At 74.2% G+C, this 53,219-nt stretch carries 64 protein-coding genes (2 of these 64 cut by a window edge); 40 read left to right on the top strand and 24 right to left on the bottom strand.

All coding sequences use genetic code 11. The annotated features are described in order from the left end of the window. A protein-coding gene (locus ACFVU3_RS07735) for an ATP-binding protein (protein WP_390064603.1) crosses the window boundary here: on the bottom strand, positions 1-561 show its start. It extends 711 nt beyond the left edge of the window; only the first 561 of its 1,272 coding nucleotides appear in the window; its start codon is at positions 559-561; its stop codon lies off the left edge, out of view. Positions 562-639: 78 nt separating this feature from the next. Then, positions 640-1,317, bottom strand: a complete 678-nt coding sequence (locus ACFVU3_RS07740) for a response regulator transcription factor (protein WP_051788141.1) — start codon at positions 1,315-1,317, stop codon at positions 640-642. Between the two features lie 430 nt (positions 1,318-1,747). Here ACFVU3_RS07740 and ACFVU3_RS07745 point away from each other — a divergent pair, with 430 nt between their 5' ends. After that, positions 1,748-3,253, top strand: a complete 1,506-nt coding sequence (locus ACFVU3_RS07745; RefSeq protein WP_390064604.1) for a peptide MFS transporter — start codon at positions 1,748-1,750, stop codon at positions 3,251-3,253. A 74-nt stretch (positions 3,254-3,327) separates the two neighbouring features. Here ACFVU3_RS07745 and ACFVU3_RS07750 read toward each other — a convergent pair whose 3' ends face one another. From ACFVU3_RS07750 to ACFVU3_RS07775, 6 genes are all read right to left on the bottom strand, one after another. Then, a complete protein-coding gene (locus tag ACFVU3_RS07750) occupies positions 3,328-4,641 on the bottom strand; it encodes a hypothetical protein (RefSeq protein WP_390064905.1) in 1,314 nt (437 codons plus the stop codon). A 38-nt stretch (positions 4,642-4,679) separates the two neighbouring features. Beyond that, positions 4,680-5,690, bottom strand: coding sequence for a hypothetical protein (locus ACFVU3_RS07755; protein WP_390064606.1), 1,011 nt, complete (start codon positions 5,688-5,690; stop codon positions 4,680-4,682). Further along, a complete protein-coding gene (locus tag ACFVU3_RS07760; RefSeq protein ID WP_390064607.1) occupies positions 5,687-6,496 on the bottom strand; it encodes a hypothetical protein in 810 nt (269 codons plus the stop codon). Before ACFVU3_RS07760 ends, ACFVU3_RS07755 begins: the two co-directional genes overlap by 4 nt. Further along, positions 6,493-7,176 carry a peptidase gene (locus tag ACFVU3_RS07765; protein WP_390064609.1) on the bottom strand — a complete coding sequence of 228 codons (684 nt, stop codon included), beginning with the start codon at positions 7,174-7,176 and terminating at the stop codon, positions 6,493-6,495. The genes ACFVU3_RS07760 and ACFVU3_RS07765 overlap by 4 nt, the downstream gene beginning before the upstream one ends. A 166-nt stretch (positions 7,177-7,342) precedes the next feature. Then, a complete protein-coding gene (locus ACFVU3_RS07770; protein WP_390064611.1) occupies positions 7,343-7,762 on the bottom strand; it encodes an ATP-binding protein in 420 nt (139 codons plus the stop codon). 78 nt (positions 7,763-7,840) lie between these two features. Then, entirely contained in the window at positions 7,841-8,218 is a 378-nt protein-coding gene (locus ACFVU3_RS07775) for an STAS domain-containing protein (protein ID WP_390064612.1), read from the bottom strand. 208 nt (positions 8,219-8,426) lie between these two features. On the opposite strand from ACFVU3_RS07775, the gene ACFVU3_RS07780 reads away from it, so the two are divergent. From ACFVU3_RS07780 to ACFVU3_RS07790, 3 genes are all read left to right on the top strand, one after another. After that, positions 8,427-9,320 (top strand): RNA polymerase sigma factor SigF, encoded by an 894-nt coding sequence (locus ACFVU3_RS07780; protein ID WP_390064613.1) that lies wholly within the window; start codon positions 8,427-8,429, stop codon positions 9,318-9,320. A 189-nt stretch (positions 9,321-9,509) separates the two neighbouring features. Further along, positions 9,510-10,709, top strand: coding sequence for a DegT/DnrJ/EryC1/StrS family aminotransferase (locus tag ACFVU3_RS07785; RefSeq protein WP_390064615.1), 1,200 nt, complete (start codon positions 9,510-9,512; stop codon positions 10,707-10,709). Continuing rightward, positions 10,706-12,793: a lipopolysaccharide biosynthesis protein gene (locus ACFVU3_RS07790; protein ID WP_390064617.1), complete on the top strand. Its 2,088-nt coding sequence runs from the start codon at positions 10,706-10,708 to the stop codon at positions 12,791-12,793. Before ACFVU3_RS07785 ends, ACFVU3_RS07790 begins: the two co-directional genes overlap by 4 nt. Positions 12,794-12,799: 6 nt before the next feature. Here ACFVU3_RS07790 and ACFVU3_RS07795 read toward each other — a convergent pair whose 3' ends face one another. From ACFVU3_RS07795 to ACFVU3_RS07820, 6 genes are all read right to left on the bottom strand, one after another. Then, positions 12,800-13,861: a glycoside hydrolase family 26 protein gene (locus ACFVU3_RS07795; protein ID WP_390064618.1), complete on the bottom strand. Its 1,062-nt coding sequence runs from the start codon at positions 13,859-13,861 to the stop codon at positions 12,800-12,802. Further along, on the bottom strand, positions 13,858-14,322 hold the full coding sequence (locus ACFVU3_RS07800; protein ID WP_390064619.1) for a hypothetical protein: 465 nt from the start codon (positions 14,320-14,322) through the stop codon (positions 13,858-13,860). Before ACFVU3_RS07800 ends, ACFVU3_RS07795 begins: the two co-directional genes overlap by 4 nt. Then, positions 14,319-16,244: a hypothetical protein gene (locus ACFVU3_RS07805; protein WP_390064621.1), complete on the bottom strand. Its 1,926-nt coding sequence runs from the start codon at positions 16,242-16,244 to the stop codon at positions 14,319-14,321. The genes ACFVU3_RS07800 and ACFVU3_RS07805 overlap by 4 nt, the downstream gene beginning before the upstream one ends. Positions 16,245-16,381: 137 nt before the next feature. Next, positions 16,382-17,191, bottom strand: a complete 810-nt coding sequence (locus ACFVU3_RS07810; protein ID WP_390064622.1) for a polysaccharide deacetylase family protein — start codon at positions 17,189-17,191, stop codon at positions 16,382-16,384. Then, the gene (locus tag ACFVU3_RS07815) at positions 17,188-18,459 is read right to left on the bottom strand and encodes a glycosyltransferase (RefSeq protein WP_390064623.1); all 1,272 of its coding nucleotides are present in this window, start codon (positions 18,457-18,459) and stop codon (positions 17,188-17,190) included. Before ACFVU3_RS07815 ends, ACFVU3_RS07810 begins: the two co-directional genes overlap by 4 nt. Before the next feature lie 42 nt (positions 18,460-18,501). After that, complete coding sequence (locus tag ACFVU3_RS07820; RefSeq protein ID WP_390064625.1) at positions 18,502-19,593, bottom strand: GNAT family N-acetyltransferase; 1,092 nt, start codon at positions 19,591-19,593, stop codon at positions 18,502-18,504. 110 nt (positions 19,594-19,703) lie between these two features. Between ACFVU3_RS07820 and ACFVU3_RS07825 the strand changes: the two genes are divergently transcribed. Beyond that, positions 19,704-20,339 (top strand): phosphotransferase, encoded by a 636-nt coding sequence (locus ACFVU3_RS07825; RefSeq protein WP_390064627.1) that lies wholly within the window; start codon positions 19,704-19,706, stop codon positions 20,337-20,339. 3 nt (positions 20,340-20,342) lie between these two features. On the opposite strand, the gene ACFVU3_RS07830 is transcribed toward ACFVU3_RS07825, so the two are convergent. The 5 genes from ACFVU3_RS07830 to hutU all read right to left on the bottom strand — a co-directional run bounded on the left by ACFVU3_RS07830 (position 20,343) and on the right by hutU (position 26,639). Further along, positions 20,343-21,074, bottom strand: a complete 732-nt coding sequence (locus ACFVU3_RS07830) for a hypothetical protein (RefSeq protein ID WP_390064629.1) — start codon at positions 21,072-21,074, stop codon at positions 20,343-20,345. An 84-nt stretch (positions 21,075-21,158) separates the two neighbouring features. Next, positions 21,159-22,328 carry an imidazolonepropionase gene (hutI, locus tag ACFVU3_RS07835; protein ID WP_390064631.1) on the bottom strand — a complete coding sequence of 390 codons (1,170 nt, stop codon included), beginning with the start codon at positions 22,326-22,328 and terminating at the stop codon, positions 21,159-21,161. Positions 22,329-22,414: 86 nt separating this feature from the next. Then, positions 22,415-23,776 (bottom strand): formimidoylglutamate deiminase, encoded by a 1,362-nt coding sequence (locus tag ACFVU3_RS07840; protein WP_390064633.1) that lies wholly within the window; start codon positions 23,774-23,776, stop codon positions 22,415-22,417. Then, positions 23,767-24,957 carry an allantoate amidohydrolase gene (locus tag ACFVU3_RS07845; protein ID WP_390064907.1) on the bottom strand — a complete coding sequence of 397 codons (1,191 nt, stop codon included), beginning with the start codon at positions 24,955-24,957 and terminating at the stop codon, positions 23,767-23,769. Before ACFVU3_RS07845 ends, ACFVU3_RS07840 begins: the two co-directional genes overlap by 10 nt. A gap of 17 nt (positions 24,958-24,974) precedes the next feature. After that, the gene (gene hutU, locus ACFVU3_RS07850) at positions 24,975-26,639 is read right to left on the bottom strand and encodes a urocanate hydratase (protein ID WP_390064635.1); all 1,665 of its coding nucleotides are present in this window, start codon (positions 26,637-26,639) and stop codon (positions 24,975-24,977) included. 184 nt (positions 26,640-26,823) lie between these two features. Here hutU and ACFVU3_RS07855 point away from each other — a divergent pair, with 184 nt between their 5' ends. From ACFVU3_RS07855 to ACFVU3_RS07880, 6 genes are all read left to right on the top strand, one after another. Beyond that, positions 26,824-28,149, top strand: coding sequence for a diaminopimelate decarboxylase (locus ACFVU3_RS07855; RefSeq protein WP_390064636.1), 1,326 nt, complete (start codon positions 26,824-26,826; stop codon positions 28,147-28,149). Positions 28,150-28,181: 32 nt separating this feature from the next. Next, complete coding sequence (locus ACFVU3_RS07860; protein WP_390064638.1) at positions 28,182-28,649, top strand: SRPBCC family protein; 468 nt, start codon at positions 28,182-28,184, stop codon at positions 28,647-28,649. 309 nt (positions 28,650-28,958) lie between these two features. Then, positions 28,959-29,369 (top strand): hypothetical protein, encoded by a 411-nt coding sequence (locus tag ACFVU3_RS07865; RefSeq protein WP_390064640.1) that lies wholly within the window; start codon positions 28,959-28,961, stop codon positions 29,367-29,369. Next, positions 29,366-30,133: a transcriptional regulator gene (locus tag ACFVU3_RS07870; protein ID WP_390064641.1), complete on the top strand. Its 768-nt coding sequence runs from the start codon at positions 29,366-29,368 to the stop codon at positions 30,131-30,133. Before ACFVU3_RS07865 ends, ACFVU3_RS07870 begins: the two co-directional genes overlap by 4 nt. Further along, positions 30,133-30,567 carry a roadblock/LC7 domain-containing protein gene (locus tag ACFVU3_RS07875; protein WP_390064643.1) on the top strand — a complete coding sequence of 145 codons (435 nt, stop codon included), beginning with the start codon at positions 30,133-30,135 and terminating at the stop codon, positions 30,565-30,567. The genes ACFVU3_RS07870 and ACFVU3_RS07875 overlap by 1 nt, the downstream gene beginning before the upstream one ends. 46 nt (positions 30,568-30,613) lie before the next feature. Next, the gene (locus ACFVU3_RS07880) at positions 30,614-30,985 is read left to right on the top strand and encodes a hypothetical protein (protein WP_390064645.1); all 372 of its coding nucleotides are present in this window, start codon (positions 30,614-30,616) and stop codon (positions 30,983-30,985) included. A 118-nt stretch (positions 30,986-31,103) separates the two neighbouring features. Here ACFVU3_RS07880 and ACFVU3_RS07885 read toward each other — a convergent pair whose 3' ends face one another. After that, positions 31,104-31,949: a MurR/RpiR family transcriptional regulator gene (locus tag ACFVU3_RS07885; protein WP_390064647.1), complete on the bottom strand. Its 846-nt coding sequence runs from the start codon at positions 31,947-31,949 to the stop codon at positions 31,104-31,106. Positions 31,950-32,186: 237 nt separating this feature from the next. Between ACFVU3_RS07885 and ACFVU3_RS07890 the strand changes: the two genes are divergently transcribed. After that, positions 32,187-32,939 (top strand): DUF4232 domain-containing protein, encoded by a 753-nt coding sequence (locus tag ACFVU3_RS07890; protein WP_390064648.1) that lies wholly within the window; start codon positions 32,187-32,189, stop codon positions 32,937-32,939. A gap of 267 nt (positions 32,940-33,206) precedes the next feature. Here ACFVU3_RS07890 and ACFVU3_RS07895 read toward each other — a convergent pair whose 3' ends face one another. After that, the gene (locus tag ACFVU3_RS07895; RefSeq protein ID WP_390064650.1) at positions 33,207-34,592 is read right to left on the bottom strand and encodes a cystathionine beta-synthase; all 1,386 of its coding nucleotides are present in this window, start codon (positions 34,590-34,592) and stop codon (positions 33,207-33,209) included. A gap of 122 nt (positions 34,593-34,714) precedes the next feature. Here ACFVU3_RS07895 and ACFVU3_RS07900 point away from each other — a divergent pair, with 122 nt between their 5' ends. The 3 genes from ACFVU3_RS07900 to ACFVU3_RS07910 all read left to right on the top strand — a co-directional run bounded on the left by ACFVU3_RS07900 (position 34,715) and on the right by ACFVU3_RS07910 (position 38,457). Next, positions 34,715-35,782 carry an SGNH/GDSL hydrolase family protein gene (locus ACFVU3_RS07900; RefSeq protein ID WP_390064909.1) on the top strand — a complete coding sequence of 356 codons (1,068 nt, stop codon included), beginning with the start codon at positions 34,715-34,717 and terminating at the stop codon, positions 35,780-35,782. 155 nt (positions 35,783-35,937) lie between these two features. Continuing rightward, complete coding sequence (locus ACFVU3_RS07905; RefSeq protein WP_390064652.1) at positions 35,938-37,158, top strand: acetyl-CoA C-acetyltransferase; 1,221 nt, start codon at positions 35,938-35,940, stop codon at positions 37,156-37,158. 471 nt (positions 37,159-37,629) lie between these two features. Further along, positions 37,630-38,457 (top strand): hypothetical protein, encoded by an 828-nt coding sequence (locus tag ACFVU3_RS07910; RefSeq protein WP_390064911.1) that lies wholly within the window; start codon positions 37,630-37,632, stop codon positions 38,455-38,457. A 215-nt stretch (positions 38,458-38,672) separates the two neighbouring features. Here the strand turns inward: ACFVU3_RS07910 and ACFVU3_RS07915 are convergent, their stop codons facing one another. From ACFVU3_RS07915 to ACFVU3_RS07925, 3 genes are all read right to left on the bottom strand, one after another. Then, a complete protein-coding gene (locus tag ACFVU3_RS07915) occupies positions 38,673-39,002 on the bottom strand; it encodes a hypothetical protein (RefSeq protein ID WP_390064653.1) in 330 nt (109 codons plus the stop codon). A gap of 91 nt (positions 39,003-39,093) precedes the next feature. After that, positions 39,094-39,996 (bottom strand): Bax inhibitor-1/YccA family protein, encoded by a 903-nt coding sequence (locus ACFVU3_RS07920; protein WP_390064655.1) that lies wholly within the window; start codon positions 39,994-39,996, stop codon positions 39,094-39,096. Positions 39,997-40,435: 439 nt separating this feature from the next. Continuing rightward, positions 40,436-40,837, bottom strand: coding sequence for a hypothetical protein (locus ACFVU3_RS07925; RefSeq protein WP_390064657.1), 402 nt, complete (start codon positions 40,835-40,837; stop codon positions 40,436-40,438). Between the two features lie 182 nt (positions 40,838-41,019). Between ACFVU3_RS07925 and ACFVU3_RS07930 the strand changes: the two genes are divergently transcribed. The 25 genes from ACFVU3_RS07930 to ACFVU3_RS08050 form a co-directional block, all read left to right on the top strand. Further along, the gene (locus ACFVU3_RS07930; protein ID WP_390064659.1) at positions 41,020-41,235 is read left to right on the top strand and encodes a helix-turn-helix domain-containing protein; all 216 of its coding nucleotides are present in this window, start codon (positions 41,020-41,022) and stop codon (positions 41,233-41,235) included. Beyond that, on the top strand, positions 41,232-41,480 hold the full coding sequence (locus ACFVU3_RS07935; protein WP_390064660.1) for a hypothetical protein: 249 nt from the start codon (positions 41,232-41,234) through the stop codon (positions 41,478-41,480). Before ACFVU3_RS07930 ends, ACFVU3_RS07935 begins: the two co-directional genes overlap by 4 nt. A gap of 118 nt (positions 41,481-41,598) precedes the next feature. Then, positions 41,599-41,775 carry a hypothetical protein gene (locus ACFVU3_RS07940; protein WP_390064661.1) on the top strand — a complete coding sequence of 59 codons (177 nt, stop codon included), beginning with the start codon at positions 41,599-41,601 and terminating at the stop codon, positions 41,773-41,775. 106 nt (positions 41,776-41,881) lie between these two features. Further along, positions 41,882-42,352, top strand: coding sequence for a hypothetical protein (locus ACFVU3_RS07945; RefSeq protein ID WP_390064663.1), 471 nt, complete (start codon positions 41,882-41,884; stop codon positions 42,350-42,352). Then, entirely contained in the window at positions 42,349-42,801 is a 453-nt protein-coding gene (locus tag ACFVU3_RS07950; RefSeq protein WP_390064665.1) for a hypothetical protein, read from the top strand. The genes ACFVU3_RS07945 and ACFVU3_RS07950 overlap by 4 nt, the downstream gene beginning before the upstream one ends. Then, positions 42,798-43,205 carry a hypothetical protein gene (locus ACFVU3_RS07955; protein WP_390064666.1) on the top strand — a complete coding sequence of 136 codons (408 nt, stop codon included), beginning with the start codon at positions 42,798-42,800 and terminating at the stop codon, positions 43,203-43,205. Before ACFVU3_RS07950 ends, ACFVU3_RS07955 begins: the two co-directional genes overlap by 4 nt. Continuing rightward, on the top strand, positions 43,189-43,503 hold the full coding sequence (locus ACFVU3_RS07960; RefSeq protein ID WP_390064667.1) for a hypothetical protein: 315 nt from the start codon (positions 43,189-43,191) through the stop codon (positions 43,501-43,503). The genes ACFVU3_RS07955 and ACFVU3_RS07960 overlap by 17 nt, the downstream gene beginning before the upstream one ends. Positions 43,504-43,714: 211 nt before the next feature. After that, positions 43,715-44,116: a MarR family transcriptional regulator gene (locus tag ACFVU3_RS07965; RefSeq protein WP_390064669.1), complete on the top strand. Its 402-nt coding sequence runs from the start codon at positions 43,715-43,717 to the stop codon at positions 44,114-44,116. A 70-nt stretch (positions 44,117-44,186) separates the two neighbouring features. Continuing rightward, the gene (locus tag ACFVU3_RS07970; protein ID WP_390064671.1) at positions 44,187-45,251 is read left to right on the top strand and encodes a hypothetical protein; all 1,065 of its coding nucleotides are present in this window, start codon (positions 44,187-44,189) and stop codon (positions 45,249-45,251) included. A 29-nt stretch (positions 45,252-45,280) separates the two neighbouring features. Beyond that, positions 45,281-45,595, top strand: a complete 315-nt coding sequence (locus tag ACFVU3_RS07975; RefSeq protein ID WP_390064673.1) for a hypothetical protein — start codon at positions 45,281-45,283, stop codon at positions 45,593-45,595. Further along, positions 45,592-46,248, top strand: a complete 657-nt coding sequence (locus tag ACFVU3_RS07980) for a LuxR C-terminal-related transcriptional regulator (protein ID WP_390064674.1) — start codon at positions 45,592-45,594, stop codon at positions 46,246-46,248. Before ACFVU3_RS07975 ends, ACFVU3_RS07980 begins: the two co-directional genes overlap by 4 nt. Then, positions 46,248-46,457, top strand: a complete 210-nt coding sequence (locus ACFVU3_RS07985) for a hypothetical protein (RefSeq protein WP_390064676.1) — start codon at positions 46,248-46,250, stop codon at positions 46,455-46,457. The genes ACFVU3_RS07980 and ACFVU3_RS07985 overlap by 1 nt, the downstream gene beginning before the upstream one ends. Positions 46,458-46,473: 16 nt before the next feature. Further along, positions 46,474-47,136, top strand: coding sequence for a hypothetical protein (locus ACFVU3_RS07990; RefSeq protein ID WP_390064677.1), 663 nt, complete (start codon positions 46,474-46,476; stop codon positions 47,134-47,136). Beyond that, complete coding sequence (locus ACFVU3_RS07995) at positions 47,133-47,783, top strand: hypothetical protein (protein WP_390064679.1); 651 nt, start codon at positions 47,133-47,135, stop codon at positions 47,781-47,783. Before ACFVU3_RS07990 ends, ACFVU3_RS07995 begins: the two co-directional genes overlap by 4 nt. Then, on the top strand, positions 47,780-48,535 hold the full coding sequence (locus tag ACFVU3_RS08000; RefSeq protein ID WP_390064680.1) for a hypothetical protein: 756 nt from the start codon (positions 47,780-47,782) through the stop codon (positions 48,533-48,535). The genes ACFVU3_RS07995 and ACFVU3_RS08000 overlap by 4 nt, the downstream gene beginning before the upstream one ends. Beyond that, a complete protein-coding gene (locus ACFVU3_RS08005; RefSeq protein WP_390064681.1) occupies positions 48,532-49,083 on the top strand; it encodes a hypothetical protein in 552 nt (183 codons plus the stop codon). Before ACFVU3_RS08000 ends, ACFVU3_RS08005 begins: the two co-directional genes overlap by 4 nt. A gap of 128 nt (positions 49,084-49,211) precedes the next feature. Beyond that, a complete protein-coding gene (locus ACFVU3_RS08010; protein WP_390064683.1) occupies positions 49,212-49,460 on the top strand; it encodes a MerR family transcriptional regulator in 249 nt (82 codons plus the stop codon). Between the two features lie 56 nt (positions 49,461-49,516). Beyond that, the gene (locus tag ACFVU3_RS08015; RefSeq protein ID WP_390064684.1) at positions 49,517-49,939 is read left to right on the top strand and encodes a hypothetical protein; all 423 of its coding nucleotides are present in this window, start codon (positions 49,517-49,519) and stop codon (positions 49,937-49,939) included. 73 nt (positions 49,940-50,012) lie between these two features. After that, positions 50,013-50,168 carry a hypothetical protein gene (locus ACFVU3_RS08020; protein ID WP_390064686.1) on the top strand — a complete coding sequence of 52 codons (156 nt, stop codon included), beginning with the start codon at positions 50,013-50,015 and terminating at the stop codon, positions 50,166-50,168. Positions 50,169-50,173: 5 nt separating this feature from the next. Then, a complete protein-coding gene (locus ACFVU3_RS08025) occupies positions 50,174-50,341 on the top strand; it encodes a hypothetical protein (RefSeq protein WP_390064687.1) in 168 nt (55 codons plus the stop codon). Next, positions 50,338-50,583 (top strand): hypothetical protein, encoded by a 246-nt coding sequence (locus ACFVU3_RS08030; protein ID WP_390064688.1) that lies wholly within the window; start codon positions 50,338-50,340, stop codon positions 50,581-50,583. Before ACFVU3_RS08025 ends, ACFVU3_RS08030 begins: the two co-directional genes overlap by 4 nt. A gap of 272 nt (positions 50,584-50,855) precedes the next feature. Continuing rightward, positions 50,856-51,041 carry a hypothetical protein gene (locus ACFVU3_RS08035; protein WP_390064689.1) on the top strand — a complete coding sequence of 62 codons (186 nt, stop codon included), beginning with the start codon at positions 50,856-50,858 and terminating at the stop codon, positions 51,039-51,041. A gap of 62 nt (positions 51,042-51,103) precedes the next feature. Continuing rightward, positions 51,104-51,421 carry a holin gene (locus ACFVU3_RS08040; protein WP_390064690.1) on the top strand — a complete coding sequence of 106 codons (318 nt, stop codon included), beginning with the start codon at positions 51,104-51,106 and terminating at the stop codon, positions 51,419-51,421. A gap of 149 nt (positions 51,422-51,570) precedes the next feature. Then, positions 51,571-52,053, top strand: a complete 483-nt coding sequence (locus tag ACFVU3_RS08045; protein ID WP_390064692.1) for a phage terminase small subunit P27 family — start codon at positions 51,571-51,573, stop codon at positions 52,051-52,053. Positions 52,054-52,071: 18 nt separating this feature from the next. Beyond that, positions 52,072-53,219: the 5' portion of a terminase large subunit gene (locus tag ACFVU3_RS08050; RefSeq protein WP_390064694.1), read on the top strand. It continues 661 nt past the right edge of the window; only the first 1,148 of its 1,809 coding nucleotides appear in the window; the start codon lies at positions 52,072-52,074; its stop codon lies off the right edge, out of view.

Here is a 53,219-nt window from a genome sequence, read left to right on the forward strand (position 1 = left end):
GTCCGCGACCCGGTCCAGCTCGGGGACCCCGTACCGCTTGTGCCGGGGCCGGGGGTCGCCGGAACCGAGCCGTTCGGCGGTCTCGGCGAGGTCGGTGAGCGGGGACGCCAGCCGGTTCGCCTGGCGTACGGCGAGGAGGACCGCGGCGATGACGGCGAGCCCGGCGACGGCGACGATGATCAGGGCCGTGCTGCCGACCTCGGAGGTGACGGCGGAGCGGGACTCCTCGACGACGACCGTCTCCCCGCGCTCGCCCTCCGCGTAGCCGCGGATGACGCTGCCGGTGGGGCGGGCGCCGATCTCGATGGAGGGCCGGCCGGGGATGGTGACCAGCGCGTACCGCTTGGCGCCGCTCTGCTCGGCCAGGATGTCCGGATTGACCGGCTCGCCGCCGATCAGCCGGCTGTCGACGATCGAGACGATGCGCAGGGCCTCGGCGTCGACGCTCTCCTGGGCGCTGCTCGTGATCGTCCGCGTCTCCACCAGCACGAGGGAGACGCCGAAGACGGCGATGACGACGAGGACGACGGCGAGGGTGGAGGTGATGAGGCGGCGGCGCACTTGCCCTCCCGGGCGGGGGTACGGGGACGTGGGGCCCGGGATGCGGGGCGGCCCCGGGTGCGGGGCCCTGAGGTGCCGTCAGCTCTTCTCGAAGCGGAAGCCGACGCCGCGGACCGTGGCGATGTAGCGGGGGTTGGCCGCGTCGTCGCCGAGCTTCTTGCGGAGCCAGGAGATGTGCATGTCGAGGGTCTTGGTGGAGGACCACCAGGTGGTGTCCCAGACCTCGCGCATCAGCTGGTCGCGGGTGACGACCCGGCCGGCGTCCCGGACCAGGACCCGCAGCAGGTCGAACTCCTTCGCCGTGAGCTGGAGCTCCTCGTCGCCCATCCAGGCCCGGTGCGACTCGACGTCGATGCGGACGCCGTGGGTGGCGGGGGCGGGGGCGGGCTCGGTGGCGCCGCGCCGGAGGAGGGCCCGGACCCGGGCGAGGAGCTCGGCGAGGCGGAAGGGCTTGGTGACGTAGTCGTCGGCGCCGGCGTCGAGCCCGACGACGGTGTCGACCTCGTCCGCGCGGGCGGTGAGGACCAGGATCGGGACCGTGTGGCCATCGGCGCGCAGCCGCCGGGCGACCTCCAGGCCGTCCATGCCGGGCAGGCCCAGATCGAGCACGACGAGGTCGACGCCGCCCTGGAGTCCGGTGTCGAGCGCGGACGGCCCGTCCTCGCGGACCTCGACCTCGTACCCCTCTCTCCGCAGGGCGCGGGCCAGCGGTTCCGAGATGGATGCGTCGTCCTCGGCGAGCAGTACACGGGTCATGGGGTGATGGTAGTCCGCACGGGTGCCGGGCCGGGGCGGGATCGCCAGGCATCGGCGGTCACCTCCGAAGCTGGGTGCGTAACCTTGAGATCACCTTGGAATGGCGCCTGTTGGTTCCTTGGTCACCTGTGATCCATCTCTCAAGTCCTTCCATATCCGGCACTGTCGTGTCGTATGGTGGCGAGACGTCTGTAGCGGTAATCGGGGACCTTTGGACTGCTTCGTCAGCCAAGGTCCTCTTTTCTGCTCCGGGCCGGCTCCGCCGGCCCGGCAGACGGTGAACGACCTGTGGGCCGGGTCCCGCGGCGCGACGACGCGCGGCGGGGCGTGGATCCCGGGCGGGGCTCGGACGTCCCGGCCGGTGCCGGCCACCCCCCACCGGGCGCATCACGCTCACGAGGCGTCGCGTCCCGACAGAGCAAGGATCGACATGGCGGCAACGACCGTTTCCGCGGGTTCGGAGAAGACCTTCTTCGGGCATCCCCGCGGCCTCGCCACCCTCTTCATGACCGAGATGTGGGAGCGTTTCTCCTACTACGGCATGCGGGCGCTTCTCGTCCTGTACCTGGTCTCCGGCGGTGCCGACGCGGCGACCGGCAGCCAGGGTGGCGGACTGGCCATGACGGCCGCGACGGCCACGGCGATCTACTCCGTGTACGTGTCGATGGTCTACCTGATGGCCATGCCCGGCGGCTGGTTCGGCGACCGCGTCTGGGGCGCGCGCAAGACCGTCGCGATCGCCGGTTTCGTGATCATGGCGGGTCACCTGTCGCTGGCGCTGCCGGGCCAGGCCATGTTCTTCGTCGGTCTGGCGCTCGTCGCCGCCGGCTCCGGTCTGCTCAAGGCCAACATCTCGACGATGGTCGGCCACCTCTACGACGGCCCGGACGACCCGCGCCGTGACGGTGGCTTCACCCTCTTCTACATCGGCATCAACCTCGGTGCCTTCGTCGCCCCGTTCGTCGTCGGCACCGTCGGCGAGAAGGTCAACTGGCACCTCGGCTTCGCGCTCGCCGCGGTCGGCATGGGCCTGGGCCTGGTCCAGTTCCTCATCGGCACGAAGAACCTGAGCCCGAAGAGCAACGTCGTCCCGAACCCGCTGAGCCCGGCCGAGCGCAAGAGCGTCCTGGTCAAGGTCGCCACGGTGCTGGTCGTCGCCGCCGTCTTCTACGGCGTCGTCGTCGCGATGGGCATGTACACCCTGAACTGGGCGATCGTCCCGATCACCCTCGCCGGCCTGATCATCCCGGTCGCCGTCCTCGTCCGCATCAAGCGCGACAAGGACCTGTCGAAGACCGAGCAGTCGAAGATGACCGGCTACATCTGGTTCTTCGTCGCCGCCGCCGTCTTCTGGATGATCTACGACCAGGGCGGCTCGACCCTGTCGCTCTTCGCCGACGGCAAGACCGCCGACACCGTGCTCGGCTTCGGCTTCCCGGCCACCTGGTACCAGTCCCTGAACCCGCTCTTCGTCATGGCGCTGGCCCCGGTCTTCGCCTGGCTGTGGCTGTGGCTGGCCCGCAAGAACCAGGAGCCGAACACCATCGTGAAGTTCGCGATGGGCCTGGTCCTGGTCGGCGCGTCCTTCTTCGTCTTCATCGTCCCGATGAACATGGCGGGCGACGGCACCAAGGTCTCCCCGATGTGGCTGGTCTCGATCTACATGATCCAGACCATCGGTGAGCTGTGCCTCTCCCCGGTCGGCCTCTCCGTGACCACGAAGATGGCGCCGCAGAAGTACGCCTCCCAGATGATGGGCGTCTGGTTCCTCGCCGTCACCGCCGGTGACTGCACCACGGGTCTGCTCTCGCTGGCCGGTGTGGACCTGAACGGCACGGGGGTGATCGCCATGGAGGCGTCCCTGGCGGTCGTCGCGGGCATCGCGATCTACATGTACCGCAAGAAGGTCCAGACCCTCATGGGCGACGTGCACTGACGCACGGCAGGACGCACGGGAAGGCCCCGGGACACCGCACGGTGTCCCGGGGCCTTCCCGCTTCTCGCGGTGCCCTATCGGGTGCGGCGGGCCAGGCGCCGCCACGGGGTGAAGGTGAAGACGGCGCCGCCGAGGAGGATCGCCGTGCCGGCCACCAGGCCGAGGGCGCGCAGCGCGCCGTCCTCCTCGGCGCCGGTCTGGGCGAGGCCGTCGCCGCCGCCGGAGCCGTTCCCGGAGCCCGAGCCGTTGCCCGCGCCGCCGGAGCCGTTGCCGCTGCCGCCGTCGTCCGAGCCTCCGTTGTCGCCGGAGCCGTTGGTGCCTCCGGACTGCTTGGCGGTGTCGAGGGTGAGGGACGCGGCCGTGGAGCCCTTCACCGTGCACGGGATCTTGATCGGCTCGGCGCCCGGTGCGAGGACCACGGTGATGGTGAGGGTGCTCGGGGTGAGCGTGGCCTTGCCGGTGGCACCGGGCCGGTAGGTGCCCTTCATGTCGGTGAGGCTGACCATCTCGTCCTGCTTGAGCGCGGTGGGGTTCGGCGCGCCGGTGACCTTGACGGTGCCGCTGTCGTCCCCGCCGATCTTGATGTCCATGCTGGGCGTGAGGGCCTTCGCGGGCAGCGGGGCCGGGGTCGGCATGACGCCCTTGGCGGTCTTGACCGTCAGGTCGTACGCGCCTCCGTTCTTCTTGGCGCTGACGGACACCTTGGTGGTGATGGAGGGCGGCGCGCCGGGGCCGGTACAGGCGAAGGCCACGTCGACCTCCTTGCCCGGGAAGTCGGTCTGTCCGCCGCCCGAGCCGCCGCTGTCCGAGCCGCCGCCGCTGTCGGTGCCCCCTCCGCTGTCCGAACCACCGCCGCTGCCGGAGCCGCCGCCCGGGCCGCCTCCGCCGTCGGTCACCTTGATGGTGGCGCCGACGGGGACCTGCTCCTTCGGCGTGCACGTGGTGTTCGTCGACATCGGCTTGGACACGTTGATCGTGTACGCGTCGGGCGTCAGCGTGACGTCGCCCGCCTTGGTCAGTTTCAGGGTGCCCTTCATCTCGGGCAGGACCATGTCGGTGTTCTTGGGGATCGGCGGGTTCTGCCGGGGGCCCTCCATGGCGACCGTGCCGCTCTGGGCGCCGGCGACCTTCATGGTGCCGGTCGGCTTCACGGTGTTCGCGTCCAGATTCAGCATGTCGGGGTTCTTGGAGGCCGGTTTCACCGTCTTCCAGACGACCTCGACGGTGTCGCCCACCTTGGCGGTGGCGGGCGCGGAGACCAGCACCGTGGTGGTGCCCTGGACCGGCGGGAGGCCGGAGATCGACGGCGGGATGCACTCCGTCTTGAACGAGATCTGGGCGGCCTGCGCGGGACCGGCGGAGAGCAGGATCCCCGCGCCGCCGACCATCAGCGCGATCCCGGCCGCGATCGTCCTCCGTTGCGTGCTCACGAATGTCCCTTCGTCGTCGGACTGTTCTCGGACGGTGCGGAGTCGGGGAGGAACCACGGCAGGACCGCGGCCGTCCCGGGGCCGTCCGCGTCCGCCGGTACGGGGACGGGGACGGAGTGGCGGTTCCGGCCGCCGGCCCGGTCGACGAGGACCATGCCGATCCGGAAGAGGGCGGCGGGCACGACCACGGCGAGCAGGGCCCAGAAGAGGACGACGCCCCAGGGGCGGCCCACCTTCCAGGGGCGTTCGGCCAGGACCTTCCCGCCGTAGGAGACGGAGACCCGGTAGTCGCCGTGGGCGCCGGCGGAGAGCTCGACGTCGAGCTCGATCTGCGCCTTCTGCCCGGGCTTGATGGTGCCGCGCCACTGGTGTTCCTCGTCGCTCGGGGCGAGGACGCCGCGCGCGGTGCCGACGAGGAAGACGGGGTCGCGGACGGGGGCGGTGCCGAGGTTCCCGACGGTGAGGACGAGGGTGCGGCCGGGCGGCGCCCCGAACCAGGCCAGGATCCCGCTCGACCCGTCGAGGCGGGCGGCGGTGAGGACGGCGAGGCGTCCGTCGCCGGCGGCGTCGGGGAGCGGGGCCGCGGGGTGTCCGGCGACGGTGAAGCCGGCGTCGACGACGTCCTGCTGGCCGGTGACGCCGGAGACGTGGACGACGCAGGGGCAGGGCCTGGGCGGGGCGACGACCGGCAGTTTGACGCTGAAGGCGCCGCGCGGGTCGACGGTGGCGGCCCGGCCGTCGGTGTTGGCACAGGAGTTGGTGCCGCCGACGACGCCCTTCTCGGGGGTGCCCTGTCCGCAGAGCAGCACCATGAGCAGCGCGCCGGCCTTCCAGCCGGTGCCGCTGACGGTGATCTCGCCGCCCTTGGCCGCCTGGTTCTGCGAGACGGCCACGGCGGGGTCGCCGGGGGCGGGCGCGGCGGGCGCGGGCGCGGCCGGGAGCAGGGCGAGGGCGAGGGCCGTGAGCAGCGCGGCCAGGGCCGTACGGGCGCGGGCGGCCGGTCTCATGCGGGTGCTCCCTTCGTGCGGGCCCGGTGCCGGCGGCGTGCCGCGCGGGCCGTGCCGCCGGCCGCCGCGAGCAGCAGGGCGGCGGTGCCGGCGAGGGCGGGCCCGGAGGCGAAGACGGTGTCGGCGGTGGCGGTGGCGGGGGTGGCTCCGGGCGCGGTGGCGGTGAGCCGGACGGTGACGGAGTCGAGGGCGGGCGGGTCGGGCCAGGGTTCGGTGCGGGCGGCGCGCTCGCCGGGGCGGAGGCTGAGCGGCAGGGCGCGGCCGGGGCGGTCGAGGACGGGGCCGAGGAGGCCGTCGGCGCGGACGGCGAGGCGGGGCCGGTCGAGGACGGTGCTGCCGCGGTTGACGAGGGTGTAGTGGAGGGTGCCGGTGGCGCGGTCGACGCGGGCGTCCTCGACGGTGAGGGCGGCGAGTTCGGGGCCGCTGACCTTCAGGCGCAGGTCGACGGTGGTGCGCCGGTCGCCGGCCGCGGCCCGTACGGTGCCGCGGTGTTCGCCGGGCGGGGTGCCGGCGGCGACGGTGACGGCGAAGGGCACGTCGGCGCGGGTGCGGGCGGGCACGGTGACGGTGCGGGCGGCGAAGGCGACGGCGGCGGGCCCGTCGCCCGTGAGGGTGACGGTGAGCGGCCGGGCCCCCGGGTTCGTGACGGAGAGGGTGTCCTCCAGGACGCTGCCGGCCGGTCCTTCGAGATAGGCGTACGGCCGGCCGGCCGCCGGAGCGGCGGTCCAGGCGGGGGCGGCGGGGGGCGCGGCGCCGAGCGTGCCGAGGACGGCGGCGGCGAGGAGCGCGTACCGGGTCCTGGTCATGGGCGGGCCGGGCGGGGGCGGCGGGTGAGCCAGAGGAGTCCGCCGGCGCCGCCGAGGAGGACGGTGCCGCCGAGGGTGCCGAGGGCGGTGGTGGTGGAGAGGCCGCCGGTCCTGGGCAGTTCGCCGCCGGGCAGTCCGTCCGCCTCGTCCTCCTCGGTGGACCCGGCCGGGGGCGGGGCGTCCTTCCCGGGGAGGCCGGTGACGGTGAGGGTGAGGGAGGGGCCGGGCTTGTTCGAGGCGGTGCAGACGGCGGCGTCCATGCCGAGGGCGTGGACGGTGAGCCGTCCGGCGGTGAGGGTGACCGTGCCGTCGGCCCGGGGCGTGTAGGTGCCGGTGAGGGTGCCGATCCTGATGGGGGTGAAGGCGGGGATCGCGGCGGCGTTGGGGACGCCCTTCACCTGGACGGTGCCCTGGTCGTCGCCGCCGAGGACGAGGTCGGCGCGGGGGGTCATGACGCCCTTGGGGAGTTCGACGGGGCTGTCGGAGACGCCCTTGTCGAAGGTCATGGTGATCGCGTAGGCGTCGCCCTTCCGCTCGGCCGTGATGTCCACGGGCGAGACGGCGCTGCGGTCGCCGATCTCGGTTCTGCACTGGTACGCCACGTCGACGACCTCGGCGTGGGCGGCGGGCGCGGCGGCCAGGCCGGCCGGCGTCCAGACCGCGACGGCGGCCGTGAGCACGGCGGCCGCCCTCCTCCGGTTCGGCTTCCTGTCCACCCGCGACCCCTCACCGCATTTTCCTGACGTCCCATCAGATTGGGCGTCAAGGTACGCCTGGGGCCGTACGGAGGGAAGAAGAGCGACGGTGAAAGTCCTGCGGCGGCCCGATACCGGGCGCGGGCAACCGTCAGGCGGGAGCGGCCAGTTCGGCCCAGACCGTCTTGCCGGGGGCGCCCGGGACGCGCTGGATGCCCCAGTCCAGGCAGAGCCGCTGGACGATGAACATGCCGTGTCCGCCGGGGCGTCCGGCCCGGTGCGGGGTGCGGGGCGCGGGGTGGCCGGCACCCCGGTCGGTGACCTCCAGGCGGACGGTCCCGGTGAGGCGGACCACCCGGAGCCGCTCGGGGCCCTCGGCGTGCAGGCAGGCGTTGGTGACGAGTTCGGAGACGACGAGCAGGACGTCCTCGGCGGCGGCCCGGCGGTCGGCGCTGGCGGCGGGCAGCCAGCCCCACTCGGTCAGCGCGGTGCGGGTGAAGTCACGGGCGAGCGGGACGGTGCCGCTGGTCTCCCCGAGCGCGAGCGTACGCACGTCGGAAGCCTGGTCCATCAGCGCTTCACCTCACCGGTCGACGAGACAACAGGGGCAGGGACGAGAAAGGGGGCGGTGCGACGGGTCCGGCGGGAGTCAGCCGGAGCCGGGCAGGGCGGTGGCGAGGGTGTCGTGCACCGTGAAGACCGCCTCCGCGCCGGTGATCCGGAAGACCCGGGACACGGCGGGCCGCATGGCCACCAGATGGACCGCGCCGCCGGCGGCCTCGGCCCGCAGCCGCGCCCCGAGGAGCACGTTGAGACCGGTCGAGTCGCAGAAGGCGAGCCCCGCGCAGTCGACGACGAGCCGGACGCGGCCGGCGTCGAGGGCCGCGTCGAGCGGGGCGCGCAGCAGTTCGGCCGTGTGGTGATCGAGCTCACCCACCGGGACGAGAAGTTCGGCGCCGCCGTCCACGGCCCTTGCCTCGACCCGCAGTCGCGCGGGCTGCGCACTGCCGATGTGCTGGCGGTCCATGGCCGGGTGCCCTCCTCGGTCGACTCCGAAGAACCCTACTAGTGGGGCCCCTTCCGGCGCACACGAGCCCCCCACAAAACCGCCCAAAACGGATTATTGCCACTTGCAACGATCGCCGCCGAGCAGGTAGGGCTAGTAAGGAACACCCGATCCAGCCGGCTTTGGAGGCGCCGCACACCGCACCCGGACATCCACCCTGAGGAGACCCATGTCACCCCGGCTCGACGCCCCGCGCACCCCCACCGCGCCGTCGACAGCAGACCTTCCCCGTCCCGCCGACTCCACACCCGCGCTCCCCCCGGCGCTCGACGGCCCCCTCGACCGGGTCGCCCCGGCCGACGCCCGGGCCCTCTCGAAGGAGCTCTTCGCCCGGCTCACCGAGCTGGAGGAGGGCACCCACGAGTACGCGTACGTCCGCAACACCCTCGTCGAACTCAACCTGGCCCTGGTCCGCTTCGCCGCCGCCCGCTTCGGCACCCGCAGCGAACCCATGGAGGACATCGTCCAGGTCGGCACGATCGGCCTCATCAAGGCCATCGACCGCTTCGAACTCGCCCGCGGCGTCGAGTTCCCCACCTTCGCGATGCCCACGATCATCGGCGAGATCAAGCGCTTCTTCCGCGACACCTCCTGGTCCGTCCACGTCCCCCGCCGGCTCCAGGAGCTCCGCCTCGACCTGGCCCGGGCCGGCGACGCCCTCTCCCAGCGCCTCGACCGGGCGCCCACCGTCACCGAACTCGCCGCCGAACTCGGCATCACCGCGGACGAGGTCGTCGAGGGCATGGCCGCCAGCAACGCCTACACGGCCGCCTCGCTGGACGCCCAGACCGAGGACGACGACCACGGGCAGAACGAGACCACCCTCGCCGACCGGCTCGGCTACGAGGACCACGGCCTGACCGGCATCGAGTACGTCGCCTCGCTCAAGCCGATGATCGCCTCGCTCCCCGAACGCGAACGGCTCATCCTCTCCCTCCGGTTCGTCACCGGACTCACCCAGTCGGAGATCGGCGCCGAACTCGGCATCTCCCAGATGCACGTCTCCCGGCTGCTCTCCCGCACCCTCGCCCGGCTCCGCCGCGGACTCACCCTGGAGGAATGACACCTCTCTGGAGGAACGACCTCCACCGACCCCCGCGAACCGCCAAGATAGCGACGGAAAGGGCCCGTTCACGGTCGACCGACCCGGACGGGCCCTTCCGCGCGACCACGGCGGACGCCGGGCGGGGCGTTGTTGACGTCCCCGTCCGGAATGGGCGACATTGAGCCCGTGGATTCAGGGGGGAATCTCATGGTTTCTGCGTACGCGGAACTGGAAGAACGCATGCGCGCACGGCTGGGGGGCCGGGAGTGCCTCTACGTGCCGTCGTGCCGCCTCGGCCTCTACCTCGCGCTGCGCCGCTGGTGCGCGCCGGGCGGCCGGGTGCTCATGTCGCCCGTCAACGACGACGTCATCTTCTTCGTCGTCCTCGCCGCCGGACTCCGGCCCGTCCAGGCGCCGCTCGACCCGCGCGACGGCTCCCTCGACCCGGCGGCCGTCCCCGACTCCGTCTGGTCCGGACTCTCCGCCGTCCTCACCACCAACCTGTACGGCAACCCCGACCCGGCCCCCGCCCTGCGCGCCCGCTGCGACCGGCTCGGCATCCCGCTCCTGGAGGACGCCGCCCACGCCATCGGCACCACCGTCGGCGGCCGCCCGGTCGGCGCCTGGGGCGACGCCTCCGTCTTCAGCCTCTCCAAGCACACCGGCGCCAAGACCGGCGGCTTCCTCGCCGTCGCCGACCCGGCGCTGCGCGACGGACTCGCCGCCGAGCGCGACGCGATGCTCCGCCCGGCCCGGCTCGCCAAGGAACTCGCCTACCTGGCCCGCCCGTACGCCGAGGCCGCCGTCCGCGGACTGCGCCTCGCCCGCCCCACCCACGCCGCCCTGCGCGCGGCCGGACTGCACGAACGGCCCGGGATCCGGATGCCGTTGCGCCCCGGCGAGCTGACCCGGGCCCTCGGCGCGGCACCCGCCCTCGACCCCTTCCACTCCTGGATCCGGGTCGACATGCACGACTACCGGCTCCGGCCCGGCGCCGCCCGCCTCGGCCGCACCCGCCGCCGGCTCGCCGCCCTCGACACCGTCCTCGACGCCCACCGCGCCGGCACCGCCCGCCTCCTGGCCAGCGAGTACTCCGCGCGGGGCCTCCCGGCCGACGGCGAGGCCGCCCCGCTCTTCCGGGTGCCCCTGCTGGTCGAGGACCGGGACGCCGCCGTCGCCGCGCTCGCCCGCCGCGGGATCACCGTCGGCTACCTCTACGACCCGCCGCTCGACAGCTACGCCGGGGAGGCGTTCACCGACCCCTCCCCCGCGCCGGCCGCCGCCGCCTGGTTCGCCCGGCACGCCCTGCCCGTGGACCCGCGCCGCGCCGACGAGGCGCTCGCCGCGCTGCGCGCCTCCGGCGCCCGGCCCGTCGCGCCCTCGCCCGCCCTCGGCGGCGCCCGGTGACCGACACCGTACGGACGCGGGGCGCCGACCCGGACGCCCCGGGAGCGCCCGGCGCCGGGGCCTCCGAGGCGAAGGGCGGCGACGGGGACTCCGCGGGCGACGACTCGCTCTTCCGCAACGCCTACGCCCTGATGCTCTCCACCGGCGTCTCCGCCGCCCTCGGTCTCGGCTTCTGGCTGGTCGCCGCCCGCTACTACACGGAGGAGGCCGTCGGCCAGGGCTCCGCCGCCATCGCCGCCCAGCGGATGCTCGCCTCCATCACGGCGACCACCCTCTCCGGCGCGGTCGTCCGCTACGTCCCCCGGGCCGGCCGCGCCACCGGCCCCCTCGTGGTGCGCCTCTACCTCCTCAGCACGGTGGTGGTGGCCGCCGCCTCCGGGATCTTCCTGCTCACCCTGGACTGGTGGGGGCCCTCGTACGCCCCGCTCGGCACCCTCTCCGCCGGGATCTTCTTCACCCTGTCCTCGGTCGGCTGGGCGCTGCTCACCCTCCAGGACGGGGTCCTCACCGGCCTGCGCAAGGCGTTCTGGGTGCCGGTGGGCAACGCGGTCTTCTCCGTCGGCAAGCTCGTGCTGCTCGTCGTCCTCGCCGCCGCCCTGCCCGTCCTCGGCGTCTTCGTCTCCTGGGCGGCGGCGATCGCGCTCTCCACGATCCCGCTGGCCTGGCTGGTCTTCCGCCGGCTCATCCCGCAGCAGGCCCGCGCCGACAAGGACCGCGAGCCGCCCACGTACCGCGAGATCGGGCGCTTCGTCGCCGGGGACGCGGTGGGCGCCTTCTTCAGCCTGCTCATGATCAGCCTGCTGCCGGTCATGGTCGCGGTCCGCTTCGACGCCGCGCACAACGCCTTCTTCTACACGGCGTACACCGTCGGCGGCACCATGGAGTTCATGGCCATCAACATGGCCTCCTCGCTCACCGCGCACGCCTCCCACAGCCCCGACTCGCTCGCCGAGGGCGTCCGGGGCGCGCTGCGCCGGATGGTGCTGCTGCTCGTCCCGGTCGTCCTCGTCCTGGTCCTCTTCGCGCCGCTGATCCTCGCCCCCTTCGGCCCGGGCTACACCGACAACGGCTCGACCGTGCTGCGGCTGCTCGCCGCCGGGGCGCTCCCCCGGGTCGCGGTGGAGCTGTACATCGGGGTGCTCCGCGTCCAGGGCCGCACCGGGATGCTCGCCGTCGTCCAGGGCGGCATGTGCGTGCTGGTGCTGGGCGGCGCGGCCGTCCTGCTGGGCCCGTACGGCATCAGCGGGGCCGGGATGGCGGTGCTCGGCGGGATGACCGTGATGGCCGTGGCGTGCGTGCCGGGGCTGCGGGCGGTCCTCAGGGGCAAGGAGCCCGAGGCCCCGGCCGCGCCCGCCACCGCCGCCGACGACGACGGGTACGGCACCAGCTGGGCGCGGCAGAGCGCCTATCTGCGCTCCACGGCCGCCCAGGACACCGTGACGCCCGCCTACGGCATCCCCGTGTACGTGCCCCGGCCGCGCCCGCCGGTGCCCGCGCCCGAGCCCGCCGCACCGCCGCCGGCCGTACGGGACCGCTCGCTGCCCGCCGTGCTGTGGGCGCTGCTCGCGGCGACGGTGCTCGCCTTCTGGCTGCCGCTGGCCTTCGCCGCCCCGCTCGACGCCGCCCGGCCCTCCGGCAGGGACCTGCTCGCGGCGCTCCCGGCGCCGACCCTGCTGGCCGGTCTGGTGCTGGTCGTCCTCCAGGGCGCGGCGGTCGGCCCGCGCGCCTTCCGCGGCGGCTACGCGGGCGCGGTGCTGGTGGCCACCTTCCTCGCCCTGCACACCGCGCCGCCGCTCCTGGGCCTGCTCCCGCCGGTCGCGGCGGGTCCGGGCGCCGAGCTGCTGGGCACGGGCCCGGCGACCCGGTTCGCACCGGTGGTGGCGCAGGGCCTGTGCCTGGCGCTGGCGGCGGTGCTGCTGCGGCTGCTGGGGGCGGGCGGGCGGATCACGGCCGGGGCGGTGTGGGTGCTGACCTGGGCCGGCTGGGCGGCCCAGCAGTCCCTCGCCACCGGTCCGCTCCCGCTGCTGCTCGGCCTGTCCGGGGTCACGATGGCGGTGTACGCGATCCGGGGCCTGCGGTCCTGACCCGGCTCAGGACCGGGGCAGGGGCTGCCGGAAGTACGGGTCCTGGCCGGCGGTCCGGTACCCCTGGAGCCCCGCGCCGGAGTTGACGGTGAGGTCGCAGCCGGGGCCGGGGACGGGCCGGTTCCAGTGGACGTACGCCTTGGCCTCGGGGAGGGTCGGGGCGACCTGGGGGATCTTCGCGTACCAGTCGCGCTGGCGCTCGGGGCGCTCCGGGTCGGGGGCGGTGGCGAACTCGGCGAGCATGATCGGTTTCCGGTCGGAGACGTTCTCGCGGAGCCAGTCGTAGGTGGGGCGCTGGCTGGCGTCGAAGTCCCGCCAGGTGTCGGTGCCGTGGCAGCGGTAGTAGTTGTACTGGTCCATGCCGATCCAGTCGACGTACCGGTCGCCGGGGTAGAGGCGTTTCATCTCGTCGGCCATGCCGAGGTAGCCGGAGACGGTCCACACCCAGACGACGTTGTCGGCGCCGAGCTTCCGGAAGCGGTCGTGGAGGTGCCGGTAGGCGGCGACGTACTCGGCGGGGGTGCCGGCGCCCTCCTTGATGCGGGCGTCGACCTCCTGGTCGAAGGAGAGGAAGACGCGCTTGCCGTACTCCTTCACGCGGCGGATCTGCGGGTCGATGATCTCGGCGTCGTACCGTCCCGAGGCGATGTCCTTCCAGCCGAGCTGGGTCTCGGTCCAGCCGGCGTGGTGGGGTTCCTTCCAGACGGTGGACTCCCAGGCGAGCATCAGCAGCCGGTCGCGGCCGAGTTCGCGTTCGTCGTCGGTGAGGAGGGTCCCGTCGAGGGCGTTGCCCGACATGTCGTGGTACGTGTACACGAGGTCGAGCTTGCGGCCGATCTTCCGCTCGAAGGCGTACACGGGCCGGGTGAGCGAGCTGTCCTGGTCGTAGGGGAGGTAGGCGCCCCACCAGGCTCCGCAGGGGGCGACGAGCCGGGAGTCGGGGGCGCAGCGGTCGCCGCCCTCGGCGACGGTGGCCCACACCCCTATCCCCGCGGTCAGCGCGCCGACGGCGGCGAGGGCGACCGCGAGGCGTCCGGTGGCGGTGCCCCGGGCGTGCCGGCCGGTCACCGGCCCCCACCGGGCCCTCGTTCGCGGGACAGGAAGGACTCGGCGCCGTCGGGTTCGACGGCGCCTCTGGTGGCGGCGGGCAGCGGGAGGCCGGGCAGGAAGGCGACGACCGTGGTGAGGACGGCGAGCGGGACGAGGAAGGCGGGCACGGAGAAACCTCCGATCAGGAAGAGGAACGTGGCGGTGAGCGCGGCGAGGGCGAGGCTGAGCGGGGCGGCGAGCGCGAAGGACTCCAGCCGGGCGCCCGGGCGCAGTCCGCGCGGCTGGGGGTGGAGCAGGGCGAGGCCGGGGCCGAGGCAGACGAAGACGAGGACGGGCGGCCAGCGGAGCGGGAAGCCGTCGGGGAGGAGGGTCGCGGCGAGGGCGAGCCAGCCGGAGGCGGCGACGACGGCCCCGGCCCGGTGGCGGCGCCGGGGCGGCGCGGGGGCCGGGGCGGGGGGTGTGGTCGGGTCCGTGGTCACGAGGCACCGCCCGGGGTGGTGGTCGACGGGGTGTAGGCGAGGACGATCCCGTACGGGTGCTCCTCGACGGTCCTGAACAGCGGGGACGCCTTGAGCCGGTCGCGCAGCAGGGTGAAACCGCCGGCGGGCAGCAGTCCCTCGCCCGCGGTGTAGATGTCCTGGGTGCGGGTGAGGACGACCTGGGCGGTGACGCCGCGCGGGATGCGGTCGGCGAGGTAGCGGGCCGGGTCGGCGAGCATCCGCGCGTTCTCGGCCGGGTCCTGTTCGCAGAACCACCAGTGCTCGACCTCGTCGTAGCGGTGCAGGGCCTGCGGGAAGGAGCCGGAGGTGGCGAGGAGCAGCCCGTCGGCCGGCATCGCGTCGATCGCGCGGGTGACCAGCGCGGACTCGGCGGGCGGGGTGTAGTACATGGCGTCCTTGCCGTAGTACGCGGGCAGGAAGCCGGCGGTCAGGACGAGGAGGACGGCCGGGAGGGCGACGGCGGTGGCCCGGCGGCGGACGACGGCGCCGCGGCTGCGGCGGGCGCCGCCGGCGGCGGGGACGAGCGCGGCGGCGGCGAAGAACGCGGCGCCGGGCAGCCCGAAGAGGTAGACGCGGAAGAGCATCTCGCCGCCGTAGTCGTTGACGGCGAAGAGCGGTACGGGGGCGGCCGAGGCGAGCAGCAGCGGCAGGGCGCCGCGGGTGAGGCGGCGGCGGGCGAGGACGGCGACGCCGGCGAAGAGGACGACGGCGAGGGCCATGGCGATGCCGGCCTTGCCGGCCAGTTCGGGGCCGGGGCCGGTGAGCTGTCCGGTGTATCCGGCGCGGGAGTTCTGGGTGAGCCGGCCGAGGGAGTCCTTGAGGGTGCCCAGGGTCTCCAGGAAGAGCGGGCGGCCCATGGTGAGGTTCCAGGCCAGCATGATCAGGCCGGTGACGGCGAGGAGGCCGAGGTTGCGGTAGCGGCGGGTGAGGCAGAGCGCGGCCAGGACGACGCAGAGCATGACCGGGGTGAGCTGGTGGACCGCGTTGATCGCCAGGATCAGCGGGGACAGGATCAGCACCCCGGCGGCCCGCTGCCGGAGGGTCGTGGACGGCGGCACGGCGGCGGCCGCCGGGTCGAGGAGGGCGCGGTCGCGGAGCCGTCCGGCGGAGCCGGGCCGGACGAAGTGACGCAGGACGACGGCGAGCACGGTCAGGTGGAGGACGTAGGCGAGGCCCTGCGGGGCGAGGTAGTCCTGGCCGACCCAGTTGGCGAGCTGGAAGATCCAGACGGCGGTCCAGACGAGCCGCCAGTCCTCGGTGAAGGTGCGGTAGAGGAGCACGAGCACCGGGAGGAGGATCAGGCCGAGGACGATGGGCGCCCAGTTGAGGTAGACGGCGGTGGACTCGACGCCGAAGGCGCGGACCAGGGCGGCGTTGAGGGTGAAGAAGCCGGGCCACTGGTCGTAGGCGGACATGTTGCCGGACAGGGCGGCGTGCGGGCGGAGTTCGCCGGCGCCGAGGATGGTGTTGACGACGGCGTCGTGCTTGGACGCCCACGGGTAGCGGACCGAGTCGTAGAGGACGGCGGGCGCGGCCTTGAGCGCGACGAGCAGTCCGACGCAGTAGACGAGCGGCCAGCCCGGCGAGGTCCCGGCGCGGCGCAGCGCCACCAGGAAGCCGGCGGTGAGGACGACGAGGGAGGCGTAGAACGGGACGGGCAGCCGGTCGAGGAGCCCGTAGTCGTCCATGGTGCGGAAGTCGACCAGGGGCAGCGAGAGGCCCCACAGGCCGAGGCCGAGCACCAGGAGGGCGGGGGCCGTCCAGGCGAGCGCCGGGGCGGCGCGGCGCGGGCGCGGCGCGGGTGGACTCGGCCGGCCGGTGTCCTCCTGGCCGGGGGCGGCGGGCTGTGCGGGCACGGCCCCCTCGCTCACCGGTGCCGTCTCCTGGTGGTGCTGTCGCACGACGCGTTCTCCCCCCACTGTCCCCTCGGACGAGGCAAGGGAACGTACTTCGGTTCTGTCCCGGTACACAACTCCCGTCTCGTGTACGGGCTTTGTCGATCTTGCTCCGGCTTGTCCGGTCGCCTCCGGGCGACCGCTCAGCCGGCGAACACGGGCCCCTTCACCAGCGCCCGTGCCCTGCGGTAGAGCCGCCAGCCGACGGTGGGCAGCGAGTCGGGGTACGGGGCGGTCCTGGCGCCCGTGCCCTCCATCCACGCCTCGACGTCGGCGGCGGTGTGGTCGCGGCGGACGATGAGCCGGGCGATCCGGAAGAGCTCGTCGGTCTCGGAGCTGAGCGCGTGCCGGACGGCGACGGCGGAGGCGTACCCGGCGGCCCGCGCGGCCCGGCGGACGGCCGGGCTGTTGTAGCCGTGCGGGTAGGCGAGGTGGCGTACCTCGTGGCCGAGGACGTCCTCCAGTTCGGCCTTGGAGTCGCGCAGTTCGGCGCGGAGCGCGGCGGGCCGGAGGGTGTCGAGCTGGGGGTGGCTGACGGTGTGGCCGCCGACCTCCATGCCGTACTCCTCCAGGCGGGGGGCCTGCGCCAGGGCCATCATCGGCGCGGGCGGCAGGAGGCACGGCCGGCCGGGGACGAGGGCGCCGGTGGTGAGGTAGGCGGTGGCGGGCAGGGACCGGGCGGCGAGCGCCTCGGCGGTGGGGCCGGCGAGGTCGGCGAAGCCGTCGTCGAAGGTGAGGACGACGGGCCGGGGCGGCAGCGGGGTGCCGGCGGCGAGGTGCCCGACGAGCGCGCCGACGGTGAGCGGGGTGCGGCCGCTGCCGGTGATCGCGTCGAGGTGCTCCGCGAACCGGCGCGGGGTGACGGTGAACTCGGCGATCCAGGCGGGCGGGTCGTCCGTCACGGGGTGGTAGAGCAGGACGGGTATGCGGGTGTGCGCGGGGGCGCCGCTCATCGGGAGGCTCCGTTCATCCGCGCCCTGAGGTAGCCCAGCGGGCCGTAGAGCATGCCGCGCCGCTCCAGGCGGGAGAGGGAGGCGGGCCACGGGTGGTGCCGGGTGCCGTGCTCGCCGGGGACCCCGTCGCTCCCGCCGCCGCGTTCGGCGGTCATCGTCCGGGCGTGCGCGAGGCCGCGCGGCACCCGGGCGAGGAGGGCGGGGAGGAGGGCGGGGCGGCGGACCAGGGTGGCGGTGAGGTACGCGGTGAGGCCGGCGCCGTAGCCGTACGCCTGGTTCCTGAGGTCCTGCCAGGTCTCGCGGTGGTGGTGCCAGACGAGGGCGTCGGGCGTGTAGCGGAGCCGGTGTCCGGCGGCGAGGACGGCGACGAAGGCGTAGAGGTCGTCGCCGCCCCGGGCCGGGGTCCCGGTGCCGGTGGCGGGGTCGAAGCCGCCGGCGCGGCGGAGCGCGGAGGCCCGGAAGGCCATGTTGGCGCCGGAGCCGAAGCTGCCCGCGGTGAACGGGAACAGCGGCTCGTCGGCCGGCGGGCGGGCCGGGTCGTACAGCCGGGGCGCGAAGCCCTTGGCGAAGCCGCCGTGGGACTCCAGGAGGATCTGGGCGGGGGTGGTGAGCCGGGCGGGCAGGATGAGGCCGGTGACGCAGCCGAGGCCGGGGTCGGCGGCGAAGGGCGCGGCGAGGGCGGTCAGCCAGCGCGGGTCGGCGATGACGTCGTCGTCGGTGAAGGCGAGAACCTCGCCGCCGGCGGCGGCGACCCCGGCGTTGTGGGCGGCGGCGAGGCCGGGCCGGTCCTCCCGCACGTACCGGACGCGGCCCGCGTACGCGCCCGTGACCAGGTCGCGGGTGGCGGAGGTGCGGGGCGCGTTGTCGACGACGACCAGTTCGTGGTCGGGGTGGTCCTGGGCGAGCAGCGAGTCGAGGGCGCGGGCGAGGGAGCCGGGGCGCTCGCGGGTGGCGACGATCACGGAGGCGCGGGGAGGCGCGGCGGCCCGCGGCGGCTCGGCGGCGGCCAGCCGTTCGGCGTCGGCGACGGGGGCGGTGCCGTCCGTCAGCCGCTTCGCCGCGAGCGCGGCGAGCACCTCGGCCGGGTCCTCGCCCGCCTCGTACCGCCCGAGGACGGTGGCGGCGGGGCGGCCGGCGACGCGGACGAGGGCGTAGACGTCGCCGGGGACCGGCTCGTCCGCTCCGGGCGCCGCCCGGAGCCCGAGCACCGGCCCTTCGGGCGCGGCCAGGTCGAGCTCCACCACGGCTATGGCTGACTGCTGGTTCATCGGGGTCCCTGAGGAGTGACGGGGCGGTACGGCCGGGGCGGTCTACCGGTCGCCCTTGAGGCGGGCGACGGTGTTCAGGGCCTCGCGGGCGCGGGCCGCCAGGGCGGGGCGGGCGCGGACGTAGGCGTGGGCCGCCCGGGCGGGCTCGCGGCGCAGCCAGTGCAGGGCGGTGCGCGGGTCGGGCCGGGTGACGGCGCCCTCGTACACGGTGAGTTCGCCGGTCTTCAGGGAGTCCTTGTACTCGGCGGCGCCCCGCCCGAGGTCGAGCGTCCCGATCCCGGCCCCGGCCGCGCCCTCGGCCATCCTGAGGTGGAGGACGAGGCCCGGGGAGTACTTGGCGTACGCGGGGTCGTAGGCGGGGAACCAGCACGACAGGACGGTCGCCGAGCGGAGCCCGAAGTGGGCGGCGACCGGGCGGTCGCCGGCGTACAGCACGGAGAGGACGCCGGAGCAGCCGGGCGTGCGCTGCTCGTGGAGGCGGCGGACCAGGGTGCTGATCCACTCCTGGGCGAAGCGGTCGCCGCGGCCGGTGCGGCGGTACTGGGCGGACTTCCACTCCATGAGGGTGCGCAGGGCGGCCGGGTCGCGCTCGTCGAAGACGAACCGGAGCTCGCCGCCGGCCTGCCGGGCGAGCTTGCGGTCCTTGGCGAGGGTGGTCCTGAGGAACTTGGGCGACTGGACGCGCAGCAGCGCCTCGTAGGCCGCGTACCCCTCGCCGACGTCGATGACGGGCGAGGCGAAGGACTCGTCGGCGGCGCCCTCGAAGACGGGCTGCCCGGTCTCCAGGTTGTCGTACTCCCAGAAGACGAGGCCGCAGGCGCGGAGCAACGCCCGGGCGCCGGGCCGGAGTCCGGGGCGGAAGATCCCGCCCTGGCTGTCGGAGACGCCGAAGCCGATGGCCCGCCCGCGCCCCAACGGCCCCTTCTCGTAAGGGAAGAAGCCGACGGGCTCGCCGTCCTCCCACCACACCGCGACCCGGGAGCGGGGCCGTACGGCGCCGACGGCGAGGGTGAACTCCGGTTCCATGAACGGATTGGCGGGCGCCCCCGACTTGGCCCTCAGCTGCCGCCACGCCTCGATCTCGCGCTCTCCCAGCTCCGCCGGCCGCACGATCCGCACACGCCAAGCACTCACCTAGCCGACCCCCCGGTCATCCCCCTGGGCACTGCCAGGACAGGACGGTACCGGCCCGAACCCCTCCCCGGCAGGCATACTCGGCCTTTGGATCACGGAGGGGGACTTTGGTGAGCAAGAGGCTCGTGGGCCAAGGGCGTTCGGCGGACGTGTACGAGGCCGGCGACGACGGCGCCTGGGTGCTGCGGCGGTACCGGAACGGGGGCGACACCGCCCGGGAGGCGCGGCTGATGACGCGCCTGGCGGAGGCCGGCTATCCCGTCCCCGCGGTGCGGGAGGCGGCCGGGCCCGATCTGGTGATGGAGCGGCTGCGGGGGCCGTCGCTGCTGGACGGGCTGCTGGCGGGGACGTACGGGCCGGAGTCCGCCGGGGTGCTGCTGGCCGGCCTGCTCGACCGGCTGCACGCGCTGCCGGGCGGGCTCGTCCACCTGGACCTGCACCCCGGCAACGTGGTGCTGTCCGAGGACCGCGGTCCGGTCGTCATCGACTGGTCCACGGCGGAGGAGGGCGGCGAGCCGGGTCTCGACCGCGCGATGTCGGCCCTGATCCTCGCGGAGGTCGCCGTCTCCCCCGCCCCGTACGCCCCCGGCGCCCGGGCCGGTCTCGCGGCGCTCCTGTCGGCCGCCGGGACCCCGCTCCTGCTGCCGGAGGCACGCCGGCTGCGGGCCGCCGACCCGAACCTGACCCCGGCGGAGGTCGCCGCGCTGGACGGGGCGGAGGAGCTGGTGCGGTCGCTGGCGGGGTGACGGTCAGGACCGCTCGCGGACGATCCCGGTGATGTCCGGGCCGCCCGGGAGGGGGGCGCCGAAGGCGTCGACGCGCACGCCGGTGGCGGTGGCGGTGACCTCCAGGGCCAGGTTGTCGTTCGGGGAGAGGTCGCGCAGGTCGACGCGGACCCGCAGGGGTCCGTCGCCGGGCATCCGGTGGACGGTGTCCGGCAGGTGGTCGAGGCCGGTCAGCGTCTTCCGCAGCGCGGCCTCGTCGGCCGGGGCTCCGCCGGCGAAGGCCGCGCGGACGCGGTCGGCGTACGCGTCCGCGGCGCACCGGTCGACGGCGTTCAGGGGCACCTCGTCGAAGGAGACGGTGGCCTCGGGGCCGGGCGGCGGCGGCATGTCCGAGGGGAACTCCAGGGGCTCGCCGGCGGGGACCGGCGGCTCCTCGGGGACCGGCGGCTCCCCGGCGGCGGGAGGCGCCACCGTCTCCGCGACCGTGTCGACCTCCGGCACCGGGGGCAGCTCCATCGCGGTGCCCGGGGCGCAGGTGTTCGTGATGCGGATGGCGATCGCCTGGGCGCGGACCACCGGGTCGGGGTGTCTCTCCAGGGCCTCGCCGGAGAGCATCCGGGGGGACGGACTCGCGGTGACGGCCGCCGCCGCGGCCCTGCCGCCGGCACCCTGGGTGCCGCAGGCGGTCAGGGTCAGGGCGCCGAGGGCGGTGGCGGTCAGGGCGAGGGACGTGAGGAGACGCTGCGAAGTGGGCATGCCGGAATCATGCGGGCGGCCCCGGACCGCCCGCCTGAGTACGACTACTCAGCCCGCGCCGCGCACGACTCATCCGCTCGTGCGTCACACGACGCGGACGCCCCCGCGCCAGACCTCCGCGACCAGCGGGACGCCCGGCCGGTAGGCGAGGTGCACGGCGGACGGGGCGTCCAGGACCGTGAGGTCCGCGCGGGCCCCGGCGGAGAGGCGGCCGACGTCCGTGCGGCGGAGGGCCGCCGCGCCGCCCGCCGTGGCGGACCAGACGGCCTCGTCGGGGGTCATGCCCATGTCCCGTACCGCGAGGGCGATGCAGAACGGGACGGAGGAGGTGAACGAGGAGCCCGGGTTGCAGTCCGTGGAGAGGGCCACCGTCACGCCCGCGTCGAGCAGGCGGCGGGCGTCCGGCCACGCGGCGCGGGTGGAGAACTCGGCGCCGGGCAGGAGCGTGGCGACCGTGTTCCCGGAGGCCAGCGCGTCGACGTCGGCGTCGGTGAGGTGGGTGCAGTGGTCGGCGCTGGCCGCGTCCAGCTCCACCGCGAGCTGCACGCCGGGGCCGTACGAGAGCTGGTTGGCGTGGATCCTCGGCAGGAGGCCCTTCGCCCGGCCCGCGGTGAGGATCGCCCGCGCCTGGTCGCCGTCGAAGGCGCCCTTCTCGCAGAAGACGTCCACCCAGCGGGCGTACGGGGCGCAGGCGTCCAGCATCGCGCCCGTCACCAGCTCCACGTACGCGGCCGGGTCGTCGGCGTGGTCCGGCGAGACGATGTGGGCGCCGAGGTAGGTGACCTCGTCGGTGTGCTCGGCGGCGATGCGCAGCGCGCGGGCCTCGTCCTCGACGGTCAGGCCGTAGCCGGACTTCGTCTCGAAGGTGGTGGTGCCCTGGCGGAGGGCCTCCCGCATGAACCGGGCCACGTTCGCCGACAGTTCGGCGTCGGTCGCGGCGCGGGTGGCGGCGACGGTGGTGCGGATGCCGCCCGCCTTGTACGGCTGCCCGGACATGCGGGCGTTGAACTCGGCCGTGCGGTCGCCGGCGAAGACGAGGTGCGAGTGCGAGTCGACGAAGCCGGGGAGGACGGCGCGGCCGGCGGCGTCGACCCGGGCGTCCGCGGCCGGCGCCCGCGCCGCCTCGCCCGCCCAGGCGACGGTCCCGCCGTCCAGGACGAGGGCGGCGTCCTCGATCAGGCCGAGGGGGCCGGCGCCGAGGTCCGGGTCGTTCGTGACCAGGCTGCCGATGTTCGTGATGACCGTGGTCGTCATGGGGTGCTCTCCGCTGGAGGGGCTGGGGGTCCCCCGTGGACGAGGTCCCCGGGGGAGGTTCGGGTGCGGGCCGGCGGGCCGGTGCGTCAGCCCCTGAGGGCGGCGATCGCCGCCGCGAGGGCGCCGGGGACGTCCGGTACGGAGACGTGGGCGCCGTCGCGGACGACCGTGCGGCCGCCGACGACCACGTGGCGGACGTCGGCCGCCGACGCCGCGAAGACGGCCGTCTCCGGGGCGAGGCGCGGCACCGGTCCCGCGGTGCGGACCGAGTCGAGGGCGAGCGTCGTGAAGTCGGCGAGGGCTCCGGTCTCCAGGGCGCCGGCGTCGTCCCAGCCGAGGGCGGCGTGGCCGTCGGCGGAGGCGGCGCGGAGCAGCGCGGCGGCGGTCCAGTGGCCCCGGATGTGGGTGCGCAGCCGCTCGTTCAGCTCCATGGCGCGCGCCTCCTCCAGGAGGTCGATGACGGCGTGGCTGTCGCTGCCGAGGGAGAGCGGGGATCCGGCCTTCTGGAGGGCGACGGCGGGGCCGATGCCGTCGGCGAGGTCGCGTTCGGTGGTGGGGCACATGCAGGTGCCGGTGGAGGTGGAGCCGACGAGGGCGATGTCGGCGTCGGTCATGTGGGTGTTGTGGACGCCGGTGGTGCGCGGGCCGAGGACGCCGTGGTCGGCGAGGAGCCGGGTCGGGGTGACGCCGTGCGCGGCGTGACACGCCTCGTTCTCGGCGGTCTGCTCGGAGAGGTGGACGTGGAGCGGGGCCCGCCGTTCCGCGGCCCAGCGGGCGACCGTCGACAGCTGGGCGGCGGGGACGGCCCGGACGGAGTGGATGGCCGCGCCGATCCGTACGCCGTCCCGGTCCTTCAGGGCGCTCGCCCGCTCGGCCCAGGCGTCGGCGGTGCCGTCGGAGAAGCGGAGCTGGTGGTGCTCGGGGGCGGTGCCGAAGCCGGCGGAGAGGTAGGCGGTGTCGAGGAGGGTGATGCGGATGCCGGCCTCGCCGGCCGCCGCGATCAGCGCCTCGCCCATGGCGTTGGGGTCGCCGTAGGGGGTGCCGCCGGGGGCGTGGTGGAGGTAGTGGAACTCGCCGACGGCGGTGATGCCGGCCAGCGCCATCTCGGCGTACACGGCCCGGGCGAGCGCGAAGTAGCTGTCCGGGGTGAGCCGCTGGGCGACGCCGTACATGACCTCGCGCCAGGTCCAGAAGGTGCCGCTGCCGACCTGGACGGTGCCGCGCAGGGCGCGGTGGAAGGCGTGGCTGTGCGCGTTGGCGAGGCCGGGGACCGTGAAGCCGCGCAGGACGACGGCGCCGGGCGGCGGGGCGTCGACACCGGTGCGGACGGCGGTGATCCGCCCGTCCGCGCCCGCGGCGGAGCCGCCCGTGGACACCGTCAGGGCGACGCCCGGCTCGGCGTGGGTGCCGAGCCAGGCGTGCTCCAGCCAGTACGTCGTCAGCGGCACGCCAGCTCCTCCAGTACGTCGGCGAGTGCGCGGACCCCGGCCACGCAGTCGTCCTCGGCCGCGGACTCGGCCGGGGAGTGCGAGACGCCGGTGGGGTTCCGTACGAACAGCATGGCGGTCGGGATCGATTCGGACAAAATGCCCGCGTCGTGGCCGGCGCCGGTGCCGAGGACGGGGGTCTTCTCCCCGAGGACGCGGCTCAGCTCGTCGCGCAGGGCGTGCGAGAAGTCCACGACGGGGGTGAAGGACTCCCGGACGACGGCGAGGTCGATGCCGTGCCGGACGGCGTACTCGCGGGCGGCGGTCTCGATGCCGGTGACGACGGCGTCCAGGGAGCCCTGGTCGGCGGCGCGGGCGTCCAGCCAGCCGCGGACCATCGACGGGATCGCGTTGACGCCGTTGGGCTCGACCGCGATCTTGCCGAAGGTGGCGACGGCGCCCGCGAGTTCGGCCTCGCGGCGGGCGGCGAGGACGGTCTCCGCGTAGGTGAGCATCGGGTCGCGGCGGTCGACCAGGCGGGTGGTGCCCGCGTGGTTGGCCTCGCCGGCGAAGTCGTACCGCCAGCGGCCGTGCGGCCAGATGGCGGAGGCGATGCCGACGGCGTCCCCGGAGAGGTCGAGGGCGCGGCCCTGCTCGACGTGGAGCTCGACGAAGGCGCCGACGCGGGCGAGCCGCTCCGGGTCGGGGCCGATCCGCTCGGGGTCGTACCCGGCCGCCTCCATGGCCCGCGGGAGGGTGATGCCGTCGGCGTCCCGGAGCTCGTACGCCTGCTCCTTGGTCAGCCGGCCGGCGGTGAGGCGGGAGCCGACGCAGGCGAGGCCGAAGCGGGCGCCCTCCTCGTCGCCGAAGTTGACGATGGCGAGGGGCCGCCGGAACGAGACGCCGCGGGCGCGGAGTTCGTCGAGGGCGGCGAAGGCGGAGACGACGCCGAGGGGGCCGTCGAAGGCGCCGCCGTCGGGGACGGAGTCCAGGTGGGAGCCGGTGACGACGGCGTCGCCGGCCGCGGGGTCGCCGAGCCAGGCCCACTGGTTGCCGTTGCGGTCGGTCTCGACGTCCAGGCGGCGGGCCTCGGCCTGCATCCGGAACCAGAGCCGGCAGTCGGCGTCGGCGTCCGTCCAGGCGTAGCGGCGGTAGCCACCGGAGGCGGCGCTGCGGCCGAGGGGCCGCAGCGACCGCCACATGGCGTGGAAGCTGTCGCTCACGCCTGGTCGCCCTCACGCATGGGGACGCGGACGCCCTTCTCGGCGGCGACGCGCTCGGCGATGTCGTAGCCGGCGTCGACGTGGCGGATGACGCCCATGCCGGGGTCGTTCGTCAGCACGCGGCGGATCTTCTCGCCGGCGAGAGCGGTGCCGTCGGCGACGGAGACCTGGCCGGCGTGGATGGAGCGGCCCATGCCGACGCCGCCGCCGTGGTGGATCGAGACCCAGGAGGCGCCGGAGGCGACGTTGACCATGGCGTTGAGCAGCGGCCAGTCGGCGATGGCGTCGGAGCCGTCGAGCATGGCCTCGGTCTCGCGGTACGGGGAGGCCACCGAGCCGCAGTCGAGGTGGTCGCGGCCGATCGCGAGGGGGGCGGCGAGGGTGCCGTCGGCGACCATGTCGTTGAACATGGCGCCGGCCTTGTCGCGCTCGCCCTGGCCGAGCCAGCAGATGCGGGCGGGGAGGCCCTGGAAGTGGACGCGCTCGCCGGCCATCTTGATCCAGCGGTGCAGCGACTCGTTCTCGGGGAAGAGGTCGAGGATCGCCTTGTCCGTCTTGTGGATGTCGGACGCCTCGCCGGAGAGGGCGGCCCAGCGGAACGGGCCCTTGCCCTCGCAGAACAGCGGGCGGATGTACGCGGGGACGAAGCCGGGGAAGGCGAAGGCGCGGTCGTAGCCGGCCAGCTGGGCCTCGCCGCGGATCGAGTTGCCGTAGTCGAAGACCTCGGCGCCGGCGTCCATGAAGCCGACCATGGCCTCGACGTGGCGGGCCATGGACTCGCGGGCGCGGGTGGTGAAGCCGGCCGGGTCCTTGGCGGCCGCGTCGGCCATGTCCTCGAAGGCCACGCCGACCGGGAGGTAGGAGAGCGGGTCGTGGGCCGAGGTCTGGTCGGTGACGATGTCGATCGGGGCGCCCTCGGCGAGCAGCTGCGGGAGCAGCTCGGCGGCGTTGCCGAGGAGGCCGATGGAGAGCGGGCGGCGGGCGTCGCGGGCCTCGGTGGCGAGCTGGAGCGCGTGGGCCGGGCTGTCGGCCCTGACGTCCAGGTAGCGGTGCTCGATGCGGCGCTCGATGGCGCGCGGGTCGACGTCGATGCAGATCGCGACGCCGTCGTTCATCGTCACGGCGAGGGGCTGGGCGCCGCCCATGCCGCCGAGGCCGGCGGTGAGGGTGATGGTGCCGGCCAGGGTGCCGCCGAACTTCTTCGCGGCGACGGCGGCGAAGGTCTCGTAGGTGCCCTGGAGGATGCCCTGGGTGCCGATGTAGATCCAGGAGCCGGCGGTCATCTGGCCGTACATGGTGAGGCCGAGCTGCTCCAGGCGCCGGAACTCCTCCCAGTTGGCCCAGTCGCCGACCAGGTTGGAGTTGGCGATGAGGACGCGGGGCGCCCACTCGTGGGTCTGCATGACGCCGACCGGGCGGCCGGACTGGACCAGCATGGTCTCGTCCTGCTTGAGGGTCCTGAGCGTGCGGACCATGGCGTCGAAGGAGCGCCAGTCGCGGGCGGCCTTGCCGGTGCCGCCGTAGACGACGAGCTTGTCGGGGTGCTCGGCGACCTCGGGGTCCAGGTTGTTCTGGAGCATCCGGAGGGCGGCCTCCTGCTGCCATCCCAGGGCGCTCAGTTCCGTACCGCGCGGGGCCCGTACGGGGCGGGGTCCTGACATGGCGGTGCCTCCTCGAATGTCGTTCAGATATTCACATCCTGGCGTGCTGAATAGTTGTAGTCAACAGGGCGCGGCACGGCCGTCCGGCGCACGGGGGCTCGCGCCGCCGCGCCACGCGCCCTGGTGCGCCCCTTCCGCGCCCCCCGCGCACGCCCCGGTGACGGCCCGCGCCCGGCCCGCCAGGATGGACCCCATGGCCTCCTCCCGCCGTGACCTCGCCGTCCGAGCCGCCGTCGCCCAAGGACTCCTCACCCCCGACGCCCCCGTCGTCGCGCTCCTCGACACCGCCGGCATCCGCGCCTCCGCCGCCGCCCTGACCGGCGCCTTCGCCGCCGTCACCCGCGCCGAGGTGCTGCACGCCTTCGCCGTGAAGGCCGCCCCGCTCGTCCCCGTCCTGCGCCTGCTCGCCGACGCGGGCCTCGGCGCCGAGGTCGCGAGCCCCGGCGAACTGGCCCTCGCCCGCGCCGCCGGACTGCCCCCGTCCCGCACCGTCCTCGACTCGCCCGCCAAGACCCCCGCCGAACTGCGCGAGGCCCTGGCCCTCGGCATCGCCGTCAACGCCGACAACCTCCAGGAGCTGGCCCGGCTCGACGCCCTGGTCGCCTCCGCCCCCACCGCCTCGCCGCTCGGGCTGCGGGTCAACCCGCAGGTCGGCGCCGGGGCGATCGGCGCCCTGTCCACCGCCACCGCCACCTCCAAGTTCGGGGTCGCGCTGCGCGACGAGGGCGCCCGCGAGGCCGTCGTCCAGGCGTACCTGGACCGCCCCTGGCTCACCCGCCTGCACACCCACACCGGCTCCCAGGGCGTCCCGCTCACCCTGATGGCCGAAGGCGTCCGGGCCGCCTACGAACTGGCCGAGGAGATCAACGCCAAGGCGGGCCGCCCGCAGATCGACACCCTCGACATCGGCGGCGGCCTCCCGGTGAACTTCGCCTCCGACGAGGAGACCCCCACCTACGCCGCGTACGCCCGGCTGCTCGCCGCCACCGCCCCCGGCCTCCTCGACGGCCGCTACCGCCTGGTCACCGAGTTCGGCCGGTCCCTGCTCGCCAAGCACGGCTCGGTCCTCACCCGCGTCGAGTACACCAAGACCTCCGGCGGGCGCCCCATCGCCGTCACCCACGCCGGCGTGCAGCTCGCCACCCGGACCGTCTACGCCCCCGAGGCATGGCCGCTGCGGATCCTCGCCTACGACGCCGGGGGCCGCCCCCGGACCGGCGAGCCCGTCGTCCAGGACGTGGCCGGCCCCGCCTGCTTCGCCGGGGACCTGCTCGCCGCCGGCCGCGCCCTGCCGCTGCTCCGCCCGGGCGACGTGGTCGTCGTCCCGGACACCGGCGCGTACGCCTTCGCCCACCACTACGCCTACAACAGCCTGCCCCGCCCCGCCGTGCACGGCTTCACCGTCGCCGGCGACGGCACCGTCTCCTTCGTCCTGGCGCGCCCCGCCCAGACCTCCGAGGAGATCGTCGCCGAGGCCGGCGGCGCCCACGCCGACGCGCTCGTCCGGTAGCGCCGTGCCGGGACACCCCCTTCGATGGAGCCATGACCACCACCACAACCGTCGCCGTGGAGCGCCGGGTCGCCGCCTCGCCCGGCCGCGTCTGGGAGTCGATCACCGACCTGCCGGACATGCCCCGGGTGCTGTCCGGCGTCCAGAAGGTCGAGGTGCTCACGGAGGGCGGCTTCGGCGTGGGCACCCGCTGGCGGGAGACCCGGAAGATGCTGGGCAAGGAGGCCACGGAGGAGATGACCGTGACCGAGTGCGAGCCGCCCGACCGGTACGTCACGGTCGCCGACTCGCACGGCATGCACTACGTCTCCGAGCTCTCCCTGCGCCCCGACGGGCCGGACGCCAGCGTGCTCCGGATGGCCTTCTCCGCCCGCCCGGCGGCCGGCCGCACGCCCGGATTCGTCGCGCGCCTCCTCGCCCGGTTCGGCGCGAAGGCCGTCGCCAAGGCGCTCGCGAAGGACCTGGACGACATCGCGCGGGCGGTCGAGAGCCGGTACTGACCGGGGCGGGAGAGGCCGCCCGGGGCCCTGCCCGAGGCCCTTGTCCGAGGCCCGCCCCGGACCCCGCCCGAGGCCCGCCCGAGGCCCGCCCGAGGCCCGTCCGAGGCCCGTCCGAGGCTCCCGTCAGGGGCCCGTCCGAGGCTCCCTCCCGGGCCCCGTCCGGTGGTCCACCCTCCATCGTCGTTCAATTCCGGCCGCCTGTGGGCATGTTCCGATGGAAAATGCCAGAACCCCCTCCCGGGGCCGCCCCGTTCAGTAACGTCACCGTCACTGCCGTTGCTCGCACGCCGTATCGGGAGGGGAACCCGCGTGCCCGGAATCGACGAGTGCCTCATGGAGGCCATGACCCTGCCGGGTGCTCGCGGTGCCTCCCTGGTCGACTGGAACAGCGGCCTCGCACTCGGGACCGCGGGCGAGTCACCCGTCGGAGACCACGAGACCACCGCCGCGGAGACCGCCGAACTCGCCCGCGCCGCAGCCGAGTTCGACTCCTTCACCGCACCCGGCGACGAACCGGAGAGCACCCCGGCGGACGGGGGCGCGCCGCCCGTCGAGGACCTGATCGTCACCACCCGCGCCGGCTACCACGTGCTCCGCTTCGTCCGGACCTCCTTCGACAGCAGCGTCTTCCTCCACCTCTGGCTCGACCGCGACACCGGCAACCTCGCCCTCGCCCGCATGCGCCTCGGCGACCTCGCCGAGAGACTGGTCCTCGGATGAGCGTCTCCCCGATGCTCGTCCGGCTCGCGGCCGAGAGGGCCACCGGCGCCCTGCTGCGCGACCACGGCACCCTCTACCTCGTCGACGGCCGGGTCGTGCACGCCGAGAGCCCCGCCGCCCCCGGCATGGACGTCCTGCTCACCACCGCCGGCCGGCTCCCCCGCGAGAACTGGGACGAGGCCGTCGACCGGGCCGGAGCGCACCGGGCCGTCGGCCGCTTCCTCGTCGACAGCGGCCGGCTGCGCGACGGCGAACTGGAGATATGCCACCTCGGCGCCGTCTTCGACGCCGCCTTCTTCGCCCTCTCCCCCACCAGCGGGCCCACCCGCTTCCGGTACGGCGTCGGGCACTGGTTCGGCACCGTCCGCCCGGTCTCCGCCGAGGCCGTCGAGCGCGAGACCCTCCGCCGCCGCGAACTCCTCGACGCCGTCTGGCCGTACCCCTCCGTCGACACCGCCCCCGTCGTGCCCCGCCCGGCCGCCCCCGGCCAGGGCGTCGGCGCCCGCCGCCGCGCCCTGCTCGCCGCCGCCGACGGCGTCCGCACCCCCGCCGAGCTGGCCCGGATCCTCGGCCGCCCCGCCTTCCACACCCTCCTCGACGTCCGCAGGCTCGCCGCCGCCGGACTCGTCGAGACCCCGCTCGACGCGGCCCCCGACGCCACCCCCGTACCGCCGTCCCCGGAGTGGTCACCGGTCCTCCCGGTCTCCGACCCCGACATCGCCCTGCTGCGCCGGCTCCGTGACGCCCTGGAGGCACACCTGTGATGAGGCGTGCTCTGCGCCTGCGCGCCGAGAGGAGACAGTTGATGACAGCCGAAGCCGAGGTGCTCGGCGAGCTCAGACGCCTGCGCGCCCGGCTGCCCCAGCTCACCGGGGCGCTCGCGGCCAGCGCCGACGGCCTCGTGCTCGCCCACGACACCGTGGACGGCGCCGCCGAGAGCGTCGCCGCGCTGACCGCCGCCGCGCTCGGCGTCGGCCGGCGGCTGACCGAGTCCACCGGCCAGGGCGGCTTCCGGGAACTGCTCGTCCGCGGCGACGCCGGCTACGTCGCCACCTACGCGGCCGGCGGCTCCGCCGTGCTCACCCTGCTCGCCGAGCCCCGGATCAACGTGGGCCGGCTCCATCTGGAGGCCCGCCGCTCCAGCACCCGCATCGGCGAACTCGTCGACGGCGCGCTGGAGCGCAGGGACCTGAACTGATCCAGCACCGCAAGGAATCCGAACCCGTACAGAAGGAAGTTGCACCATGGCGAACACCGAAGCCGCCCTGAAGGAAGCCGCCACGATCGAGGGCGCCATCGGCGCGGCCCTCGTCGACTACACGAGCGGCATGGCCCTCGGCACCATCGGCGGCGGCAAGGAGCTCGACCTGACCGTGGCCGCGGCGGGCAACACCGACGTGGTCCGGGCCAAGGTCCGGGCGATGGAGATGCTGGGCCTCAAGGAGGACATCGAGGACATCCTGATCACCCTCGGCACCCAGTACCACCTCATCCGGCTGCTGAAGGCGCGCGGCACCAACGGCCTCTTCCTCTACCTGGCGCTGTCGAAGGACCGGGCCAACCTGGCGATGGCCCGCCACCAGCTGAAGAAGATCGAGGCCGAACTGGAGGTCTGAGCGAGCCCCGCCGGCCCGGCCCCACGGGATCCCGGCTCGCGACGCCGCCCCACGGGGATCCGGCGCGACGCCGCCCCACGGGGATCCGGCGCCCGCTGCCCGGACGGTCCCGCCGGGCTCACTCCACGAAGAGTCCCCGCTCCGCCGCCTTCGCGTCGAACTGCTCCAGGCGCGCCTGCGCGTCCGGCAGCTCGTCCGCCATGGCCTCCAGCAGGACCCGGCCGAGCAGCATCGGCGCGCAGGCGGTGTCGAAGGCGAGCCCGGTGCCGACGGCGGCCGGGATGAGCAGGTCGGAGTGGGCGGCGACGGGCGCGAAGGCGGAGTCGGCCACGGTCACCACGAGGAGCCCGGCCGCCCGCGCGTACTCCAGCGCCTCGACGACCTCGCGCGGGTGCCGGGGCAGCGCGAAGCAGAGCAGCGCGGTGGCCCCGGCCCGCACGGCCGCGTCGATCCGGTCGGTGAGCATCGAGCCGCCCTCGTCGAGCAGCCGGACGTCCGGATGCACCTTGGCGGCGAAGTAGGCGAAGCCGCGGGCCTGCGAGGAGGCGGCGCGCAGGCCGAGGACGAGCAGCGGCCGCGAGTCGGCGAGCAGCCGCCCGGCGCGCACCACGGGCGCGGGGTCGGCGAGCAGGCCGGCGAGGTGCCGGAGGTTCTCGATCTCGGCGAGGACGGCCTGCTGGTACTCGTTGTGCCCGGCGTCCTCCCCGGTGGCGGCGGGCCGCTCGGGGGGTGCGACCTCCCGCAGGTGGCGGCGGAGGGCGGGATAGCCGTCGAAGCCGAGGGCGACCGCGAAGCGGGTCACGGAGGGCTGGCTGACGCCGGCGAGTTCCGCGAGTTCGACGCTGGAGAGGAAGGGCGCGTCGGCGGCCCGCCGGACCATGCAGTGGGCGATCCGCCGCTGCGTGGGCGTGAGCCGGTGCCCCTCGAAGAGCGCCTGGAGCCGCCCGGCCGGGCTGTCGCTCATGCCGTCCCCCTTCATCCATTCATCCCTGACCCTGCCTGCATAAGGATATGCAGAGGGGGTGGGGGACGGGGAAGGAGCGGCGGGGCGGGTGGCCTGGGTCACGCCCGGACATCCGGTTCGTGCGAGGGCTGTAACAAACGCCGGACGCCGGTGAACCGGCTCCCCCGCGTGGCAAGAATAGCCGTGTCGCAGACATGACGACCGGCTCCGGGCCGGTCACGGGGGAAGAGGAACGACATGAACGCGAAGACGACCGGGGCCGGTTCACCGAGGCGCCGGGTGCGCGGAGCCGTCCTGGGCGCCGCCGTGGTCGCGGCGCTGCTGACGACCACCGCGTGCCAGAACGACGAGCCGGCCGCCACCGGGCCGGACGTCACCGCCCCGTCGACGGCCGCCCCCTCGGGCTCCGCGCCGGCCGGCGGGAGCACGCCGGAGGCCACCACGCCCGCGGGCGACTCCGGGACCGGCAGCGTCAGCCCCTCGGCCACGGGGACCGGGGACAGCGGCGAGACCGGTGGCGGCAACGGCACGGCGTACGCGGACTGCGAGGCCGACGGGCTCACCACCGCGGTCGAGCTCCAGGACCCGGCCGGGGAGACCCCCCGCCACTTCCTGCTGACGGTCACCAACGGCTCGAAGACGCCGTGCGTCCTCAACGAGGCGCCGATCCTGCGGCTCCAGGCCGGGAACGACGCGCCGATCGTCGAGACGCTCGGCGAGCCGGAGGCCGAGCCCGTCGTCGTCGAGGGCGGCGGCAAGGCGTACGCGGGCCTGTACGTCTTCGGGAACGACGAGGGCGGCGAGGCGGAGTACGACCAGTCCGACCGCTTCACGGCGACCCTGGTGGCCGGCGAGGGCACCGAGCTGCGCGGCACGCTCGTCTTCGACCTGCCCGACGGGCTCGGCACCGTCTCGGTCGACGACGCGGCGCGGCTGAACGGCTGGGCCGGCACCGAGGGACTCGCGATGCGGCCGATCACCCAGCTCTGAGCCGGGAGGAAGGTGGCGCGGGGACCGCCGCACCCCCATCGCTGGGGGGCGGGACGACGGCGGTCCCCGCGGGGGACACGGGCCCGGGTCAGGGCCGGTCTCCGCGTCCGCGGCGTCTTCAGAGGTCCGGGAGCCGCTCCGGAAGTTCTGTGACGCCGACGAGGAACACTCTGCCGGAGGCGTGTTAAGCGGGTGCTGCGCGGACGTGACGTGCTCGTACCGTTTGCACGAACGCCCGTACGAGCACCCGCCGCCCCCGGCGGGGTGCTACTTCGTGCCGCCGTTGGCCAGGAAGGCGAGCAGGTCCTGGCGGCTGACGACGCCGGTGGGCTTGCCCTCGACGAGGACGATCGCGGCGTCGGCGTCGCCGAGGACCGACATCAGGTCGGCGACCGGCTCGCCCGAGCCGACCTGCGGCAGCGGGGCGGACATGTGGTCCTCCAGCGGGTCCTCCAGCTTCGCCTTCTGGGTGAAGAGGTGGTCCAGGAGCTCCCGCTCGACGACCGAGCCGATGACCTCGGCGGCCATCACGTCGGGGTGGCCGGCGCCGGGCTTCACGATGGGCATCTGGGAGACGCCGTACTCGCGCAGCACCTCGATGGCCTGGCCGACGGTCTCGTCCGGGTGCATGTGGACGAGGGAGGGCAGGACGCCCTCCTTGTGGCGCAGCACGTCGGCGACGGTGGCGGTGGAGGTGTCCTCCAGGAAGCCGTAGTCGGCCATCCACTCGTCGTTGAAGATCTTCGACATGTAGCCGCGGCCGGAGTCCGGCAGCAGGACGACGACGACGTCGTCGGGGCCGAGCTCCTTGGCGACCTCCAGGGCGGCGACCACGGCCATGCCGCAGGAGCCGCCGACGAGGAGGCCCTCCTCCTTGGCGAGGCGGCGGGTCATCTGGAAGGAGTCCTTGTCGGACACGGCGACGATCCGGTCCGTGACGTTCTGGTCGTAGGCGGTCGGCCAGAAGTCCTCGCCGACGCCCTCGACCAGGTACGGGCGGCCGGAGCCGCCGGAGTAGACGGAGCCCTCGGGGTCGGCGCCGATCACCTTCACCTTGCCGGCGCTCGCCTCCTTCAGGTAGTTGCCGGTGCCGGAGATGGTGCCTCCGGTGCCGACGCCCGCCACGAAGTGGGTGATCTTCCCCTCGGTCTGCTCCCACAGCTCGGGACCGGTGGTCTCGTAGTGCGAGCGGGGGTTGTTCGGGTTGGAGTACTGGTCGGGCTTCCAGGCGCCGGGCGTCTCGCGGACGAGGCGGTCCGAGACGTTGTAGTACGAGTCCGGGTGCTCCGGATCGACGGCGGTGGGGCAGACGACGACCTCGGCACCGTAGGCCCGCAGCACGTTGATCTTGTCGAGCGACACCTTGTCGGGGCAGACGAAGATGCACTTGTAGCCCTTCTGCTGGGCCACGATCGCCAGGCCGACGCCGGTGTTGCCGGACGTGGGCTCGACGATGGTGCCGCCGGGCTTCAGCTCGCCGCTCTGCTCGGCGGCCTCGATCATGCGCAGGGCGATGCGGTCCTTGACCGACCCGCCGGGGTTGAAGTACTCCACCTTGGCGAGGACGGTGGCCTGGATGCCTGCCGTCACGTTGTTGAGCTTCACCAGCGGGGTGTTGCCGACGAGGCTGATCATCGAGTCGTGGAATTGCACCGTGTTCTCCGGGGTCTCCGTAATGGTGTGGCCAGCGTATGCGTAGTCGGGACGCCTTTCGGGGCAGTTAGACCCTGAACGGCTTGAAGGACCTGTACGGCTCGAAGGAGGTGACGCCCCCGATGTCCAGGGCGAGGGTGGCGCGCCGGATCGCGGCGGGAGCGGCGTACGGCGGCGGGAGCATCGGCCTGATCGGCGTGGCCGCGGTCGGGATCGTGCTGGCGGAGGCACAGCTCGCGAAGCGGACGGTGGGCACGGGGACAGCCCCTCTGCCGCCGGCGACGGACGGGCTGTACGGGAGGGCGTTCGGCACGGAGGACCCCCTGCGGCTGGCCCTTCTGGGTGATTCCACGGCCGCCGGCCAGGGCGTGCGCCGGGCGGGTCAGACACCGGGCGCCCTGCTCGCCTCGGGGCTCGCCGCGGTCGCGGAGCGCCCGGTGGCGCTGCGGAACGTGGCGCTGTCGGGGGCCCGCTCGGACGACCTGGAGCGGCAGGTGTCGCTGCTGCTCGCGCAGCCGCTGGGCCCGCCGGACGTCTGCGTGATCATGATCGGGGCGAACGACGTCACGCACCGGATGCCGGCGACGGAGTCGGTACGGCTCCTGTCGGCGGCGGTGCGGCGGCTGCGGACGGCCGGGGCGGAGGTGGTCGTCGGCACCTGCCCGGATCTGGGCACCATCGAGCCGGTCTACCAGCCGCTGCGCTGGCTGGCCCGGAGGGCCTCGCGGCAGCTGGCGGCGGCGCAGACGATCGTCGTGGTGGAGCAGGGCGGCCGGACGGTGTCGCTGGGCGACCTGCTGGGCCCGGAGTTCGAGGCGAACCCGCGGGAGATGTTCGGGGTGGACCTCTTCCACCCGTCGGCGGAGGGGTACGCGACGGCGGCGATGGCGGTGCTGCCGACCCTGTGCGCCTCGCTCGGCGTGTGGCCGGAACCGGACCGGCTGGAGCCGGGCCGCCACGAGGACATGCTGCCCGTGGCGAAGGCGGCCGCCGAGGCGGCGAAGCAGGCGGGTACGGAGGTGACCGGGGCCCGGGCGCCGTGGGCGCTCCTGAAGCACCGGCGCCGGCGGCGGCTGACGGAGGCGGCGGAGGCGGAGGCCGGGACGGGTGCCGCGCAGGCGCCGGTGGCGTCCGGGGAGACGCCGGAGGGCCGGGGGGAGCCGCTGCCGCAGGACTCCCCGCGCGCCTGAGCACGCCCGTGAGGGGCTCCTCGCGCAGCCCCTCACCCGGCTGAGCAAGCGCTTAGAAAAGAGGTCCGCATCACACACCGATCCCGGTGACCCCGTGCGGTACGTCCGGGTAACTTCCCAGTGAGTCCGACCGCCACCAGCCCCCTGGAGCCGTGATGCCCGAAGCCGTGATCGTCTCGACCGCCCGTTCCCCCATCGGCCGGGCCTTCAAGGGCTCCCTGAAGGACCTGCGCCCCGACGACCTCACGGCCACGATCATCCAGGCCGCGCTCGCCAAGGTCCCCGAGCTGGACCCGCGCGACATCGACGACCTGATGCTGGGCTGCGGCCTCCCGGGCGGCGAGCAGGGCAACAACCTGGGCCGGATCGTCGCCGTGCAGATGGGCATGGACCACCTGCCGGGCTGCACCATCACCCGCTACTGCTCCTCCTCGCTGCAGACCTCCCGGATGGCGCTGCACGCGATCAAGGCGGGCGAGGGCGACGTCTTCATCTCGGCCGGCGTCGAGATGGTCTCCTCCTTCGCGAAGGGGAACTCGGACTCGCTGCCGGACACGCACAACCCGTTCTTCGCCGACGCCGAGGCCCGCACCGCCGAGGTCGCCGCGTCCGAGGGCTCCACCTGGCACGACCCGCGCGAGGACGGCATCGTCCCCGACGCGTACATCGCCATGGGCCAGACCGCGGAGAACCTCGCCCGCTGGAAGGGCGTCACCCGCCAGGAGATGGACGAGTTCGGCGTCCGCTCGCAGAACCTCGCCGAGCAGGCCATCAAGAACGGCTTCTGGGAGCGCGAGATCACCCCGGTGACGCTCCCGGACGGCACGGTCGTCTCCACGGACGACGGCCCGCGCGCCGGCGTCACCCTGGAGGGCGTCTCCGGCCTCAAGCCGGTCTTCCGCCCCGACGGCCTGGTCACCGCCGGCAACTGCTGCCCGCTGAACGACGGCGCCGCCGCGCTCGTCATCATGTCCGACACCAAGGCGCGCGAGCTGGGCCTGACCCCGCTGGCCCGGATCGTCTCCACCGGCGTCTCCGGCCTCTCCCCCGAGATCATGGGCCTCGGCCCGGTCGAGGCGTCGAAGCAGGCCCTCGACCGCGCCGGCCTGACGATCGGCGACATCGACCTCGCCGAGATCAACGAGGCGTTCGCCGCCCAGGTCATCCCCTCCTACCAGGACCTCGGCCTGGACCTGGACAAGGTCAACGTCAACGGCGGCGCCATCGCCGTCGGCCACCCCTTCGGCATGACGGGCGCCCGCATCACCGGCACCCTGATCAACAGCCTCCAGTTCCACGACAAGCAGTTCGGCCTGGAGACCATGTGCGTCGGCGGCGGCCAGGGCATGGCGATGGTCATCGAGCGGCTGAGCTGAGCCGCAGCGGAGGGTAGGGGTCGCCCGAGGAACGAGGGCGGCACCTGCCCGCAGCGGAGGCGAGGCTCGGCGCGGCCCCAGGCACGAGCGGCTGAGCTGAGCCGCAGCGGAGGGTAGGGGTCGCCCGAGGAACGAGGGCGGCACCTGCCCGCAGCGGAGGCGAGGCTCGGCGCGACCCCAGGCACGAGCGGCTGAGCTAGTACCCGCCTTGACGCGGGCGGAACGTCGCTCTCCACGCGCCGAGCGCGTCAACCTCACCGCGTCCGAGCCGTGACCGAATCTCCCCCAGGATGTGACCTACATCCCGGGGGAGTTCGTTTTCCCAGGTCAGAGCCATTTCGGGACTAAACACCCGGCCAAAATACCTGTCCATTTCGTGACGTAATGCACTGACAGGCAGCCCCACCCCGCGACAAGCTGATGTAGGAAGTCGGGGGATCGACTCGAACCGGGAGTACGTCAGTGAGCGCCATGTCTCTTGCCCTGCTGCTGACCACGGCCGCTGCCACGGCCGTGGGCGCCGCTGCCCTGCACCACGTGCGGGGTCTCCGCAAGGAGGTCACCGCCCTGCGCACCGAGCTGGCCGCCGGCCACGGCGTGACGGTCCCCGCGGCCCGTGCCACGCCCGCCGCCGAGATACGGGCCGCGGTCGCGGAGGCGCTGGCCGAGGAGCGCGAGCGCGAGCTCGCCGAGGCGCGGGCCTTCTGGGCCGCGCAGGAGGCCCGGGACGCGGCCGACGCGCCCTCCGCCCTCCTCGGCGGCCTGGGCGGCGAGGAGACCGGCGGTCTCTTCGTGCCGCGCCAGACCGACTTCGTGGGCCTGGAGGCGATGGCCCTGGAGGCCATGGAGGCCGAGGCGGCCGCCCTCGACGGCGTCGCCGACCCGGTCGACGACTTCCCGGAGTACCCGGAGGACTCGGCCGAGCTGGCCGCCGCCCGCCGCCGGCACCCCTCGCACCCGGACTTCGTGCCGGTGCAGACGCCGGTCGTCACCGACCACGAGCGCACGGTGGCGCGCCTGGAGGAGCTGGCCGACACGGCCACGGCCCTCACGGACGTCCGCCCGGGCCCGCTCGGCACCCTCGACGTGTACGTCTTCGCCGACGGCACCACGCTCTGCATGACCCCGGGCCACCGCGAGACCGCGGAGCGCCTGGCGGAGGCCCTCCGGGCCGGCCGCACCCCGGTCCTCCTCGGCGGTTCGGGCGTCTCCGGCGCCTTCGCCCTGACGTTCTCCTACGGCGAGAGCGACGAGGAGAACGTCTACATCCTCGCCGACCGCGTCATCGCGTCGCTCTAGCCTCCCCGCGCCGGCGGCCCCGGCCGCCGGCGGGTGACCGGTGACGACACCCCGGCACCCCGGCAACCCGGCACCGCGGAAGACCCCGGGCGGCCCCCGCGGCCCCGCGGCCCCGCGGGCGCGCCGACGCGCCACAGGCCCGGCCCGAGCCCTTCCCGGCCCCTTCCGGCCCTCCCCGGCCTTCCGGCCCCCTCCTGGCCCCTTCCGGGCCCGGGTCACAGCCCCGAGCGCTCCCGCGCCTCCCGTACCAGCCTCACGGCCTCGTCCAGCTCCTGCTCCCGGGAGTCGGCCGGGGCCGTTCTCAGGATCTCGGCCAGGTCGTTGCCGGCCACGGCGAGCTGGTCGGCGACGGTGAAGACGCCCGCGTCGGGGATGGTCCTGGGCTCCCGGTCCGGCTCCTCGGCGCGCTGCGCGCGTACCGCCAGCTCCCTCGCCAGGGCCAGGCCCTCGGCGGCCGCGCCCCGCTGGAGGCGGCTCTGCGGGGCCGCCCGCAGCCGGTCCGCGAAGCGCTCCACGGCGGCGGTCAGTTCACTCGTATCCAGCACGCGCCCGACCCTACCGGGGTGCCCGGCGGGGACGCGGAAGGGCCCGCCCGGCGGCTGCCGGACGGGCCCTTCCCCCGAGTCACGGGGTGCGTCAGTCGTCGCCCTGGAGGATCGACAGCAGACGCAGCATCTCCAGGTAGATCCACACCAGGGTCATGGTGAGGCCGAAGGCGGCCAGCCACGCCTCCTCGCGCGGGGCACCGTAGGTGATGCCGTCCTCGACCTGCTTGAAGTCGAGGGCCAGGAAGCAGGCGCCCAGGATGATGCCGATGACACCGAAGAGGATGCCGAGGCCACCGCTGCGGAAGCCGAGGCCGTCACCGCCGGCGAACACCGAGAAGAGCAGGTTCACCACCATGAGCAGCATGAAGCCCATGGCGGCGGCCATCACGAAGCCGGTGAAGCGGCGGTTGACCCGGATCCAGCCCATCTTGTAGGCGATGAGCACACCGGCGAAGACCGCCATCGTGCCGAGGACCGCCTGGACGACCACGCCGTCGGCGATGTAGGTCGAGACGGCCGCGGAGATCACACCGAGGAAGACGCCCTCGAAGGCCGCGTAGCCCAGGATCAGCGCCGGCGACGCCTTGCGCTTGAAGGACTGCACGAGCGCCAGGACCAGCGCGACCAGGGCGGCGCCGATGGCGATGCCGTAGGACTTGCCCAGGTTCGCCGGGTCGACCGGCAGGAGGAACCAGGACAGGGCGGCGGTGAGGACGACGGTGCCGAGCGTCATGGCCGTACGGCTCACGACGTCGTCGATCGTCATCACGTTGCCGCGCGCCTGCTGCGGGGCGCCCGTCTGGACGTCCTGCGGCGCGTAGGGGTTGGTGGCGTACGGGTTGGCCGCACCCTCGGCGTACGGGTTGCCGGTCGCGTACGGGTTCGCTCCGACGGCGGGGCCCCCGGCCTGCGGCTGCTGCGCGTTGAAGCCCGCGTAGCCGTTGTCGCGGCTGAACCCCCGTCGCGAGAAGACCGGGTTGCTGCTCCTCATCTCACTCCTCCATGGACGGCCGCACTTGCGCGGCCTTGCGTCAAGGGTAATGCGTAGGCAAAAGAAACTCTCTAGTGCTCGGGGAGGATCTTTTGCGACACGTTCCGGTCCTCCTCGGCCACCGGGGCCCGGAGGAGGAGGGGCGGGGGGCGGGAGGAGGGGCGAGGACGCCGAAAGGACGGGGGAAGGGGGCTGTCCACCGGGCCGCAGGCGTCTCCTGGGGCCCGGGGTGGTGCCCGGAACCGGACTTGAACCTGTTCCGACACCCGCTCTGACCTGCGACTATGCGCTGACCTTTACGTTTCGGCCCGCCCTGGTCCGTTCGGGCCCGTTAGGTCCCGCCTGGGTGCGCCCCGAGGTTCCCATGGGAACACGCCTGGGAACGCGCAGGTAGAGAGCATGGGCGCGCCCGGACTGGGGTTGGCGGAATGCTGTCGCCCTACGCGGAGCGTCGTGCATCCGGGGGGAGTTGGTCGCCCAGGCGGCGGCGCACCTGCTCTCGCACGCGCGGGGGCAGTCCAGCCAGGATGGCGAGTACCGCCTCAGCCTGAGGGTCGAGGGGGTCCTCGGCGGCCGGCTGCTCCTCGGCCTCCACCTCGAGCAGCGTGGGTACACCGCCGGCCTGGACCTCGGAGGCCGAATGGGCGGCCCATCCGAGGGCGCGCTCGAGTCGCCTGTAGGTCGAGGGGCGCACACCAACACCCTTGCGGATTTTGGCGAGGGTCTCGTCGGAGAAGCCAGCACGCCCGGCGACGTCGATGTACTGCCACCCCCGCTCGGAGATGAAAGCGTCCACCACATCGCCGAGCCTGGCGAGTCCCTCGTCACCCTCAGCTGTCATGTCGCGGAGCGTACCGCCCTACTCCAAACCGCTCCAATGTCGCCTCGGCCAAAGTGGCCGGATCCCGCTTAGGCATTTCGACGCATGGCCAGATCTTCCCCCTGGAGCGGATCACTCCAATTCTGAACAGACGATCCCAACATTGGGCTTGACCGACTCCAAAGTTGGAGTACTTTGGAGTCATGACGCACACGGTCGACGGCCAGAAGGCCCGCAGCCTGAGGCGTCGGCGGGGCCTTTCGGTCGTCGCCGTCGCGGAGGCCGCGGGCTGCTCGATATGGATGATCTACAAGATCGAGTCGGGCCGGCATCAGCCCAGCCCCCGGGTCTATGTCGGAATGCGCAAGGTCTTGGAGGCGCACGACAGCGACCTCGAACCGACGAGGGGTTCGGCATGACGCTCTCCCCGAACCTGGACCTGGACGAGGCCGCGGTTTTCCTCCGCTGCTCGAAGCGGTTCCTGGAGGACAACCTCCGTCGGATCCCCCATCAGAAGCTCGGGCGCTCCGTGTCCTTCGACGAGGCCGACCTCGCCGAGATCAAGGAGATGCATCGCGTCCGGCCGGCAACAGCTGCCGCCCCGACCACCCCGGTCCGCGCCCTCGCTCAGATCCGCCCCAAGGGCGCCACCCGCGTCTCCTGACGCCAGAAAGCCGGGGCCTCCACCGGCCCCGGCATCCCCCGGCACCTCAACCACGAATCGAGGCACCGTGAATCACCCTACCCACAACTCGCCCGAAACCTCCCGACTTGTCCGCGCTGTGGACGGCACCCTGTGGCGCACCGCCGGTCGCACCAGCACCGGTGAGCAGCTGTACGTCCTCGACGGCGTCGACGTCGACGCGTGCCCCATGTGGGTCCGTGAGCGCGAGACGCTGCTCGTCGACCTCACCGGCGGCCCCCTCACCCCCGTGACCGGCAGGGGGGCCGCCGCGTGACGTACCCCGCCATCGCTGCCGTCGCCGCCCTGGTCTGGATCCTCGGCGGCCTCGCCCTCCGGGCCGCCCTCACCCGCGGCGCCCGCCGCCCGGGCGGTGAGCGCTGATGCTCACCGCCGACCGCGTCGCCGACATCGTCGCCGGCCGCAACGCATACCGCACCAACGAGCAGCTGGACGCCGACGTCCGCGACCTCCTGGCCGAGCGCGCCGAGCTTCTCGCCCAGCTCAACCAGGCGCGTGGGAAGGACACCGCCACCGGCGGCGAGTCCACCCTCGCCCCGCACACCGCCAGCACCGCCGAGGTCCGGTTCGGCGTCTGGGGGTCCCTCCGGCTGATCGGTCCCACGGTCCGTGACCTGGAGCCCGACTACTACGGCCACTTCTACCGGCAGCTGGGCGGCTGGCTCCCGGACGGCCTGTCCGGCGAGCTGCCCCGGGGCACCGAGTACCTGGAGTGGGTCCACATGCCCGGCCTCGTCATGCCGACCGGCATCAACGTCCAGGTGGCCATCAGCCCGACCCGCGACGGCTCCCGGTACATGACGATCGAGTGGCGACGGGAGCGGCCGCGATGACCGACCTCAGCAGCTCCATCCGTAACCTGCTGGCCACGATCGCCGACTTCCTCGACGTTCCGGACCCGGCCCTCGACCGTGCCGACGAGTCCGCGCACCGGTTCCTCGTCGACGAGCGGGTCCTGCTGGTGCGAGGCGTCATCGAGGACATCCTCGTGGGCAAGGCGACCCTCGGGCTGGACTGGGAGGCCGACTACCTGCGCCGCAGGGCCGCCGAGCGCCCGGTTACCTACCGGACCCTCGCCCAGGTTGTCGACGCCGCGCAGGTAAGTGCCGCCTCCGCCCTCGTCGCCGAGCCGGTGACCCGGTCCGCGTGCGAGGCATGCGGTTCCCCGCGCGGGCCTCTGGCGCCGGACCCGTCCGGTGCGAGGTACACGAGCGGTGAGCCGGTCCTCGCGTGCGCCACGGGGTGCTCTGCTGGCACGGGCGGCCCGGAGGCGGGCGAATGACGACCGCGCCGAACGACACCATCGACCACGGCACGCACCGCGGCTACGGGCAGCACCTGCGGCGGGGTATCCGGCCGTGCACGGCGTGCCGGGCGGCGAACAGCGCCCGTGAGCGCGAGCGCAAGGCACGCGTACGGGCGGCCTCGGGCGCCTCGGACGTTCAGCGGGCCTGGAACCAGGGCGCCGTGGGGGTCCCGGTCCCGGGTCGGGCGGTGCCGACCGGTCGGGACTGCTCGGTGGCCGGCTGCGGCGCCCTCGGCTCCGTCCCGCAGCCGTCCGCGCGCATGGTCCTGGTGGAGTGGCCCGACTCGCGCGAGCCCGCCCGCTGGTACTGCCCGGGCCCGTGCGCCGCGTACGGGCGGGCCCTGGCCGAGGTCCGTGCGCTCGGTGACCGCCGTGCGTGACGCCCTCGCCCTCGGCATCCTCGCCCTGTTGGGCATCGGGGCCGTAACCGTGGCCGTGGCCACCGTGTGCGGCGCGGCCGCGGCCGCCCGCGCCGCCCGGGCCCTCGTCAGCTCCTCGCGGCGGCGCCCGGCCCGGACCCGACCGCCGGCAGTGCCTCCCGTCGTCCCGGCCCTCCGGCCGTACGTGTGGGTGCAGTGCGACACCCCCAAGTGCGGCCACCTCCAGATGCCGCACTACCCGGCCGGCCCCGGATACGTGGCGTGCAGCAACTGCGCCGCACGCCGCCCGGCGCCGTGACCCGCAGCCGCCGCCCGCCGCCGTGCGATCACGTCGGCCAGCACGGCCTCGTGCGGGCCCGTCTCTACCGCACCGGGTGGTGCTGCGACCGCCACACCCCCGCCGCTCAGGCCGGCCGCCCCGAGCCGCCGCCCGGGCCCGGCTGGCCCCCCGGCGCCTACATCCACATCAACTCCCCGACACCCGCCCCGACTTCAGCCCTGGAGCAGCCGTGAGCACCATCCCGACACCCGCCGACGTCTACGCCCGCAGCGCTCGCGCCCTGATCGCCCCGGCCCCCCACGACCCCCTCCGCGACGAGCCGTTCCGCGCCCTGTGGGAGCGAGGGGTGCTCGGCTCCCGGATGATCCCGAACACCAAGCTCGTCTCCCTCGCCGTCGCCGCCGGCGCCGACTGGACCACCGGCGACCTCGCGGCCCCGCGGCTGTCCGTCGGCCAGCTCGCCGAGGCCACCGCCATCACGCACGGCCAGGTCGTCGTGTCCCTCAACATCCTCGAACAGCGCGGCTGGGTGGCCAGGTCCTCCCGCCGCGACCGGTGGGGCGTCGCCGAGGTGCGGCTGACGATCCCCGCCGCGATCATGCGCCGCCTCGTCAAGACGCGCCTCTCCTGACCGGCCCCGGCCGGGGCCCCGCGCCCCGGCCCGCCCGGCCCCGTACCCGCACCAACCCGAGAGGCACCCCGTGGACGACGAGCAGACCCGACGAGGCGGCGGCAGTGTGGCGCACGCGTTCGGCAACGCGCTCGCCCGCCAGTGGGCCCCCGTGATGCCGCGCCCGCTGGTCGGCGGCTTCCTGACCCTCCTCTACGCCATGCGCACGCTCGCGAGCGCCGACGGCCGCCTGCGGTACGAGCGCGACGGCAAGGCCATCACCATCAAGCAGATCGCCGCAGCCTGCCGCAGCGACCAGAAGGACGTACGGGACTTCCTGGAGGCCGCCGTCGCCGCCGGCGTCGTGGCCGTCCTCGACGACGGCCACGGGCGCGGAGGAACGCGTGGCCGGGCAGTCCTCTACTCCCTGGTCCTGTGCCCGTCGCCCGACTGGGAGCGCGCCGCCGGCCTCCTGTGGGCCACCCAGCAGGAGAAGAAGGCGCAGCGCGAGGCCGCCGCCGCCCGCCGAGCGCTCGCCGCCCAGACCTCGGGGGACAGTGCCCCTACCCCGACTGGCCCGACCTCGGGGGACAGTCCCCCGACCTCCGAGGGGGGTACCTCGGGGGACAGTCCCCCGAGGTCGGGCGAAGAGGGGTCGGGGGACAGTCCCCCCACCCAGGTCGGGGGACAGTCCCCCGAGGTGGTCGGGGGACAGTCCCCCGACCACCCAGGAAGTACCCAGGTAAAACCCCATGGAGTGGCTGAGGTAGTACCTCAGCCACAGGACGGGCGCGGGCGCGCGAGCGACAAGACGAGCACCCAGCAGCAGGAGAAGCACCGCCGATGCGGCGGCTGCGGCCAGCCGGTCATCCGGCCCGACCGCCTCCTGTGCACCGGATGCGAGCGCCGAGCCCAGAAGCCCCCGCCCGCCCCGTCAGGGCCCGTCCAGGGCGCGTTCATGATCGCCATGCCCCCGGGGGGCTTCCCCGGCCCCCGGGGCGCCACACGGCCCCCCCAGGCCCCGCGCGACCAGCCGGACCCGTTCGCACCGCTGCACTTCTGCGACTGCGGCCGCGAGTACCGAGCCGCCACGCCCGACTGCTGCCCCGACTGCCTCGACGCTGCCGCCCGCGAGCGCGCCACCGGCACCGGCTGACCCGCACCCACCCACACCCGGAGACCACCATGCCCACCCAGCTGTCCGGCTCGGCCCCGTGCCCGTCCTGCGGCACGCCCATTCGCTGGGCTGTCACCGCCGCCAACCGCCGCCAGGCCGTGAACGCCGACCCCGACCCCGCCGGCAACGTGGCTGTCTACGCCGACGGCACGGGCCGTCTGCGCGTCCGCGTCCTCACCACCGAGCGCCCGACCCTGGAGCACGCCGAGTGGCAGGCGATGCCGCACGCCGCCACCTGCACCCGCCCCAAGACGCGTCGCACCCCGCCCGCTCCCCGCGAGCGCACCGGCACCCGGCCGGCGTCATGGAGGTGGACCCGATGACGACCGCCGCCGCGCCCCGCGACATCGCCGCCGAGGCCGCCGCCATCGCCGCTGCCACTGCCCTCGACATCCTCGGCCGCCAGATCACCGCCACCGAGGCCGCCACCCTCGGAGCCGCCGTCGTGACCGCACTCACGACCGGCGGGTGGGCGATCCACGCCGACATGAACCGCCGCACACACCCCCAGTTCGCCGAGCTGCGCCCCTGGGAGCCCGCGATCCTGGCTGGCCTCGCCCGCGGCTACACCTTCGCCGAGATCGGCCAGGAGATCGGCGTACCTGCAGCGACCGTCCGCCACCGTGCCGACCGCTTCCGCGCCCGGTTCGGAGCCATCAACTCGGCCCACGGTGTTGCCCTGGCCTACCAGCGCGGATGGCTCGCCGGCCTCACCCCCGAGCCCCGCGCCCCCATCCACCTCTCCCGCCGCCAGCAGCAGGCGCTCACCCTCATGGCCGACGGCAGCACCAACGACGCCATCGGCCGCCGCCTGGGCCTCAGCCACAACTCGGTCACCACCTACATCCGACGCCTCTACAGAGCACTCGACGCCTCGCGCCCCGGGCTCATCGGCCCTTCGACCCGGCCGCACGCCATCGCCCTCGCGTACCAGCACGGCCTCCTCCCCCTGCCGACCACCAAGGACCCCCGCTGATGAGCCAGATGACCCCCGAGGCGTTCGTCGACTACGCCGCCGACCGCCTGACGTGCAGCAGCCCCACCGACCGCCGCGACCGGGCCCTCGCCGAACTCCTCAAGTACGCCGCGGCTACCTGGCAGCACCAGGACGAGTTCATGCGCGAAGACCTCACCGCCGTCGCCCGCCACACCCTCATCGCCCTCGACACCCCACCCACCAACTGACCTCCAGGAGCAGCCCATGGACATCCCCGACCGCCTCGACGTCGTCTCGATGCGCACCCACCGTCTCCTCCTCGCTGTGGCCCTCGACGGCGTCGTACAGCTGGACAGCCGTCTCGCCCAGGAGGACACCGCCCGGGTCCTGCGCTCCATCGCCGACGCACTCACCGGCCGCCCTGGTGAGTGCGTATACGACCTCTTCACCGGCACGCCCGGCCAAGGCCACCACGCCCCGCCGGCCACCCCCTGCGCGTGCAGTCACAACCGAACCGAGCACTTCACCGTCAACGGCCGACTCCAGTGCGACGCCCAGGACGGCGCCGCCCCGTGCACCTGCCGCGAGTACACCCCCGTCGGCCTGGTGCCCGCCGCCGGTCAGCAGGGCCCGGCCGTTGATCCGAACGCCGCCCTGGTCGCGCACGTCACGGAGTACCGCGTACCCGTCCCCGAGGCCGGCGGCGTTGTCCTCCTAGTCCGCCGTCAGTCCCCCACCAGCGGGGTCGGCTGGGCCGTCAGCACCATCGCGCACGGCGGCGGCCGGGCCTGGACCACCGAGGGATGGCAGGAGGTAGTTAGCGCCCTGTCCGTCGGTCGCCTCTTCTGCTGGCCCACCGCCGAGACCGCCGTCACCGGAGCCCGCCGCGCGCTCGCCGCCCAGTCGATCAAGGAGGACAACCGATGACCGAGCGCCGCCACGCCCTTGCGTTCAACTCCCTCTCCCGCGCCCTCCAGGCCGCCGGTCACTGGATACCGCTCAGCGCCCGCCGTACCGCTGCCGAGGCCGTCCTGTGCGCCGTCGACACCGACGGCCGGCCCCCCGAGCACTGCGGCCACCAGCCCGACCTCTACGGCCACTCCACCGAGTGCGTCCTCCGGCCCGGCCACTCCGGCAGCCACACCGACCGCACCGGAATGCGCTGGTGGAAGCGCCAGATCACCCAGGGTCCGGCCGCCCCGGCCCGACACACCGTCGACACCCTCACGAGCGACGCCCTCGACCGTCTCTACGCCGAACTGGACCTGGCGCGCGAAGAGGCGGGGAAGGCGGCCTGGCAGCGGGACCGCCTCGGCGCCTTCCTGGTCACCGCATGCCGTGCGTCCGGCGCCGCCACGTACGCCGACGTGCCCGAGGCCGTTCACGGGCTCGTCGAGGAGGTCGCCGCCGCCAAGGAGACCGCCCTCGCGCTCGGGGCCCTCGCGGACGAGTGGTTCGTCGCCAGCGCGCACGGCGAGAAGCGCGAGTGCGGCCGCGCCCTGGCCGGAGTGCTCCTGGCCGCCGCCGACGCCCGCACCGCCCGCGCGGCTCGTTCGGGGAGGGCCTCGTCATGACCCGCTGCGTCGTCTGCCTCCGCACGCTCCCCCCCGACACGGGCCTGCACGCCTGCGCCCCCTGCCTCGACCAGCTCCGCGGACTGCTGGCCGAGATCCCGCGGCACCTCCCGCTCCTCGCCCTCCTCCTGGCCCCCGCCGCCGGAGTGCGCACACCCGGCGCCTCCGCCCCCGCCGGCCGCGCACACTCCCCCATGCCGCTGCGCCTTGACGTCGTTACCCTGCTCGGCCCCGGCCACGCCGTGCGGCTGCCCGACCCCCACGGCGACCAGGACCCCACCGTGCCCGTGCAGCCTCTGCTGCACGGCTGGGCCACCTACGTCGCAAGCCAGTACCCCACCGTCCACCGCGACGTCCACGGAACCGCCCACATCACCCCCGGCACCACCCCCCGCAGCCGCTTCGGCACCGGCCCGGCCGCCTGGTGCCACTGGCTCGCCGCCTACCTTCCCTTCGCCGCCGGCCACGAGTGGATCGGCGACATGCACCGGCAGATCGAACACCTCGTACGGCTGCTCCGCTCCAAGACCGACCGGCCGCCCGTCCGCACACCCCGCTCCGCCCCCTGCCCGGCCTGCGAGGCGTTCGGCCTCGTCTCCACGGAGGGTGAGCAGCTGATCGCCTGCACGGCCTGCGGGCACCGCCTCACCCCCGCCGATTACCGCGAGCACTCCGCCGCAGTCCTGCCCGCCCTCACCCGCCTCGCCGTCCTCCACCACGCCGAGCACGACAACACCCGGAGAGCCTCTTGAACGCCGACCTCGCCACCCGTCGCGCGACTGTCGCGCGACTGCACGCCGCCGGTACCCCCCTGCGCGGCATCGCCGACGCGGTCGGCGTCAGCAAGGACACCGTGGCCCGCGACCTCGACGCACTCGCCGCTCTCACTGCCAAGGCCGCCGCCCACCGCGACCGCCAGCGCCTCCGCCGCCGGGCTCGCCCCGCCCATCGGTGCAGGCCGCACACCCTGCGACGCCGCCGCAGCGACACAGCCGCCCCCGCTGCGCCCGCACGCGACGCGTCGCGCGACGCCAAGGCCCGCCCCGCCTCCGGCCCGGCATCGGGCGAGACGCGTCTCACCCTGGCCGCCACGCCACGCCTCCTCAGTGACCTCGCCGTCCTCACCGCGAACGGGGTGGACATCGAGGCCGCCGTCGCCGGGGCGGTGTGGACCCTCGCCCGCGCGTACCGAACGGCCTGGGAGACCGGCCTTTACCCGACGACCGCCGACCCGGCCCTCACCGGGCACGAGTACGCCCCCTACCGGCCCCTGACAGGCCGCCTCCGCCCCGCCAGCTGACTCTCCGGCTGGACATGATCGCTACTTAGCGCAACACTGGTGCCAGCAGCACACGTGCGCCCACACACCACCACGACGGCCCCCGCCGACCAGCGGGGGCCGTCGTCGTTCCCGGACCGGAGGGGACCGTGCCCACGCTCTACACCGCCGCCCAGGCCGCCGAGGCCGCCACCGGCTGGCGCCGCCTCCTCTCCGCCGGCGCCGCCGCCGTGACCCCCGCCACCGTCCGCTCCTGGGCTACCCGCGGCCACCTCGCCCCTGCCGGCCTGGACGACCGCGGCCGCCCCCTGTACGACCATGGAGCCGTCGCCCGCGCCGAGGTCGCCACCCGCCGCCGTGCACTGCGCCTCGTCGGCATCCCCGAGCACCGGCCGTAGGTCACAGCCGCATCAATTCCTGCACAGCCTGTGCGCAACCCCGGCAGGCTGGCCCGATGCGCACCACGACCACGCTCATAGCCACCGCCACCCTCGCGCTCGCACTCACCGCGTGCAGCAGCAACCCCGAAGTCACCACGGTTGAAGTCGCACCGTCCACCCTCTCCCCCGAGGCCCAGGCATCCGCCCGCGCCGCCGCCGGCCTCCCGCCCGAGCCCGACGCCAAGACCCGCCAGGCGTACCTCGACGCGCTCAACGCCATCGACCCGCGCATCATCAAGCCCGGCAAGGAGGACCAGGCGGTAAGCCGCGGCATCAACCAGTGCCGCAGCTTCAAGAGCACCAAGGACGAGGACAAGCTCGCGCAGACTGCGTTGGAGCGGTTCACCGTCGACACGCGCCTCCCCGAGATCGCCACTCCCACTACCGGCAAAGCGATCGTCAAGGCAGTCCGTACGCACCTCTGCCCGACTTTCTGACCCGTCCCCAGACCGGCCCGTCCCTGCCTGCCCACCCCGGCGAGGACGGGCCAACTCATACCCGGAGGCCCCCGTGGACCAGCCCCAGGACCTCGCGTCCCCCATCACCAAGCTGGCCGCGGCCGCCATCCAGATCCACGAGCTCTACCAGTCCCTCGTGCGCGCCGGCTTCACCGAGGCCCAGGCCCTCGACCTGACCAAGCACTTCATCACCGGGAACCGGAAGTAGCCCCGATGGCGGTCTCTCCGCTCCTCGGTCTCTGCCTGCGCGCCAGCCTGGTCGGCACCTTCCTGGGCCTCAGCATGTCGGCACTGCTCGATCTCCGGCCCGCCGGCTTCCTCTACCTCATGGGCGCCGTCGTCTTCTGGCCGCGCCACCAACGCCGGAAGGGCCGGCCATGAGCACTGACGCACCCGCCACGCCCAGCCCCCACGCTGAGTGCGCCGCGGCCGGACAGCACCACTACACCTGGGAGCGCGGCATACGCGCCGTCGAGGTCACCAGCGACGACAAACGGTGGGCGCAGTACGTCCACGACGGCACCATGCACGTCCTGTGCTGCTGCGGGCTGGACACCGGATGGACGGACCAGCCCGAGGCCATGCGCCTCGTCGAGGAACACCTCGCCCAGCAGCCGACCTGACGCCAGGAGAGCCCATACTGAGCCGCGCCCCGCTCCATGAGGAGTACGCGACCCACGAGGAGTACGAGCGTGCCTGGTACGCGTGGCGCGCCCAGAAGCGGGACGACGCCCTCACCATGGCCGAGCGAGCCGCGCAGTTCGAGGTCATCGAGGCGCACGTCCGGGCCATCTGTCGCAGATAACTCGCCCAGCACCGACGGCCCACCGGAGGACCCGTGCCAGATCACCCCGCTGCTCCGCTCCTGTCCCATGCCGAATGCGCTGACACCGGCGTGCACCACATCAGCTGGGAACAGGGCACCCGTCCCCTGGACGTGACGACCGACCCGGGCTGGGTGCAGTACACCACCGACGGCACCTGGCGCGTCTGGTGCTGCTGCGGTCTCGACACCGACTGGGCGGACCGAGACACCGTCATGCGCCTCTACCGGGAGCACCTCGCAGTACAGCCGTCGTGACGTCAGGAGGCCCCATGCCGAGCCGCGCCCCGCGCCGCTGTACGACCCCCGGGTGCCCGGAGATGGCCCCTCCCCCCGCGTCCAAGTGCGCCGCGCACGAGAAGCGCCGGCCTCGTCGCTCGGCCTCCGCGCAGGGCTACGGACGCGAGCATGAGCGCCGGTTCCGCGCGGGAGTCCTGGAGCGCGACCGGGTGTGCGTCGTCTGCCGTACGGCCGAGGCCACGCAGGCCGACCACTGGCCGCTGTCCAAGCGCGAGCTGCGAGCCCGCGGCCTCGACGAGCACGACCCCCGGCGCGGCCGCGGCCTGTGCGCCTCGTGCCACTCCCGGGAGACCGCCCGGCACCAGCCCGGCGGCTGGAACGCCGGCCCCAGCTACTGACCGTGAGCACCCGCCCGAGGGGAGGGGGCCTCGGATCGCTGGCCAGGGGACCCGCGGAACGCGGGGGGGAGCCCATCAGCGTCTTGCCAGGTTTCAGGATCCGCCGTACCGGGCCTGCCCTACGTAACGCATCGTGACCGGAGGTGATCATGGGGAGACGTGGACCCGCCCCCAAGCCGACCGGCCTGCGCATCCTGCACGGGGACCGCAAGGACCGGATCAACACCGACGAGCCGCACCCCGACGCCGGCGACATCGAGCCGCCGGACTGGCTGAGCGAGGCCGCCCTCGAGGTGTGGCACACCCTCGCCGGACCGCTCACCCTCAAGGGCGTGCTCACCAGCTGGGACGTCGAGGCGTACGCGAACTGGTGCGACGCCGTCGCCCGCCGGCGGGAGGCCGCCGAGCACGTCGCCGCCGAGGGCGCGGTCGTCGAGCACCCGGTGTTCAACAAGAACGGCGACCAGACCGGCGTGCGCATGGGCAAGAACGCGTGGTTGCTGGCGCTGGACGCAGCCGACGCCCAGGTCCAGCGGTACGGCGCCCGGTTCGGGCTGACGCCGAGCGACCGGGCGCAGCTCAAGATCGGCGGCGAGGACACCCCGGGAGGCGCCGAGCGACTGCTGTCCTGACCGTACGGGGGGTGTGCCATGACCGCCGGGACCACGACCCGCCCGGCCCGCAGCAAGACGAGCACTCGCCCGCGCGGCCGGGCCAAGCCGCCTCAGTTCAACCCGCGCACGTGGTGGCGGCCGCGGTCCCGCAAGGGCCCGGTCTGCGGGTACACCCTCGACGGCACGACGTGCACGAGCTCGGGCACGCACCACTGTGAGCCGCGCGCCGACAGGGTCGTGAAGTTCTTCGCCGAGCTGCTCGTCCACCCCGCCGGCGCGCTCGCGGGCACCCGGTTCGTGCTGGCCCCGTGGCAGGAACACGAGATCATCCGGCCGCTGTTCGGCGAGGTCGTCTGGTCGGAGCAGTGGGGCCGGTACGTCCGCCGCTACTCGCGCGCCACCATCGTCATGGCCCGCAAGAACGGCAAGTCCGCGCTGCTCTCCGGCATCGCGCTGTACATGCTGTGCGGCGACGGCGAAGAGTCCGCCGAGGTCTACGGCGCGGCCGCCATCAAGCGGCAGGCCGGCAAGGTCTTCGAGCCGTGCGTCAAGATGCAGCGTCGCTCACCTGTGCTGGCCAAGCGGCTGACGCACGTGAAGGCCGCGATGCGGCTGGTCGACGAGCAGACCGGCAGCCACTACGAGGTCATCGCCTCCGACGCCGACAACGAGCTCGGCCACAGCCCGCACTGCTTCATCCTCGACGAGGTGCTGTCCCAGCCGGACGACAGTCTCTGGGTGGCGATGCGGACTGGCGCGGGCGCGCGTACGCAGCCGCTCATGCTGGCGATCACCACCGAGACCAGCCAGCAGTACTCGTTCGGCGCGGATTTCATCGACGAGGCCGACCGGGTCATGGAGGACCCGAGCCGGTCCCCGCACCACTTCGTCTACGTGCGCAAGATGCCGCGCACGCCTGACGAGCTGGACCGTCTGCAACGGCTGTTCCCGGGCCGGGCCGATCTGCCGGTGTCCCTCGACCCGTGGGACGAGGCCAACTGGCAGTGGCCCAACCCTGCGCTCGGCTCGTTCCTCGCGATCCAGTCCCTGCGGGACGAGGCGCACGAGGCCAAGGGCGACCGCAAGGGCGAGAACGCGTTCCGCCAGTTCCGCCTCAACCAGCGGGTCTCGGAGGTCAGTCGCTGGATCGCCATGGACCTGTGGGACATGAACGCCCGCGAGCT

Source organism: Streptomyces sp. NPDC058052 (genome assembly GCF_042885515.1).
Classification (GTDB): Bacteria; Actinomycetota; Actinomycetes; order Streptomycetales; family Streptomycetaceae; genus Streptomyces.

Coding starts and splice junctions, on each gene's coding strand:
- ACFVU3_RS07740 (WP_051788141.1), bottom strand. CDS start 1,317: ATGACCCGTGTACTGCTCGCCGAGGACGACGCATCCATCTCGGAACCG.
- ACFVU3_RS07745 (WP_390064604.1), top strand. CDS start 1,748: ATGGCGGCAACGACCGTTTCCGCGGGTTCGGAGAAGACCTTCTTCGGG.
- ACFVU3_RS07750 (WP_390064905.1), bottom strand. CDS start 4,641: ATGGTCGGCGGCGCGGGGATCCTGCTCTCCGCCGGTCCCGCGCAGGCC.
- ACFVU3_RS07755 (WP_390064606.1), bottom strand. CDS start 5,690: ATGAGACCGGCCGCCCGCGCCCGTACGGCCCTGGCCGCGCTGCTCACG.
- ACFVU3_RS07760 (WP_390064607.1), bottom strand. CDS start 6,496: ATGACCAGGACCCGGTACGCGCTCCTCGCCGCCGCCGTCCTCGGCACG.
- ACFVU3_RS07770 (WP_390064611.1), bottom strand. CDS start 7,762: ATGGACCAGGCTTCCGACGTGCGTACGCTCGCGCTCGGGGAGACCAGC.
- ACFVU3_RS07775 (WP_390064612.1), bottom strand. CDS start 8,218: ATGGACCGCCAGCACATCGGCAGTGCGCAGCCCGCGCGACTGCGGGTC.
- ACFVU3_RS07780 (WP_390064613.1), top strand. CDS start 8,427: ATGTCACCCCGGCTCGACGCCCCGCGCACCCCCACCGCGCCGTCGACA.
- ACFVU3_RS07785 (WP_390064615.1), top strand. CDS start 9,510: ATGGTTTCTGCGTACGCGGAACTGGAAGAACGCATGCGCGCACGGCTG.
- ACFVU3_RS07810 (WP_390064622.1), bottom strand. CDS start 17,191: ATGAGCGGCGCCCCCGCGCACACCCGCATACCCGTCCTGCTCTACCAC.
- ACFVU3_RS07815 (WP_390064623.1), bottom strand. CDS start 18,459: ATGAACCAGCAGTCAGCCATAGCCGTGGTGGAGCTCGACCTGGCCGCG.
- ACFVU3_RS07830 (WP_390064629.1), bottom strand. CDS start 21,074: ATGCCCACTTCGCAGCGTCTCCTCACGTCCCTCGCCCTGACCGCCACC.
- hutI (WP_390064631.1), bottom strand. CDS start 22,328: ATGACGACCACGGTCATCACGAACATCGGCAGCCTGGTCACGAACGAC.
- ACFVU3_RS07845 (WP_390064907.1), bottom strand. CDS start 24,957: ATGTGGCGGTCGCTGCGGCCCCTCGGCCGCAGCGCCGCCTCCGGTGGC.
- hutU (WP_390064635.1), bottom strand. CDS start 26,639: ATGTCAGGACCCCGCCCCGTACGGGCCCCGCGCGGTACGGAACTGAGC.
- ACFVU3_RS07855 (WP_390064636.1), top strand. CDS start 26,824: ATGGACCCCATGGCCTCCTCCCGCCGTGACCTCGCCGTCCGAGCCGCC.
- ACFVU3_RS07860 (WP_390064638.1), top strand. CDS start 28,182: ATGACCACCACCACAACCGTCGCCGTGGAGCGCCGGGTCGCCGCCTCG.
- ACFVU3_RS07870 (WP_390064641.1), top strand. CDS start 29,366: ATGAGCGTCTCCCCGATGCTCGTCCGGCTCGCGGCCGAGAGGGCCACC.
- ACFVU3_RS07875 (WP_390064643.1), top strand. CDS start 30,133: ATGAGGCGTGCTCTGCGCCTGCGCGCCGAGAGGAGACAGTTGATGACA.
- ACFVU3_RS07880 (WP_390064645.1), top strand. CDS start 30,614: ATGGCGAACACCGAAGCCGCCCTGAAGGAAGCCGCCACGATCGAGGGC.
- ACFVU3_RS07885 (WP_390064647.1), bottom strand. CDS start 31,949: ATGAGCGACAGCCCGGCCGGGCGGCTCCAGGCGCTCTTCGAGGGGCAC.
- ACFVU3_RS07890 (WP_390064648.1), top strand. CDS start 32,187: ATGAACGCGAAGACGACCGGGGCCGGTTCACCGAGGCGCCGGGTGCGC.
- ACFVU3_RS07900 (WP_390064909.1), top strand. CDS start 34,715: ATGTCCAGGGCGAGGGTGGCGCGCCGGATCGCGGCGGGAGCGGCGTAC.
- ACFVU3_RS07905 (WP_390064652.1), top strand. CDS start 35,938: ATGCCCGAAGCCGTGATCGTCTCGACCGCCCGTTCCCCCATCGGCCGG.
- ACFVU3_RS07910 (WP_390064911.1), top strand. CDS start 37,630: ATGTCTCTTGCCCTGCTGCTGACCACGGCCGCTGCCACGGCCGTGGGC.
- ACFVU3_RS07920 (WP_390064655.1), bottom strand. CDS start 39,996: ATGAGGAGCAGCAACCCGGTCTTCTCGCGACGGGGGTTCAGCCGCGAC.
- ACFVU3_RS07925 (WP_390064657.1), bottom strand. CDS start 40,837: ATGACAGCTGAGGGTGACGAGGGACTCGCCAGGCTCGGCGATGTGGTG.
- ACFVU3_RS07930 (WP_390064659.1), top strand. CDS start 41,020: ATGACGCACACGGTCGACGGCCAGAAGGCCCGCAGCCTGAGGCGTCGG.
- ACFVU3_RS07935 (WP_390064660.1), top strand. CDS start 41,232: ATGACGCTCTCCCCGAACCTGGACCTGGACGAGGCCGCGGTTTTCCTC.
- ACFVU3_RS07945 (WP_390064663.1), top strand. CDS start 41,882: ATGCTCACCGCCGACCGCGTCGCCGACATCGTCGCCGGCCGCAACGCA.
- ACFVU3_RS07950 (WP_390064665.1), top strand. CDS start 42,349: ATGACCGACCTCAGCAGCTCCATCCGTAACCTGCTGGCCACGATCGCC.
- ACFVU3_RS07955 (WP_390064666.1), top strand. CDS start 42,798: ATGACGACCGCGCCGAACGACACCATCGACCACGGCACGCACCGCGGC.
- ACFVU3_RS07975 (WP_390064673.1), top strand. CDS start 45,281: ATGCCCACCCAGCTGTCCGGCTCGGCCCCGTGCCCGTCCTGCGGCACG.
- ACFVU3_RS07980 (WP_390064674.1), top strand. CDS start 45,592: ATGACGACCGCCGCCGCGCCCCGCGACATCGCCGCCGAGGCCGCCGCC.
- ACFVU3_RS07985 (WP_390064676.1), top strand. CDS start 46,248: ATGAGCCAGATGACCCCCGAGGCGTTCGTCGACTACGCCGCCGACCGC.
- ACFVU3_RS07990 (WP_390064677.1), top strand. CDS start 46,474: ATGGACATCCCCGACCGCCTCGACGTCGTCTCGATGCGCACCCACCGT.
- ACFVU3_RS07995 (WP_390064679.1), top strand. CDS start 47,133: ATGACCGAGCGCCGCCACGCCCTTGCGTTCAACTCCCTCTCCCGCGCC.
- ACFVU3_RS08000 (WP_390064680.1), top strand. CDS start 47,780: ATGACCCGCTGCGTCGTCTGCCTCCGCACGCTCCCCCCCGACACGGGC.
- ACFVU3_RS08015 (WP_390064684.1), top strand. CDS start 49,517: ATGCGCACCACGACCACGCTCATAGCCACCGCCACCCTCGCGCTCGCA.
- ACFVU3_RS08025 (WP_390064687.1), top strand. CDS start 50,174: ATGGCGGTCTCTCCGCTCCTCGGTCTCTGCCTGCGCGCCAGCCTGGTC.
- ACFVU3_RS08030 (WP_390064688.1), top strand. CDS start 50,338: ATGAGCACTGACGCACCCGCCACGCCCAGCCCCCACGCTGAGTGCGCC.
- ACFVU3_RS08040 (WP_390064690.1), top strand. CDS start 51,104: ATGGCCCCTCCCCCCGCGTCCAAGTGCGCCGCGCACGAGAAGCGCCGG.
- ACFVU3_RS08045 (WP_390064692.1), top strand. CDS start 51,571: ATGGGGAGACGTGGACCCGCCCCCAAGCCGACCGGCCTGCGCATCCTG.